We start from the raw sequence: 57,671 nt of genomic DNA, 5'->3' as shown, positions 1-57,671 counted from the left end.
CGTGGATCATTACTGCGCACAAGGCATGGGGAAAAAGGAAGCCATCAAGCAAGCAGCCGATGATCGAAACGTATCCAAACGAGATGTTTACAACGAATATCATCGTGAATAGAAGGCAATGAGTGAGCAAAGCTGGCCGATACGGTCGGCTTTTTTTCTTTTCGTCATGTCGACGGTGTACGTGAATACGATGGTAATGGGCGTTGACGGTGTTTTCGGAAGGGAAGGAAGGGGGAATCAGCAGTGAGTATACGTGATTCTCGTTTTATTGTGAATACAGATGAAAAAGACGATCACTTCATTTTTACACTGCCGGTTACATGGAACAGTAGACCGTACGAATATGCCTGGGCCAAGCAATTTGCCAATCCGAATGATGTTGTGCTTGATTCGGCATGCGGGATATGCCATCCATTCAAATTTTATTTGGCTGATCAATGTCGAGAAGTACACGCTTGTGATCTCGATAATCGGATTCTGTCTAAGGAAGCGATCTATCAAGATATTGTGGACGTAATTGGAAAAAGAGTAGCAGACAGCTTGCCTGCGCATTATTTTGACGGTATTCATTATTGTCGAGCCAATTTGACCAACTTGCCGTACTCGAATCAAAAGTTTGATACGGTTTTTTGTATTTCTGTTCTTGAGCATCTCGAAGACCCGATTATGGTGCAAGCGTTGCGCGAATTGCACAGAGTGTTAAAAGACGATGGGCAGCTTGTACTCACTTTTGATTACCCGCTGATCAATTTAGTGCGACTGCAGCAAGTTTTGTCGGAGGTTGGGCTACAGTTTTCTAACGATGTATCCTTTGAAATGCCGGCTGATGTGGTCTATTCTGATTTGTATGCGCCTAGGCTGTTCTTCTTCCGAGCGCTGTTGAAGAAAAAATAGCAAACAAAAAGCCTTTGTGAGGCTCGTCCCACAAAGGCATGTTTATGTAATCAAATGATATTAGCGTTTAACAGGCATTTCTGTCAGGCAATCTTGGCACACGATTTTACCTTTAAAGTGAGATACTTTGTCAGCGTTTCCACAGAAGATACATGCAGGCTCATACTTTTTCAGGATGATGCGCTCTCCGTCAACGTAGATTTCCAAAGCATCTTTCTCAGCGATACCCAGAGTGCGGCGCAATTCGATTGGAATAACAACACGACCCAATTCATCTACTTTGCGAACGATACCGGTTGATTTCATCATAGTTAAAATCTCCTCCCAAAAACTGTATATGTCGATGCTATTGTTATACACTCATCATTTATCGTCAATATTCGACATTTTCTGTTGGGATAATCATACCAGCCATTCCCAAAGGTGTCAACATGATTTTGACAATTCCTTGAAAAGAAAAATGTTTTTTCAAAACGAAAATGCCGTTAAATCAGTGTTTCTCAAAGAATTGGAAGCGATATGGAAATTTTTTATGGATAAAATTTACTGGGATTATTGGGTGTCGAATAAGTCGATGAATGTCGAAACACATCAAGGCAATTCGACAAAAACTCCAAGTTTTCTCTTTTCTTCTTGTAATTTGTAAAGTTGGTATGAAGCAAGCGATAAAATTCCTTAGGAAAATGGGCTTGCCGAGGATGTTTACAAAACAGGTTGGTCGTGTACAATAGAGGATAAATGCAGCAAATGATACCAAACGACCATGATGGGAAGAGTAAGCCGATCCTCCTTATTTCAGAGAGCCGGGGTAGCTGAAAACCGGTATAAGTGAGCAAGCTGAACATGGACCCTGAGTCTTGCAGATGAACAGTGACGGCATTGACCGTACCTAGTAGTCTGTGACGTATGCCCACGTTACGGGTAGAGTCATGTTTTGACTCACCAAGTCTGTTCTCCGTGAGGGGACGGAGTGTTTGGGTGGTACCGCGAGATAGAGCTCGCCCCAATTTTTTTGGGGTGGGCTTTTCCTTATTTTAATAAACGTAAACAGGAGGGGAATAGTTGCAATGAAACCTACTTATTACATCACAACACCGATCTACTATCCGAGTAACAAACTCCACATCGGTAACGCCTACACCACAATCGCGTGTGATGCTATGGCTCGTTATAAGCGTTTGCGCGGCTATGATGTGTATTACCTGACAGGGACAGATGAGCATGGTCAAAAGCTCCAAGAGCGTGCTGCCGAGGATGGCAAACAACCGCTTGAATTCATCGACCCGATTGTCGATTGGGTAAAGGACCTGTGGCAAAAGCTCGACATCTCTTATGACGATTTCATCCGTACCACAGAGCCTCGTCATAAAGAGGTTGTACAAAAAGTGTTCCAGCGCCTGCTCGACCAAGGTGATATTTATTTGGGCGAGTATGAGGGCTTCTACTGTGTACCTTGCGAGGCTTTCTGGACAGAAACCCAAGCGAAAACGGACAACGGGTATGCTTGCCCAGACTGTGGTCGCGAAGTGAAAAAAGTGAAGGAGAAAAACTACTTCTTCCGCATGTCCAAGTATCAGGACAGACTGCTTGCGCACATCGAAGCAAACCCTGAATTTATTCAGCCGGAGAGCCGCCGCAACGAAATGATCAACAACTTCCTGAAGCCAGGTCTCCAGGATTTGTCTGTATCCCGTAGTACATTTGACTGGGGAATCAAGGTGCCAAGCGATCCAGAGCACGTCATTTACGTATGGATCGATGCATTGACGAACTATATCTCTGCTCTCGGCTATTTGTCCGAGGATGACAGCAAATATCGTAACTTCTGGCCTGCCAATGTTCATATGGTTGGAAAAGACATTTTGCGCTTCCATACGATCTACTGGCCAATCCTGTTGATGGCACTGGATATCCCATTGCCAAAACAAATTTTTGGTCATGGCTGGCTTCTGATGCCAGATGGAAAAATGTCAAAATCCAAGGGCAATGTCATTGATCCGAAGGTTTTGATCGACCGTTACGGTTCTGACGGCGTTCGCTACTTCCTGCTTCGTGAAATCAACTTCGGTCAGGATGGCATCTTCACGCCAGAATCGTTCGTACAGCGCCTGAACTACGACTTGGCTAATGACATCGGAAACCTGCTGAGCCGTACCGCTACGATGATTGAGAAATATTTCGATGGTATCGTTCCAGCGCCACAGGATGCAGGAGAGCCGGATGACAGCTTGATCGGCCTCGCGATGAAAACGAAAGCGCTGGTGGAAGAGCACATAGAAGAAATGCGCTTCTCCAATGCACTGGCTCACATCTGGGAACTGGTGGGACGTACAAACAAATACATCGACGAGACCATGCCTTGGAATTTGGCAAAAACCGAAGAAACCAAAGGTCGTCTGGCAACCGTTATGTACAATTTGGTGGAAAGCATCCGCATTAGCTCCGTGCTGATCCAACCGTTCATGACCAAAGCACCAGCGAAAATTTGGGACCAACTGGGTATTTTGGGCAATGAAGAAGCAACAAGCTGGGAATCTGCAAGTGTATGGGGTGGATTGCCTGCTGGAAGCACCGTTAGCCGCAAGGAACTGCTCTTCCCTCGTCTGGATGTTCAAGCAGAACTGGCTTTCATCGACGATTCGACAGCAGAGGCACGTCGCCAAGCAGAGGAAAACAAGAAAAAGCAAGCAGCTTTGAAAGGGGAAGCACCTGTGAGTGAGACAAACACTAACCAAACAGAAGCAGCAACGGACAAACCAGCTGATGCAAAAGAAGAAATTAGCATCGACGATTTTGGAAAAGTAGAGCTGCGCGTCGCACAGGTAGTGGAATGTGCCAAGCATCCAAATGCTGACAAACTGTTGGTTCTGCAATTGGATCTTGGCTACGAGAAGCGCCAGGTTGTTTCTGGTATCGCGAAATACTACTCCCCAGAAGATATGGTCGGCAAAAAAGTGATCCTCGTAGCTAACCTGAAGCCAGTGAAGCTTCGCGGCGAGCTATCTCAAGGGATGATCTTGGCAGCATCGGCAGGAGATCAGTTGACACTTGCGACTGTTGACCCAAGTATGCCAAATGGAGCAATCGTGAAGTAACGAGGGCAAGGAAAGGAAGGACCCATCTTGTTATTTGAAACCCATGCTCATCTAAATGCGAAGGAATTCGATGAAGATCGTGCAGAGGTCATTGCTCGTGCGCAAGAAAATGGCGTCAGTACAATTGTGAACATCGGATTCAACGCTGAAACAATTCCAACTTGCATGGATTTGGCTCATGCGTATGACTTTATTTACGCCGTCATCGGTTGGCATCCACAAGACGCCAAGGACATGACAGACGAACACCTAGAATGGATCGAGGAGCTCAGTCGTGATCCGAAAGTAGTGGGATTGGGTGAAATGGGCTTGGACTACTACTGGGATACGTCGCCACGTGATGTGCAGGCAGAGGTGTTTCGCAAGCAGATTCGTCTGGCTCGCAAGCTCGACATGCCGATCATCATCCACAATCGCGATGCGCACCAAGACGTTTTAACGATCCTGAAGGAAGAGAAGGCAGCAGATGTTGGCGGCATCATGCACTGCTTCTCTGGCAGCTGGGAAACAGCGAAGCAGGCACTCGATATGAATTTTTATATTTCGTTCGGTGGTCCGCTTACATTCAAAAATGCCAAGCAGCCAAAAGAAGTAGCAGCGAAGGTACCGCTAGACAAGCTGTTGATAGAGACAGATTGCCCGTATCTCACTCCGCATCCTTTCCGCGGGAAGCGAAATGAGAGTGGATATGTGCGCTACGTCTGTGAGGAAATGGCGAACATTCATGGTTTGTCTTACGAGGAAATGGCACAAATTACCGCAGACAACGCCAGACGTCTTTTTCGCATGAATGGTTAATAAAAACGGGAAATCACGATTGATTACGTGATTTCCCGTTTTTTTTGTGTTATGTAACCGGGTTCTACTCTATTTTGTCGACGCATACGATGAACAATGTGTCGAACGATTATTGTCCATCCGACATGGCTTCTCGACAGGTTTCTGCTACCATTCGCCATGCCTATTTTGCTAGTCTGGTACCATTATCGCTTCAGCCAAAAGGGAGGGTAAATTTGACAAAGCCGGGAAAGTGAAATACAATCAAAGCCGACCTTGTGAAGTACCGGCCACTTCCAGAATATTAGTGCAATTACATCGACCCTTACCTGGCTAGACAAGAAGAGCCTTGCGCTTTTCTAGGAAAAGGAGTGTGGGAAATGGAGTTACGCGCGATATGGGAAAGGTATAAGAATCGTGGGCTAGTCATGTTTGGCTGCCTTGCTCTTGTGCTCGTTCCCATGATTGGCTATTTCTCTGCCCAGGCTACTCAGCCAAAACAGGTCACTTTTTCGTTGGACGGAGAAAGCAAGACGGTCGCTACAAAAGCCAAGACCGTTGAGCAGTTCTTAACCGAGCGAAACATTACGGTAACGGAAAAGGATTCCCTTCAACCGACCCCCGAGACGAAGCTAAAAGACGGAGCACTCATTACTTTATATACAACCTGGTCCATACCAATCCAGGTTGACGGGCAGAAAAAAACGATAGAGACACTTAGTCGTGATGTTGCTGGTGCGTTGAAGGACGGCGGCATCGTGCTAGGTGAGAAGGACCGGGTAGAACCGGTATTGACCGCTACACTTACCAAGGACTCCTCGATCAGCGTAAAGCGGGTTGTTGAGAAAATGGTAAAAGTCGATGAGCGAGTCACCTTTCAAGAAATACGCAAAAATGATCCAGCGCTGGAAAAAGGTAAGACCCGCGTATTACAGAGCGGGCAAGAAGGTAAGGCAATTGCACACTATAAGCTAGTCATGGAAGATGGAAAAGAAGTCTCCCGTGATCTGGTCAAAAAAGATGTACTTGTACCGAAGAAAGATAATGTCGTAGCCGTGGGTACCGCAGTCCCAACGTTGCAGAAAAAGGGTCAACCAGATCGGGTCCTGGTTGCTTCAGCAGCGGGTCCGGTATCACGTGGTGGAAAAGTGTTTAGGCCGAAAAAAGTACTGAACGGGGTTACCCTGACTGCTTATACTCCTTCGGGAGGTGGCAAACACCCAAGCTCTCCGGGATATGGACGCACATCGACAGGGGTAAAAGCCAAGACAGGTCACACAATCGCTGTAGATCCTAAAGTCATTCCGTATGGATGGTGGGTGTACATTGAAGGTGTTGGGTATCGTCGAGCTGAAGATACGGGTGGTGCCATGAAAGGTGGCAAAATCGACGTATTCGTAGGCACGGAATCCGAGGCGAGGAAATTCGGTCGCAAGCGAAACAAAACTGTATATATCATTGGACCACAGAAGCCTTAGGACAGGAGCGATTGCTCCTGTTCTTCTGTTTCCTACATGGTTATTGTGATAAGCTGTTTGTTAGTTAGACGATCTTTTTTACCAAATGTTACATGTATTTTTGGCTTTGGGTACGGTTTTTTTTGGAACACTAGTATCGTACCGACTTTGTACGAAAGTGGGAGCACATGATGAAGATCAAGGAAGTCATCGTGGTGGAAGGACGAGACGATACCGCAGCAATCAAGCGTGCGGTTAATGCCGATACGATTGAAACTGGTGGTTCTGCCATTCATAAAAGAACGATTGAAAAAATCAGGCTGGCGCAACAAAAACGCGGTGTTATTATTTTTACAGACCCTGATTATCAAGGGGAGCGCATCCGAAAAATTATTAGCAAGTCGGTTCCAGGCTGCAAGCACGCATTTATTACCCAGGAGGACGGGACCAAAAAGGGCGACATCGGCGTTGAGAACGCGTCACCTGACGTGATTATTCGTGCGCTTTCAGAGGTGCGTACCGAAATGGCGGAAACGGCTGGAGAGATTACCTCAGACGATCTGTTGGCAAATGGCCTTACGTCCGGAGTAGATGCTAAAGATCGCAGAATTAAGCTGGGAGAAGCATTGGGGATCGGATACGCCAACGCCAAGCAAATGCTGCAGCGGCTCAATGCCTTCCAAATCAGTCGAGCAGAATTCGAAGCGGCCATTACGGCTATCAACAAAGAGAGGGAGTAAGCCATGACCCAAATAGCGGGCAAGGATATTGCGACACCTACGCGTACAAAAGAAATATTGGAGAAGTACGGCTTTTCTTTTAAGAAGAGTCTGGGCCAGAACTTCCTGATAGACACCAACATTTTACATAACATTGTTTCAGAGGCAGACCTTACCAAGGAAAAGGGAGCGATTGAAATTGGGCCCGGTATCGGTGCGCTGACGGAGCAATTGGGACGAGCAGCCAAAAAAGTAATGGCGATCGAAATTGACCAGCGTCTTTTGCCTATTTTGCAGGACACGCTGTCACCCTATGAAAATATTGAAGTCGTTCATGGGGACGTACTGGAGCTGGATCTGAAGAAGTTAATAGAAGAAAAGATGACAGGAGTGGAAAAGCTGAGCGTAGTGGCGAATCTGCCTTACTATGTGACGACCCCCATCCTGATGAAGCTGTTGGAAGAGAGATTGCCCCTCGAAAACATCGTGGTCATGATTCAAAAGGAAGTGGCAGAGAGAATTGCAGCCAAACCAGGAACGAAAGACTATGGCTCTCTTTCAGTCGCAGCTCAATTCTATGCAGAAACAGAAGTAGCGATGATTGTGCCTGCAAGTGTGTTCATTCCGCGTCCGAATGTCGACTCGGCAGTGATTCGCTTAAAGGTAAGGGATCGTCCTCCAGTGGAAGTAGACGACCAGGATGTGTTTTTCCGGGTGGTACGCAGCTCGTTTGCGCAGCGCCGTAAGACGTTGTTGAACAACCTAATGAACGGACTGTTTCCTAAAACCCAAAAGGATGAAGTAATACAGATGCTCACTGACATCGGGATCAATCCGACTCGACGTGGTGAAACACTCAGTTTGGACGAATTTGCCCGCCTAGCGAACGAAGGTATGCGCCGCGGACTGATTACATAAATCGTGTAGACGACCCCCTTGTTTTTGGGCGAGATCACCCAAGAATGGGGGTTTTTGTGTATTTATGCCCTTTATGCATATCTTTTGACAAATATCTACGTTTTTTATGAAAAAAACCCCGTTGACAAAATATCTACAGGGTTGCTATAATTTTTTATTTCTTTGACAAAATATAAGTGAGCTGTTATAATAGATGTAAGCGAGGTGGATGGAACAATGGCAAGAAACGCGTTACTTGACATTAAACGCAGTTTAGACGGACACATCGGTGAGCGCATCCTGCTGAAGGCTAATGGCGGTCGCCGCAAAACCGTTGAACGTAGTGGCATCCTCGAAGAAACTTACCCATCTGTGTTTGTGGTAAAGCTGGATGACGACCAACTCTTTGAGCGGGTATCTTACAGCTATGCTGACATCTTGACGGAAACAGTAGAATTGACGGTGTGCCGCGAAAACGAGCACATCCGCATCACATTTGTACAACAGTAGAGCCCTTTTGGGTTCTACTGTTTTGTTTTTTATATCGAAAAGCTCTGAACATTTGGTTGAGGCAATAAAAAGAGCAGCATAGAGCACACTAAGCCTGTCAACGAGAAGGAGGGTGCTATGGGTCGCAGACGAGGACTGATGTCAGAGCAGTTTAAGATGGAACTGGCCAAAGAGCTTGGGTTTTACGATACAGTAAAAGCCGAGGGTTGGGGAGGCATCACGACACGGGATGCGGGTAACATGGTCAAGCGTGCTGTTCAGCTTGCTGAGGAAGCATTAGCCGCTAAGCGATTGTAGCATTTAGTTTGATCGTACGGACGTTTCTCACCATATAAACACTCGTTGACAAGGCCGGGGCAACCCGGTTTTTTTTCTGTAAAGAGAGCTGAATTTTCGAAATACCCATAATGATCTCGATCCTATTCTTTTTAATTGATCAAGTGGCATGGGAGAGTTTGCCTATGCTACAATAAGAGACTAGGAAATTTAGAAAGTAGGCAGAGGTGAATTACGTGCGTATCTCGGTCAAAGCTCCGGCCAAAATTAATTTGACTCTCGACGTGCTTGCCAAACGGCCGGACGGTTATCACGAAGTGGAAATGGTGATGACAACCGTAGACTTGGCAGATCGTGTGGACATGACTCTACGCGAAGATGGTGAGATTACGCTGGACTGTTCTGCCAGCTTCGTACCGGATGATATCCGTAACCACGCATATAAAGCGGCAACGCTCATGAAAGAAAAATTTCAAGTACGCCAGGGCGTACACTTGTATATCGACAAACAAATTCCGGTTGCGGCTGGACTGGCAGGTGGCAGTAGTGATGCAGCAGCAACACTACGCGGCTTGAACCATTTGTGGAATCTCGGGTTGACCAGAGATGAGCTGGCCAAAATCGGAGCAGAAATTGGCTCTGATGTGCCATTTTGCGTTTATGGAGGAACAGCGTTGGCGACAGGGCGTGGCGAACAGATTGCGCATCTGGGAGCGCCTGCACCGTGCTGGGTCATTCTAGCCAAGCCGCCTATCGGAGTATCTACCCCGGATGTATACGGAAACCTGCGTGTGGCCCAGATCGATAATCATCCCGATACCCAACAAATGCTGCAAGCCATCGCGACTCAAGACTTTTCACTCATGTGCCAATCTCTTGGGAATGTGTTGGAGAACGTCACGCTATCGCTCCATCCACAAGTAAGACAGATCAAGGATCTCATGGTCGCTTCGGGGGCAGATGGTGTCCTGATGTCTGGCAGTGGTCCTACTGTGTTTGCTCTTGTGCAAAAGGAAGCGAAAGTACATCGGATCTACAACGCGTTGCGAGGTTTTGTCAAAGATGTGTTTGTTGTCCGAATGTTAGGCGCTCAAGATGGGGAAATACTTGCATAAACCCGTATGGAAATGATACATTATCAGCATAATATTCGGTTTTGGAGGAAGAGCCATGAAGAAATTGCGCAGAAGTGCACGTCTGGTTGATATGACGCAGCACTTGCTCGCCCATCCCCATACGCTGACTCCTCTCACTCTGTTCGCGGAACAATACGGCGCAGCGAAATCATCCATCAGTGAAGACTTGTCTATCATCAAAGAGGCTTTTGAAGTCCAAGGGGTAGGCTTGTTGAAAACGGTGGCGGGAGCGGCAGGCGGAGTGAAGTATATTCCACAGGTCAAAACGGAAGAGGCCCTTCACTTCATGCGCGAACTGATCGGTCAACTCGCTAATCCAGAGAGACTTTTGCCAGGTGGATACTTGTACATGTCCGACATTCTCGGGAATCCACAAACGATGGCGAAGATCGGAAAGCTCTTTGCAACCGCTTATGCGGATAAAAATGTGGATGTCGTTATGACGGTGGAAACAAAGGGGATTCCACTTGCGTATGCGACGGCTATGTTTTTGAATGTGCCTGTTGTGATTGTGCGCCGTGACAACAAGGTGACTGAAGGTTCAGTAGTGAGCATTAACTATGTATCGGGTTCCAGTAAACGAATTCAAACCATGTCACTCGCTCGCCGCGGTTTGGCCGAGCAGTCTCGCGTCCTCATTGTGGATGACTTTATGAAAGCTGGCGGGACATTGCGGGGCATGATTGATCTGTTGCAGGAATTCCGTGCAACCGTAGTAGGGTGCGGCGTACTGGTAGAAACAACAGCGGATGTTTCTGAGCGTTTGGTAGATGAATATGTATCGCTTGCAAAACTGCAGGATGTAGACTTCAAGGGCAAGCAAATTGAAATAGAGCTAGGCAGTTTTTTTGAAAATAGAGGGGAGTAGATAGGTATGGCAATCTCTTTTGTTTCAACTGACAAGGCTCCTGCCGCTATTGGTCCTTACAGCCAAGCTGCGAAGGTAGGTCCATTTCTTTTTGCATCGGGTCAAATTCCGCTGCGTGCTGACGGCACTTTGGTAGAAGGTGACGTCGTGGAGCAAACCCATCAGGTTTTTTCCAACATTCAAGCAGTACTAGCAGAAGCCGGTGGCAACCTGACGAACGTAGTGAAGGCGACTGTATTCATCAAAGACATGAATGATTTTGGCCAACTGAATGAAGTGTACGGCCACTATTTCGGCGATCACAAGCCAGCTCGTTCCACTGTGGAAGTGGCACGTCTGCCACGCGACGTAAAAGTCGAGATCGAAATTGTAGCTTATATCGAATAGAAAAAATTGGAAAATAGCCTGATGCCACGCGCGTTAGGCTTTTTTTTTTGTGTGATTGTAGAAAATTTCCAAAAAATGACATATAAACATATTTATATATTTTTTCAAATATTGCATAATGGTAAGCAGGAATATTTACCCAGCGAGTGGAAATAATCCTAAACGCGTTACATAGATAAAGGGAGTGAACTAGATGGAAGTAACAGACGTAAGGCTGCGCCGAGTGAATACGGATGGTAGGATGAAAGCGATTGCATCCATTACAATTGACCATGAGTTTGTGGTTCATGATATCCGTGTCATTGACGGAAACAATGGTATGTTTGTAGCTATGCCGAGCAAGCGTACACCAGATGGAGAATTCCGTGATATTGCCCATCCGATTTCTTCGACTACCCGTGAAAAAATCCAGGCAGCAGTTCTCACAGAATACGACCGCGTAGGTCAAGAGGAAGAAAGCACTATCGAAGCTGGTGCTTAAAACACACAAAGCACCCTGTCACTTGCGGCAGGGTGCTTCGGCGTCCGTTAACCATAACATTTTTTTAGGTCGTTCAAAATAATTTCTCGGTCCATGCCTTCCCCGATGAAAACAGCCACCATTTTTGGTCCGAAATTTTCAAAAGGGAACAGGAGCACCTGATTATCGGTATGTTGAAACGAGATCAGCTCGGGCTTTCCGTGAAACTGGACGTAACCTTTTGCCCGATAGACGTTTTTGGGGAGATCGTATAGGAAGTCCTCGAATTTTTTCGCGTCTACTGGTCCGGTGAATACATAGGAAAATGTTTCGATACTATTGTAGAGAGAGGGCTGGCTTGTTTTTAGGCCAAGGGATTGCTTGAGCCTGTCCATCGTGGACATTCGGCCGATGCTTTTCTGTACGGCAATAGGGCGGTTTGTCTCGTTGTCGAGCGGTCGCTCATGAACGGTGCGTTTGACAGACAAAAGCCGGGAGACTTCAATTTCCGCCTGAACAGTAGCATGTATGGGTGCAGTGGGATTGATTTCACTGAGCTTTTGACGAACCCGCTCTATGACATCAGGACTGGTCAAATCGGTTTTGTTCAAAAGAAGCAAGTCTGCGTAACGCACTTGGTTTCGAATCGTTTTGACCAGAGTGCCAGTCGAGGAGAATCGGGAGTTGAGGTCCAGAAAGCGAGAGGCGTCGACAACACTAATGGTCCCTTTTAACTCCAGTCGATCATACAGCTCTGGATGGGTAATCGTATCGATGACATCAAGTGGATCGGCTACGCCAGTAGTCTCGATGAGGATTCGGTCTGGCGCAATGGCGTTCATAATATCTTTCAAACCCTCCGTCAGCTCGCCCTTGATCGAGCAGCAGATGCAGCCATCGAGCATTTTTTTGACAGGAAAGCCGAAGCCTTGCAATTGTTCCCCGTCAATATCTTCCTCCCCCATTTCATTCATCAAGACGACTACTTTCTGGTCTGTGATGCGCAAATGAGTCAGCCATTGTTGCAAAAGGGTGGTTTTTCCGCTTCCTAAATACCCAGTCAGCAAGTATACCTCTGCGCTCATCTAATCCTACCTCCTTCAAAATAACCCCTTTCGCCCAACAATATATCACATTTCTGTCAGAAAATTAAATGTTGTCTGCCTTGTGTCTAACTACTGGCAATGCAAGGAATCGGGGATAATCCTGTATCGATTGTCTTGAAATTCACATATGAATTAGGATATAGTCATTGTGGAACTTCTACGATGGAGGGTTGACATGTCTAAGATCCATGCCGTGGTTCTGGCTGCTGGTCAGGGTACACGGATGAAATCGAAGCTGTACAAAGTCCTGCACCCTGTGTGCGGAAAGCCTATGGTTCAGCATGTAGTCGATACGATGGCGTCCATGCAGGTTCAGGATATCGTTGTCGTCGTAGGTCATGGTGCTGACGCTGTCCGCGCCAAGCTAGGCGAGGATATCACTTATGCACTGCAAGAAGAACAGTTGGGAACGGCACATGCCGTTTCGCAGGCAGCGCCGTTTTTACAGGATAAAGAAGGAACTACGTTTCTTTTATATGGCGACGTTCCCCTCTTGTCAGCGACTACGTTGTCGGCCTTGCTGACCTATCACGAGGAGCAGCAAGCGGCTGCAACTGTATTAACCGCCGTATTACCTGATGCAACAGGTTATGGGCGTATCGTGCGCAATGAGGCGGGCGAAGTATTGCGAATCGTGGAACATAAGGACGCTACAGAAGCGGAACGGGCGATCAGAGAAATTAATACGGGCATATACTGCTATGACAACCGAAAATTATGGAAAGCCTTGGCGGAAGTGAAAAATGACAACGCACAAGGCGAATACTATGTAACAGACGTTGTCGGTATTTTGCGTGAGGCAGGTGAAAAGGTAGTTGGGTACGAAGCGGTTGACCCGGAGGAAACGATGGGTGTGAACGATCGTGTACAGCTATCCGAAGCAGAAGCCTACATGAAAAAACGTATTATGATTGGTCACATGCGAAATGGTGTGACAATCATCGATCCAGCTTCTACGTACATCGAAACTGATGTGAAGATTGAGGCAGATACCGTGATCCACCCAGGTTCTTTCCTGCGTGGACAAACAACCGTGGGAGCTGATTGTGTAATCGGACCTCAAGCGGATCTGACGAATGTGGAAGTAGCGAGTGGCGTGACCATTTCTTACTCGGTAATGGTTGATTCGAGTGTGGAAAGCGAGTCTTCTGTTGGGCCATTTGCTTATGTTCGACCAGGAACACAGATTGGAAGCAATGCTAAAATCGGTGATTTCGTGGAATTGAAAAATGCGAAAATTGGTGACGGTACGAAGGTTCCTCATCTCAGCTATGTAGGAGATGCGGAGATCGGAGACGGAGTCAATATTGGCTGTGGAACGATTACCGTCAACTACGATGGGGCAGTAAAGCATAAAACGACAGTAAAAGACGGCGCATTCATCGGTTGCAACAGCAATCTGGTGGCGCCCGTTACAGTTGGACAAAGTGCTTATGTAGCTGCTGGCTCGACCATTAACCAAGATGTGCCGGATAATGCGCTTGCGATCGCACGTGAGCGTCAAGTCAATAAGATCGATTACGCGAACAAAATGCCTCGCAAGGGCAAAAAGCAATCATAAACGGGAGGTTCTTGAGAAGATCATGGCTAACTACCGCGACCCAAAACTGAAGGTATTTACGTGCAACGCAAACCCGGAACTGGCAAAAGAAATCGCCGAACACATCGGTGTACCACTCGGAAACGCACAAGTAGTGCGCTTTAGTGATGGCGAATGCCAACTCAAACTCAATGAAAGCGTTCGCGGTTGTGACGTATTTGTCATTCAGCCAACATCTGCTCCCGTTAATGAGCATCTGATGGAGCTTTTGGTCATGGTCGATGCATTGAAGCGCGCTTCGGCTAAGAGTATTAACGTGGTAATTCCTTACTACGGCTACGCTCGTCAAGATCGCAAAGCACGTGCACGTGATCCAATCACAGCCAAGCTGGTTGCTAACCTGATCGAGACTGCAGGTGCACAACGTGTGATTACGATGGATCTGCACGCAACACAAATCCAAGGCTTCTTCGATATTCCAGTTGATCATCTGCTGGGTGTGCCTATCTTGGGTAAACACTTCTCTGAAAAAGGTCTGAAAGATATCGTTGTCGTATCTCCAGACCACGGTGGAGTGACTCGTGCTCGTAAATTGGCAGAACGTCTGGAAGCGCCTATTGCCATTATTGACAAACGCCGCCCAGAACCAAACGTAGCCGAAGTAATGAACATCGTAGGTAACATCGAAGGCAAAACAGCGATCATCATCGACGATATTATCGATACCGCTGGAACGATCACACTGGCTGCAAGTGCACTTGTAGAAGCAGGCGCACGTGAAGTATATGCATGCTGCACGCACCCAGTTCTGTCTGGTCCTGCTATCGAGCGTATTGCTAACTCGACGATCAAAGAACTGATTGTGACCAACTCGATCCCGCTGACAGAAGAACAAATTATCGATAAGATTACCGTTCTTTCCGTAGCGCCAATCATTGGTGAAGCAATCATTCGTGTTCACGAAGAGCTTTCCGTAAGCAAGTTGTTCGATTAATATACAATCCCCTGTAGGGGATTGAACTAAACCTCCGATGGACAAGCTAGTGAGGAAACTTTTACTAGCAGTCCGAAGGAGGTTTTTTTGTGGAACAATTACAGGCACAGTCTCGTGAAAAAAAGACAGGCAATGCTGTAAAGGTACTGCGCAAGGAAGGCTGGGTTCCCGGTATTATGTACGGCAGCGAAGTGGGCAATAAGCCGATTCAGCTCAAAGGAAGAGAACTGGATGCGGCCCTGCGTCATCAGACGACGAATAAGCCATTTCGGTTGAGTGTAGACGGGGACACGCACGATGTCATGGTTTATGAGCTGCAACGGCATCCTTTGCAGGGAAACATTTTGCATGCAGATTTTAAGAAGATCAATATGAATGAAAAAATACACACGTCCGTACCTGTCCTCATGACAGGAGATCCGGAGTTGGGTGTGGCTACTCTTGTCCGCCATAGTGTGGAAGTGACTTGCTTGCCAGGTAATATACCAGAATCGTTCCTAGTCGATGTAGACGGGTTCAACATCGGGGATATCGTTTTGGTAGCGGATCTGACAGTCCCGCCAGGAGTGGAGCTAGGGCTTGATTCCACGGAAGTGCTGATCAGTGTCCTGCCAGTTAAGGTCAAGTCCGAAGAATCGATTGATGCGGAGCAAGAAGCAGAGGCAGTGGCCGAAAAAGCAGGAACCGCTAACGAATAAAATCATGGCTTAAAAAAAGAAGGGCGAGGTGATTTCATCTCTGCCCTTCTACTTTTGTTCACGTAACCATTCGAGTACAATGGGGAGAGAGTGGGAGGGAATAAGCGTGAAAGTCATAATTGGATTGGGTAATCCCGGCAAAAAATATGAAGACACCAGACATAATGCTGGCTTTATGGCCATAGATAAGATTAGCGACAAATGGGGAATTCCTGTTACGCAAAACAAGTTTCGTGCACTAGTTGGCGAAGGCCGAATCGAAGGCGAGAAGGTGCTGCTGGTGAAGCCGCAGACGTACATGAATCTCTCTGGTGAATCGGTAGCGGAAGTCCTCAAGTTTTACAAACTGATTCCAGACGATCTCGTTGTTATCTACGACGATCTTGATTTGCCGACCGGACATCTTCGTCTGCGAGAAAAAGGCAGCGCTGGTGGGCACAACGGCATCAAATCGATGATTCAGCATTTGGGCACACAGGAGTTTAAACGAATCAAGGTAGGAATCAGTCGTCCTGAACCAGGGCGGAGCGTCAGCGACTATGTTTTGAATACGTTTCCAGTGGCGGAAAGAGCCGACATTCAAGAAGCGGTGAGCGTGGCTGCTGAAGCATGCGCCATGTGGACAAGAGAGTCGTTTTTAAAGGTCATGAACCATTACAACAGCTTGAAGAAGTAGTATGATTTCCCACCCAATCGTCCATACTAACCGATAGGAACAGTATGGGGGTGGTATGTGCATGAGCATACGCTATACATGTCGTTGCTGCGGCATGAAGATTGCAGAATTTGACGAATCGCAAGTAACAGAAGCGCAGCTCGGGTTTGATTCCTTGACCCCGGAGGAACGTGCTCTTATAATATCGAGAGAACAAAGTGGAGATACGGTCGTCAGCATCACGTGCGACTATTGCCGTGAAGCGCTGATTCAGCATCCAGAGCTTTCGCTAGTCGGAAACCCACTTCAATAAGTGGATACGCATTAGGAAGGCTTGCACTGACAAGGCCTTAGCTTGGGGAGCTAAGGCTTCTTTTCGCATGGCTGACCTGCGGTTATTGTGAACGTGAGCGAGGCTCTGCTTTTAGTTGACAGAAGAATTAGAGAGGGGATTAGTGAATGCAAGTCATCATTAACCCGATGAAACAGGACACGAATGTCGGGACAATCGTGGCTGGTTTGGAGAAGGGGCTTCATGAGCAGCTTGTCTCTGGCTTAGCTGGTTCCGCCCGGCAAGTATTGATGGCGTCATTGCAACAAATGTCAGATCGTCCGGTCTGCGTAGTGACGCATAACATGTACCAAGCACAAAAAGTATACGAAGATTTGATCGAGTTGGTTCCCTCTGATCAGGTGTTGCTTTATCCCGGTAATGAGCTGATTGGCTCTGAGCTTGCCATTGCCAGCCCTGAAATGCTGGCGCAGCGAATTCATGTATTCAACCGTCTGGCCCAAGGCTTTACGGGTTTTTTGGTTGCACCTTTTGCTGGCTTGCGTCGCTTAGTCGTTCCCCCGCAAGTATGGAAGGAAGCACAAATTCAGTTATCTGTCGGTGATGAGCTCGATATTGATTCCTTTTTACTCCGATGTATTGAGCTTGGCTATGAGAGAGTGGACATGGTCGAGCGCAAGGGAGAAATGAGTATTCGCGGTGGAATTATCGATTTGTATCCGATCGATTCGGAGTGGCCGGTGCGGATTGAGCTGTTTGATGTGGAGATCGACTCGATCCGTACGTTTGACATGCTCTCCCAACGGTCACTGGAATCCGTCCAGACTTATATTCTCGGTCCGGCAAAAGAAATGATCGCTTCGACTCCGTTATTGCAGGAATCGGCTGTTCGCTTGGAACAAAAGCTGGGAGAAACCATCGCCAATTTGAAGGATGGGGCTGCCAAGGAAAAAGTCATGGAGCGAATCGGCTCTGATGCAGAGAGAATGAAGCAAGGACAGCGTTTTGCACAGCTGTATTCGTACATCTCTGTCATTTACCCGACGGGTGATACCTTATTGTCCTATATGCCTTCCGATACCTTGCTGATCGTTGATGAGCCTTCCCGTGTGTTGGATACGGCAGCGCAATTGCAAAAAGAAGAAGGGGAATGGCTGACAGGACGCATCATCCAGGGCGAATACATGTCCAATCTCAGCCTGTCGCGCACGTACGACGAGATCGTGTCGACGAAAAAGCGCCAGATCGTTTACCTCTCCCTATTTTTGAGACAATCACCAAAGACTCAGCCGCAAAACATCGTGAATCTGACTTGTCGTACCATGCAAAACTTCCATGGACAGATGAACGTACTGAAAACAGAACTAGCTCGTTGGAAGAAGTCCCAGGATCAGATCGTCTTTGTCGCAGCTGATTTGGAGCGTGCAAAGCGACTGGAGCGTGTCCTGCATGACTACGAAATGGAAGCGGATGTTTTAACTGATGCAGTGGAAACGGTGCCTCCGGGGCGTCCTACGATCATTTTAGGAAATCTCCAGACAGGCTTTGAGCTGCCATTAAACAAGCTGGTCGTTATTACGGAAGGCGAAGTTTTTACAGCAAAACAGCGCAAGGCACGCAAAGTTCAACAGACGATGAACAACGCCGAGCGTATCAAAAACTACCTTGAGCTCAAGCCCGGTGATTTCGTCGTCCACGTCAATCACGGGATTGGGAAATACCTCGGAATTGAAACCAAGGAAATTCTCGGAATTCATAAAGATTACCTTCATATTCAATACGCGGCAGGAGACAGTCTGTTTGTTCCGATTGATCAAATCGACCATGTGCAGAAGTACGTGGCGAGCGAAGAGGCACAGCCGAAGATTTACAGCTTGGGCGGCAGCGAGTGGAAACGGGTCAAAAATAAAGTCCAGTCGTCTGTAAAGGATATCGCTGAAGATTTGATCAAGCTGTACGCAGCACGCGAAGCGGCTGTCGGGCATACATTCTCTCCCGACACGACAGAGCAGCGTGAATTTGAGGCGATGTTCCCGTATCAGGAAACACAAGACCAGCTCCGCGCGATTTCTGAAGTCAAAGCGGACATGGAGCGCAAACGTCCGATGGATCGCCTCGTTTGTGGGGACGTGGGTTACGGGAAGACAGAGGTTGCGATTCGTGCTGCCTTCAAGTCTGTCATGGACGGAAAACAGGTAGCCGTTTTGGTTCCAACTACGATTCTGGCTCAGCAGCATTACGAGACGTTCCGTGAGCGTTTTGCGGAATATCCGATCCGCGTGGAGGTATTGAGTCGATTCCGTTCGCGCAAAGAGCAGAATGCCACGTTAAAAGGACTGAAGGAAGGCACAGTCGATGTCGTCATCGGTACGCACCGTCTCCTTTCCAAAGACCTGACATTCCGCGAGCTCGGTCTGTTAATCGTAGACGAGGAGCAGCGCTTCGGTGTGAGCCACAAGGAAAAGCTCAAGCAGATCAAAACGAATGTGGATGTCATGACACTGACCGCTACGCCGATTCCACGTACCTTGCACATGTCGATGCTCGGTGTGCGTGATTTGTCTGTTATCGAAACACCGCCAGAAAATCGTTTTCCGGTGCAGACGTATGTGATGGATTACAGCCCTGCTTTGGTTCGCGAAGCGATTGAGCGTGAGATGGCTCGTGATGGTCAAGTGTTCTTCCTCTACAACCAAGTACAAGGAATCGAACAGATGGCGGAGCAGATTTCTATGCTCGTTCCTGACGCGCGCATCGCTGTGGCGCATGGGCAGATGAACGAAAGTGAGCTGGAGGGCGTCATTCTCGACTTTTTGGAAGGGAATTTTGACGTATTGGTCAGCACGACGATCATTGAGACCGGGGTGGACATCCCGAACGTCAATACGCTGATTATTTACAATGCAGATAAAATGGGCTTGTCCCAGCTGTATCAGCTGCGTGGACGTGTAGGTCGTTCCAACCGAATTGCGTACGCTTACTTTACGTATCAACGGGACAAGGTGCTGACAGAGGTAGCGGAAAAACGTCTGCAAGCCATCAAGGAATTTACCGAGCTCGGCTCTGGTTTCAAGATCGCGATGCGAGACTTGTCCATTCGTGGAGCCGGTAATTTGCTGGGCGCGGAGCAGCATGGTTTTATTAATACGGTCGGATTCGACTTGTACAGCCAGATGCTGAAAGAGGCCATTGATGAGCTAAAGGGCGAAGTCAAACACGAAATTGTCACACCTGTGGAGATCAATCTGCAACTGGATGCCTATATTCCGTCGATGTACATTACGGACAGCCGACAAAAAATCGAGATGTACAAAAAGTTTGTCGCGGTGTCTACATTGGAAGACGTCGACGATTTGGCAGAGGAGCTGCTAGACCGTTTTGGACCAGTTCCGAAGCCGGTTGATAATCTGTTGACCATTTCCCGTTTGCGTGTGTATGCCCTGAAGCATCACATCACCGAAATTAGCCAAAAGAATCCAGACGAGATTAAATTGTTCCTGCACCCTAGTCAGAACAACAACATCGATGGTGGAGCCTTGTTTGCACTTACCAGTAACTGGAGCAAGAGGGTTGGGCTGTCGGGTGGACAACAGATCACGATTGCTGTTAAAGTAAAGGGGTTAAAAGAAGATGAGGGCGTGCAGTTGGTTGAAAAGCTGCTGCGTCAATTTCACCAGGTGCGAAGAGACACCGGTACGGAAAGCCCCGTGTCTTAACTGACAAAATGGGCTTGCCCGGGAAGGGAGAACCTTATTTATGAAACGTTCTGTAGCGATTCTATCTTCGGCTGTTCTGGTCGTTGCACTCATGACTGGTTGCGGCGGAAAAGCAGAAGAAGCGAAACAAGAATCAAAAACTCCAGCGAATCAGACAGATGGCAGCAATCAAGCTGCTAATGATCCTTTGGTACAATTCCCTAAACTCACTCTGCCTTACGCAGCAGACCCGAAAGCGGTCATTGTGGAGTATCAAGGAGGAACTGTAACAGGAAATGAGTTCGAAGAGTTCCTGCGTGTCATTAACTTCATGAACCCACAACAAGGTACCATGATTGAAATGGCAGATAGCAACTCACTGAAAGCTTTTGCGCGTGAGTATACAGCTACCAAGGTTTTGGCTAGCCGTTCTGACGATGCCATGAAAAAAGAGGCCAAAGAACTCGCTGAGAAAACCTTCGAGAAAATCAAAACGCAGTACATGGGCTTTTTGGGCAAGGATGAAGCTCAGTTCACCAAGCTCTTGGAAGGTCAAGGCGTAACGAAGGACATGATCGTCAATCAGATGAACCTGATCAACCAGTCCATCAATGTGATGAAAAAGAATATCGACGATGCTACGATGAAGCAAACCTATGATCAAATGGACAAAGCTTCCCGTACCGTTGCTTCTGTTCGCCACATCCTGATCTCTACCGAAAAGCGCACACCAGAAGAGGCGTTGAAAATCTCCAACGACTTGGTAGCGCGCCTGAAAAAGGGTGAAGACTTCGCGAAGCTGGCAAAAGAGTTTACAGATGACCCAGGCAGCAAGGAGTCTGGCGGCTTGTACGAAAATGCGGATGTAACGCAATGGGTACCAGAATTTAAAGAAGCATCGCTGACACAAAAAGTCGGTGAAGTTGGCCCGCCAGTAAAAACTGATTTTGGTTACCATATTATTAAGGTCGAGAATCGCAAAGAAAAGACCTTTGATGAGATGAAAGAACAGCTCCGCGCGAGTTCTTTGGAGAAAGCCTACGATGCTTTCGCCAAGAACGAGCTGGACAAGCTCATTACGAAATTCAACATCCCGCAGTCCAAAAACGACGCTCCGGCGAAGAAATAAGAAGTCCGAAGAAAAACAGGGAATTCGTTTCCCTGTTTTTTCGTTTTCTCGCATATTCTTCAAACATGGGCAAATACTATTATCACTCGCTACCACCCGGGGGAGAGTAATTGAGGTAACTGGTAAAAATTGATACGATCACCCATAGTTAAAATTAGAATTTGAGGAAAAAATACAACTAACCAACCACCATCTATTCACTACCCACTTCTCAGGGAAAGCGAGGCAACAAGACATGAAAGCAACTGGTATCGTTCGTCGAATTGACGACCTCGGTAGGGTCGTGATTCCTAAGGAGATTCGTCGTACACTGCGCATTCGTGAGGGCGACCCGCTTGAGATTTTTGTGGATCGTGACGGAGAAGTCATTCTCAAAAAGTATTCACCAATTGGAGAATTGGGTGATTTTGCAAAAGAGTATGCCGACTCTTTGTATGAAAGCATGAATCATACCGTACTGATTTCAGACAGGGATACTGTCATTGCTGTGGCAGGTGCCTCCAAAAAGGAATACTTGGAGAAACCCATTGGTAGTATTGTTGAGAAATGCTTGGAGGAAAGAAAAACCCGACTGGAGAAAAACGTAGGCTCTTATGAAATTTGTCGTGATATGAACGAAACATATGGATCGTTCGTCGTTGCACCCATTGTGGCAGGAGGCGATCCAATCGGGTCCGTGATCCTCCTCAACAAAAACGAGTCAACCAAGATGAGTGATTTGGAGATCAAAATGTCGGAAACAGCGGCCGGTTTCCTGGCAAAGCAGATGGAGCAGTAGGATAGGATCAGCAAAAACAGCCTCGTACCCCGGGGCTGTTTTTCTTGTGCCTATGGCCTTGTGGTATAATGAACGAAGTTTTAGGTTGGAGAGGAGAAATTTCACGCACATGGCTCAAGAAAAGGCTTCCGTTCAATTTGTGAAAGGCGCGGCGATACTTGGAATTGCCGGTCTTGTCTCCAAGCTGTTAGGCGCTGTATACCGCATCCCATACCAAAACATTGCCGGAGATATCGGCTTGTACGTATATATGCAAGTATACCCGCTGTACACCACGTTGTTGATTCTGGCGACGGCGGGTTTTCCCATCGCCATCTCCAAGATCGTCTCAGAGCGCGTCGCTGTCGGGGATGCGATCGGGGCGCGCAGGGCGTTTCGAGTAGCCAGTATATCGCTGGTTGTTCTCGGGATCTTTTTCTTCTTCCTGTTATATGGAGGGGCACCTATGATTGCCCGTATGATGGGTGATGAGCATTTGATTACCCCGCTCCGAGCAGTAGCGTGGTCACTCCCGTTGGTGCCGATGGTTGCGATCTTGCGCGGCTATTTTCAGGGGCATCAAAATATGATGCCGACTGGCGTCTCTCAGGTTGCTGAGCAGTTCATTCGCGTGATTTTCATCCTGGTCGCTGCATTCTGGGCGATGAACATGTATCAGGACCCGTACATGGCTGGTACAGGTGCCGTTTTTGCTGCTTTTCCAGGTGCCATTGCTGCTATTCTCGTCTTGCTTTGGTATTGGAGAAAAGACAAGCAGATGGGGCTAACGACCATCAATCAAGTGCAGCAATCAACCGCGAATTCGTGGACCAATCGCCAGATATTACGTCATCTCTTGACCTATGCCGTTCCGATTTGTATGGGTGCACTGGTTTTGCCGCTTGTTCCGCTTGTAGACTCGATGACCGTCGTCAATATGCTGCAATGGAGCGGGACCCCGGAGGACTTAGCCAAGCTTTTGAAGGGTGCATTTGACCGTGGTCAGCCACTCATTCAGTTTGGTACGTTTTTCGCTACGTCCTTGTCTCTGGCATTAGTGCCTGCGATCAGTGAAGCTGTTGCTCAGCGCCAGCATCAATTGATCTCTCATCGTTCCGAAGTAGCGATTCGGTTGACCTTCCTGTTAGGATTGCCTGCTTCCTTTGGACTTGCTCTGTTGGCGGAGCCGATCAACGTCATGCTCTACGGAGACAGCAACGGTACCGAGGCCCTCGCTGTACAGTCCTTCACGATTATTTTCGCCACGGTGAGTATTGCCAGCGCGGGGATTTTGCAAGGCTTGGGACGTGTAATGCGACCTGCCCGCAACTTGTTTATTGGTGTATTGGTGAAGCTCATCCTCAATCTGGCGCTCGTTCCGTTCTGGGGCATCTCTGGTGCAGCAGTGTCCACCGTTTTAGCTTATTTGGTCGCCATGGGACTGAACGTTCTTGCGGTAAGCAAATACACGGGGGCACAAATCGGATTCCGCCAAACGGTGAAAAAGCCATTCATCTCCGTCGTGGTGATGTCGATTGTCGTGTTGCTGGTCGAGTGGCTCGCTAATACAGTGCTCGGCAGTACCGGACTTTCAAATCGCTTGTTCCATACGCTGGTAGGCTTGATTGCTGTCGGTTCAGGAGCATTGGTCTATTTGCTGGCACTTTTGAAAACGGGTGGACTTACGAGAAATGATATTCAATTTTTGCCAAAAGGAAAGCGAATTGCTTCGCTGTTAACGAAATATAAGCTCCTCCCAGCGGAGAAAGCGAGAATGAACGAAAAGGAGGCGTGACGAGTGGAAATGAAGAATAAGACCATTACCGTGGTCGGTCTTGGTGCCGGAGATTTGGACCAGCTCCCTTATGGCATCTATCGTACACTCAAAGCTGCCAAACAGCTGTATTTGCGCACGAAAGAGCATCCGGTCGTAGCCGATCTGATCGCAGAAGGCATCGCGATTGAGTCCTTTGATGCTGTATATGAGCAGCACGATACGTTTTCCGATGTGTACACCGATATTGTGGAGCGACTTTTTTCACAGGTAAACGAAGCAGGCAGTCTTGTCTATGCCGTGCCTGGCCATCCTTTGGTGGCGGAACGTACTGTGCAGCTGTTGTTGGCAGAGGGACCAAAACGTGGAGTAGAGATCGAAATTGGCGGTGGACAGAGCTTTATCGATCCGTTGTTTGCCCGCCTACATATCGACCCGATCGAGGGATTCTCTTTGCTAGATGGGACGGCGCTCGCTGCTCATCAAGTATCTCCGGGTCTGCATACGATTATCGCGCAAGTGTACGATGCCTTTGTGGCTTCTGATGTGAAGCTGACCTTGATGGAAGTGCTGCCGGACGATTACGAGGTGACGGTAGCGACTGCCGTAGGGGTAGCGGGACAAGAAATCATTGAGACAGTGCCGTTGTATGAACTGGACAGACTCGATCATTTCGGGAATTTGTCCCTGGTGTATGTACCGCCGACGAAGGATGAGAAGGTATCGTACCGCCAATTCTCCTACTTGAAGGAGATCGTTGCGATCCTGCGCAGTCCGGATGGATGCCCGTGGGATCGCGAGCAAACACATCAAAGCATCCGCAAAAACTTGATTGAAGAGACGTACGAGGTTTTGGAGACGATCGACGACGATGATCCAGATGCGATGTGTGAGGAGCTAGGTGATTTGTTGATGCAAATCATGCTGCATTCGCAGATGGCAGCCGAAGACGGATATTTTTCGGTAGATGATGTTGTCGCGACATTGAATGAAAAGCTAGTTCGCCGCCACCCGCACGTATTCGGGGAAAAGAGCGCGAATGATTCCGAGGAAGCACTGGCGAATTGGCAGGAGATCAAAGCACAGGAAAAAGCAGCAAAAGGTATCGATGTAACGGTTCAATCACAGTTGGCGGGAATACCACGTGATTTGCCAGCACTGATGTATGGGTACAAGCTGCAGAAAAAAGCAGCCCAAGTCGGCTTTGACTGGGATGATATTGCAGACGTGTACAAAAAGGTAGAAGAGGAGTACCGCGAGCTGCAAGAAGCATCAGAAGAAGAACGCGCTGGCGAGCTGGGTGATTTGCTATTTGCGGTAGTCAATCTGGCGCGCTTCCTGGGGCTCGATCCGGAAGCAGCCCTCGCGTTGACCAACAACAAGTTCAAGAAGCGCTTTTCCTATATTGAAGGCAAGCTGCAAGAGGCGGGTCGTACCTTCGAGCAGACAGACCTGCAAGAGATGGACAAATGGTGGGAGGAAGCCAAACATGAGACTTGATAAATATTTGAAAGTGTCTCGACTGATCAAGCGGCGCACGCTCGCAAAAGAAGTGTGCGACAAACAGCGTGTGGAAATCAACGATCGCCCTGCAAAGGCGTCCAGTAACGTAAAAATCGGCGACAAGCTGGCGATCCGTTTCGGACAAAAAATCGTGTCAGTAAAAGTAGAGGACATTAAGGAAAACCCGCGCAAGGAAGAAGCGGCTTCGCTGTATACAGTCATTGGCGAAGTTCCCGTTCCGCGTGATGAAAAAGAAGAAGACGCCTACCTCAAAGGGTAATGTACAACGAAAAGAGACTGCCGAGATGGCAGTCTTTTTTTAGGCTTTTTTTCCAAGCAAAGGATATAATGAGAGTACCTGAAGGCATTTCCGAAGGGATGTGTGCTGTGTGCAACAAAACGGAGTTCGAACGGGCTACTTTTTGTCTATTTCGCTTCTGTTATCATCTATCCTGTACTTTTTTGCCTCGAACTGGCCGCTTATGGTCAGGGAGCAAAAGATCGGCGTCAGTGTGGCAATCCTCGTTCTTTTTTATTTGTTATCCTATGGACTGCGTTTCATCAAACGTCATACGTTTTTGAGCAATTGGCTTCTGGTGGCTGGTGGCTTGGCCTTTGGCATCAGCGTGGCTTTGTTGGGGCAAATATACAATAGTCACGCCGATAGCTACATGCTGTTCGTCGTATGGCTCATTCCGAATTTGTTATTTGCGATTTTCACGCGCTATCAGCCGTTCTATGTCATCAGCTATGTCCTCGCTCATTTGGCCATTTACTTCTTTCTCCATCCATCAGTCATTCATGTAGCGCGCGAAGACGAGTGGTGGTTCATGATTTTTTGGTTGATTGCTTTGGGAAATATGGTCTTGTTCTGGCTAACTACGACAGGAAGGTTACATTCTAAACCGATTTACTACTTATCTTTTCTGACCTTTTCCGTCAGTCTTTTCTGGTCAGCTTTCACGGATGTATACGGTTCGTTTCCTGAGCTTTTATATGTCCTTACCGGGGGCATCCTGTTTGTCACGTTTTTAAAGTGGGTGCCGAGTCGCGGGCTTCTGATTGTGACAGCCTCGCTGCTCTCGCTGTTTGTGCTCGTTAAATTCATATCTTACATGGTGATGTATTATTCAGAAGGCTTCTTTATTTTGATGCTGCTGCTGACCGTACTCATTATTTGGGGAGCAGTTGCAGGGATTAATTGGCTGCGCAAGGAATCAGCGTATCAAAAAAGCAAATGGGTTGTGTTTTTTCAAGAGGCATTTACGGTTCTCGTTACGACCATTGCCGCATCTATTGGAGCTATTTCGATAGCAGGTCTGCTTTTTCTGATCATTCAAGAGGAAACGGTTATTGATTTGCTGTTTTTCCTTTCCTTAATTGGCTTTATTGGCCCTGTGGTGTTTATGAGCGGGATGAATGCAACGGTACGATATACGCTGCTCACAATGGGGTATATATTGGGTGTCGGTTCTGTTCTGTTTTTAGAAGGAGCTTACTGGATCGTTTTCCTGTTGGTACTGTTATACGTGTGGAAAGCTGTCTCTGCCATTCCGGCGCGGCTTTTGACACAGTTGACTTTTTTAGTCGTTCTGGCTACGAAGCTGGATGAGTACCTGCCTTCCTTTGAATATGTACTCTTGATCATATTTGCTACGCAGTTGGCGATGCATTACGTAAAGCAATTGCCAGTCGTTTTGCAAAACAGCTCGTTGGTGTACGCCTTACTCTCGCTTTTGATCCTGACAGAGGAAGGGTTTCAATCGGGCTCCATGAATGTGGTAGTGAATCTGGCTTTTTTCGCAGTCAGCACGTATTTGTTGTATCGGACATTGCATCAGCAAAATAAGGTGAGATTCGGTATTGTACTCGGTTTCTGGTTTGCCTTTCTCCTCATGAAGTACTACGACATGCTATGGAGCTTGCTGCACAAGTCACTGAGCCTGCTTTTGCTCAGCCTGGTGTTTTTCATCGCTACCCTGTGGTGGGATCGAAGGTCGAAAATTGAGTGGCCGAGAAGCGAGCCTTCCCTTTTTGTGAGAAAAGCGTTTGTGTTGCTTCCTGTCATTTTGCTGCAATTTGTTTTGATTGGCTATCAAGTATGGAGCAGTGAGACGATCCTGGCCAACGGAAAAACGGTGAAGCTGGAGCTGGTTCCAATCGATCCGCGTTCGTTACTGCAAGGTGATTACGTCAGACTTGGCTACACCATTTCTACACTGGACCAGGAACAGGTTGACTCAGGGGATAAGATTCGAGTCGTACTCCGCCAACAAGCGGATGGCTTGCACAGCTACAGTGGCTATTATGAGATCGATGGTCGATGGAATCGAGCCTACGATCCTCAGTCATCGGATGTGGTGATTAATGGAAGTTCAATCGGTGGCAATCAGGTGGAATACGGCATAGAAAGCTATTTTGTCCCAGAAGGAACCGGACTTGAAGTCGAGCGGAATGCCAAATACGCTATTGTGAAAATTGGTGAGAGAGGCGATGCCATCCTGGAGAGCCTGTCGAACCAGTAGACATTACAAAAGAAGAAGCTGCCTGTGTCATCGGGCAGCTTCTTTTGTGTGGGGAAGTAAACGTTCTTTGGAATCCATTTGCAACACGATCGAGCGGGTGAGGATAACGCCTACGATCCCCAGAAATTGCGGTCGATTCGTTTGGATGGATCGACTTTTCCAAACTGTGGGTTAAATCATTCGTTACCAGTCTGTAACCCTTTCTTGCCGAACATTTCCTATCATAGTAAGGAAATTGTAGAGAAGGAGGCGTTACCGTTGAAAAAAAGCGTAAACAAAGGGATCTCAGTGCTGCTGGCCACTGCGGTTTTGGCAAGTCCACTGATGCTCGAGCCAAAAGCGGCTTATGCTCTCTCTATTGAGGATGTTTCTGCAGACGATACCGATGCAGACGAGGAAACAGAATATACGATTGAGTTTGAAATCAATAAGGAATTAACAGCAGGGGATAGTATTTACGTTAGATTCCCTTCAGATTATTCGGTAGATAAAAAGCTGAGAACATCAGACATCACGCTTGAAGATGACGATGATGATGAGATCTCGATCGACAGCGTATCCGTCAGCAAAAATGTAGTGGAGATTGAAGTCGATGAAAAGATCAAAAAAGGCACTGTTCTCACATTGACTATTGATAACATCACCAACCCGGAAGACAAGGGCAGCTATGAGATCGAAGTAAAAACGAGTGAGGAAAACAGCTACAAGGGTAAAAAAATCACCATCGGCAAATCTTCGAGCAGTAGTAGTAGCAGCAGCAAGGGCGACTTCGAGGCCTCCCATAGTAGTAAAAATGCCGAGGACGGAATCTCCTTAACGCTCGGAAAATTTAATCTTTCCTCGAAGAGCAAGCTGAAAGATGGCAAGTACATTTATGTCGATTTCCCTTCCAAAGACATGCTGCCAAAGAGTATTAGCAAGTCTGATGTGACTGTAAATGGGTACAAAGCAGAATACGTCACGATCGTTGACAACGACTCGATTCGGATTGAGGTTCCGAGTGGTGCAGACGGCGATAGCTACATAAAGCTGGAGTTTACGTCCTCAGCGGGGATTGTAAACCCATCCAAAGCAGACAAGTACTATTCGTATGAAATTGAATATGACAGCAAGAAATACAAGTCAAAAGATGTTGAAATTACAGGCATAAGTAATACGCCATTCACCGTTTCTTTGTCGGACAGTGCAGCTGGGGCGCGCACGAGCTATACGTTTGAAGTGGATCTTTCCTCCAAGCTGGGGTCGAACGCAGAAATCGAAGTTGAATTCCCAAGTGAGGTAACTGTTCCGCCGATTCTTACCAGCAATAGCGTCACTGTCAATGGTTCTCAAGTGACGAATGTAAGCGTGTTGGGGAATAAAGTTTATTTCCGCACGCCATACGGATTCAATGGCACAAATCGCGCGAGCATCAAGTTTGCATTCGAAGGCTACTTGACCGCTCCGAAAACAGCGGGAACATATACCGTGGCGGCCAAGATCGACAACAAGTCCTATAAGTCGAAGGAATTCCAAATTACAGGAATGACGCCACCAGTCGCCGTGGACAATGCATTGGCAACGGTTGGGCTGACGAGAGCGACTGCCTCTACTCCTGCTGGAATTTCAATCGGTATCAAAGCCATGGGTGCTCCGATTGTTCGCAATCAGGGATTCATTGAAGTCGTACTCCCTGTTGGCTTCCGTGTTCCAGCCTATTTGCCAGCAAACACAGTAACGGTGAACGGTGTGGCCGCTAGCTTTGTTGGTGTGCGCGGACAAAATCTGATTATTATTCCTGCCCAGGATATTCCGGCAAAAACAGCAGCTCAGGTCAATATCGCCGAGACAGCTGGTATTGTGAATCCGGCTACTCCAGGTGTGTACAACATTGGTGTCTACAACTCCGAGGAGAGGGGCTTACTCTTCTCTCGTCCAGCGACCATCGTGTCTCTAAATGGCGTCAGCTTCAAGCAGAACGTCGCTTCCTTTACGAAGGCTGGTAAAACAACCGGACTCGCAGTGGCACCGTATACCGTAAATGGCAACACGCTGATGCCAACTACGTTCTTCCGTGATGCCCTCGGGTTTTCGATCAGCTACACCAAAACGACTGCCAAAGTCGTGAGCGGCAATACGGTCATGCAATTCAAGGTCGGTTCAAACGTAGCGACCATCAATGGCAAAAATGTAACGCTGCCTGCAGCGGTTCAGCTGAAAAACAACGTTCCTACTCTGCCTCTTAAAACCATCACGGAGCGTACCGGTTACAAAATCATCTATGTGAACGGGAACTACACCGTTTACAAGTAAGGACAGTCTGGCAAAAACCCCGTATTCATACGGGGTTTTTTTTGTAGAAAACATCGAAATGTTATTCATTAGAGTTAATGCGACCGCTTGCAGTCAACAAAAACGGTATTGACCGTTTTTGTTCTATCAGGACATCCCTCCCCATATGATAGTACAAGAAGGGTACGTGAGGAGGGAGTAATCATGAACGATCACACGAGACGGCCACGTCATGAAGTCGTGATGATTAATCGTCGCAGCTTAGCGATATCGGGAGTAAAAAACGTCGAAAGCTTTGATAGCGAAGAATTCCTCTTGGAGACGGACGGCGGCTTTTTAACCATACGAGGCCAAAACCTGCATATGAAAAATCTGAGTTTGGAAACCGGAGAAGTAGCGATCGAGGGGCTCGTTCACGAGATGGCCTATCTGGAGCAAGGGCAGGCCGGCGATCGGTCGAGAGGATTCTTCGGCAAGTTATTCAAGTGAACATTGCCATCCAGTTACAGACGGTATTGGCCATGTCGACGTGTGGTGCACTGATGGGTATGGGATTCGATACGTACCATGTATTTAAGGGCAAGGCCAGACTGCCACTCTGGTTAGTCTTTTTCTTTGATATCCTTTTTTGGGTGGGCAGTATGGGCGCTGTCTTCTTGATTTTGGTGAAAGTGAACGACGGGATTATTCGGTTTCCGATATTTTTTGGAATGCTATTTGGCGCGTGGCTTTACTTCTTATTAGGTAGTAAGAAGTATATCCTTTTCTTGCATCGCGTGATAAAATTCTGTCAGTGGTTTTACCGTACGGTCGTAAAAATTATAGACATCCTGCTTGTACGTCCTGTGCTCTTTCTTTTCCGAGTGATCATCATGGTGCTGACATTTTTGTATTCCGTGTTGCTCGCGATTCTCGGCTTTTTGTGGAAAGTGACGCGTTTTGTCACCTCCCCTTTTGCCAGATGGGGTCAACATTTGTGGAAAAAAATGTACGGAAAAACAACAGGAATTTGGACCAATTGGAAGAATTGGTTTCACTCAAAGAGAAAGCGGGAGTAGATTCGAGGTGGCGTACTGATGAAGGAAGCAAGAACCTCTTCCATTAACCGAAAAGGGCAAAGAAGGAGAATGCGTCTCTTTTTCTTTGTGATCCTGTGCTTTTTCGTCTGGACTAGCTATACCTTGTTTTTGCAAAGTGGCGAGTTGTCCAAGAAGGAGACAGAGCTGGAAGCCCTGAAGCAAGAATCAGCGATCTTGCAGCAAAAGCAAGAAGATCTGACCTATGAAGCAAGCCGATTAAACGATCAGGAGTACTTGGCAGAGCTGGTCCGTAAGCGAATTTTGTTTACCAAGCAGGGCGAAAGCATCTATATCATTCCGGATTGAGTATACATCTGATCTTCAACGAGAGGGAGGCATTCCACGTCATGGAGATCGAGGTCGGGAGCATACTGGAAGGGAAAGTCACGGGTATCACCAAATTCGGAGCGTTTGTTCAACTGCCGGGCGATGTGACCGGACTGGTGCATATTAGTGAAATTGCTGACGTCTACGTCCGGGACATCCATCAATTTTTAAAAATGGGAGACACGGTAAAGGTAAAAGTCCTCAGCCTCCGTGAGGGCAAGATCGGGCTTTCTATCAAAAAAACAATGGAAAAGGAACGGCCACCCCGCTATCAGCGGGAGCGAAGTGAAGGTTTTGAAGAAAAGCTGAACCGCTTTTTGAAAGAAAGTGAAGACAGGCAGTCCTCCTTGAAGAAAAGCGTAGAGAAAAAGGGTCGCGGTCGGTCTTTTTGATTCGGAAAATTGTGACTTTTCTTTCTTTGTGAAAAGCGCATTTTGACTGTAAAAATAGGAAGGTCATTTCAAAGTCTTGACGAATAAAGTATCCTAAGCCCGTTTCGCAAAGCGCGAATCACCTGTCAGCCGACGTTATCCGCCATAACGTCGGTTTTTTTTGTCCGTTTTCGCTACTGAATTTGTCGCACGATTCTGTGAATATTCATTGGATTTTTGACAAATTTTACAATGCCCCCTCCGTATAATGGAGAAACACATTGACCAAGAACGGGGTGGAGCGAAATGATTGCGAACAAAAACGTAACACAGGCCGGACAAGCTTGGACGCGGCAAGTGTCCGATCGAATGGGTACCACTGCCCAGACGTGGGGAGAAAAAGTAGCAGATTTCATAGAAAAGTGGAATGTTCTCCCCATCCTCATGGGCTTCTTATTAGGACGAGCTCTGATCGTGGAAGAGCTAACCCCCTTTGCTATACCGTATTTCATTGTCATGTTTTATATTCGCCGAGATTGCTTGCTTGTCACGGGGATGGCTCTTATTATCGGCGCTTTTACCCAGTCGGTGCCTGTTGGACTGGAAACAGCGTTGAGCGTGATACTTGCCTTGTTTGCCTGCAAATTGATGAATAAAATGCGCAAGAAAGATTTTTCACGGACGCCTTTGCTGGTCGTCGGGACGATTTTCATCAGTCGTCTGTTGTATGCGGTTCTGACCAATCAGGTAACGACCTACGAGCTTGTGATGGTAGCAGTGGAAGCGATTCTTGGCTTTGTACTGACGCTCATCTTCATCCAGTCCTTATCAATCATTCATTTGGCGAAGCCTTACGAACCTCTCAAAAATGAAGAGATCGTTTCGTTAGTCATTTTACTGGCTTCCTTGATGACGGGTACTGTGGACTGGATGGTCGAAGGCATTTCGATGGAGCATGTACTTACACGCTATTTGTTGCTCGTCTTTGCTTTTGTCGGTGGTGGCACGATCGGTGCGGCTGTTGGTGTGGTCACAGGTCTCATCCTCAGTCTGGCTAATGTGAGTGCGCTTTTACAAATCAATCTGCTCGCTTTTTCCGGTCTTTTGGCAGGCTTGCTGAAGGAAGGCGGCAAAGTCGGCGTATCCGCAGGCTTGTTGATTGGTACGGCTATTCTTGCGATTTACGGTGGAGCAGAAGAGACACTCTACTACTCCTTGATTGAAACCTCTCTGGCCATTGTGCTCTTCATTCTGACCCCTGCTGCTCTTTGGAAAAAATTGGCCCGATTTATTCCTGGGACCCCCGAGAATCTACAATCCCATCAAGAATACATGCGCAGAGTCCGCGATGTGACAGCGGGCAAAATCCAGCAATTCTCCGATTTGTTTACGCAACTCTCCCATAGCTTTGCCCAGACAGCCGATCCTGAAGAAATAGAAGAACAGGCCGATGCCTTTCTCAGCCGCGTATCTGAATTCACCTGCCAGAAATGCTGGAAAAAAGAACAATGCTGGGAAAAAGATACGCAATCGACCTATGAGGGAATGCGCTTTTTAAGGGAAAAAGTGTATGAGCACGGTACCTTGGCAGGTGTTACTCCGCCGCGTGATTGGGAGCGCAAATGCGTCAAAACCGACAAGGTCATGACTGTAATGGAGCAAGAATACGATCGCCAGCAGTCGTTTGACCAACTGAAAAAGCAGGTAAAGGAAAGCCGGATGCTTGTAGCTGACCAGCTATCGGGAGTTTCTCGTGTCATGAGTGATTTTGCCCGGGAAATACAACGAGAGGGCATGGAGCTGAGCTTTCAGGAAAAGCAGGTCTCACAAGCATTGGAGGGTTTGGGTCTGTCGGTACGCCGCGTAGAAATACACAGCTTGGAAGAAGGCAAGGTCGATATCGAAATCAGTCAGCCGACTTGCTATGGCCGCGACGAATGCGCGAAGATCGTGGCTCCCATGCTCACGGAGATTTTGGGAGAAAACATTGTGGTTCGCGAGCGGCATTGTGAAGCGCAAAAAGACGGCTCATGCACGATGTGCCTTGCTTCCGCCAAAACGTATGAAATCGATATCGGGGTCGCAGGTGCGGCCAAAGACGGTAAGCTATTATCCGGTGACAGCTTCCGCACGATGGATTTGGGTAATGGAAAAATGGCGCTGGCGATCAGCGATGGAATGGGAAATGGCGAGCGGGCATCCATAGAGAGTCAATCCGCCCTCGATATGCTCCAGCAGCTTCTGCGATCTGGTATGGACGAAAAAATTTCGATCAAAACCGTTAATTCCGTGCTCGCCCTGCGCTCCAAGGAGGAAATGTTCGCGACGGTGGACTTGGCTCTGATCGATTTGCAAACAGCTCATACGCGTTTTGTAAAAATCGGCTCCACCCCGAGCTTTGTCAAAAGAAATAAAGACGTCATCACAATCACCGCAAACAACCTGCCAGTGGGGATTTTGGAAGAAATCGAGGTGGATGTTGTATCTCGTATGCTCAAGCCAGGTGATTTGCTCGTAATGATGTCCGATGGCATCTATGAGGCGCCACGTCATATTGAGAATAGGCAAGCGTGGATGAAGCGAATCATCAGCGAACTGGAGACGAATGATCCGCAGGAGGTTGCTGATTTACTATTGGAAAAAGTCATTCGCCAGCATTCCGGACAAATTGTCGATGACATGACCGTGTTGGTGGCGCGAATTGACCGCTTTGTACCACAGTGGGCTGCCATCGCAGTGCATGGGATGGAGAAGCTCGAGCGTCCACGGATTGTGAGTTAGGAGTATGTTTTCTCTATTACCCGTCGATACTGTTGCTAAAAATATCCTGCGAAGTGAAGTGGATGTATGGTCGCTGCGCGGAGCAGGGAACCTCAACAATAGTTGAGGCAATAAAAACAGATCGAATGGGGAGATTATTGTGAAAGAAGCGACACTTCGTCAAATACTGGTAGTGACAGATGGCTGCTCCAACTCGGGAATGAGTCCCGTTGCTGCAGCGGCATTGGCACGGGAGCAAGGGATTACAGTCAATGTCATTGGTGTAATCGACAAGAGTGAGTTGGGTGAAAAAGGGGAGAAGGAAATCAGGGATATTGCGGAAGCAGGTGGTGGACTCTGCGACATCGTGTTCCCCCAACAGCTTGCGCAAACGGTACAAATGCTGACGCGAAAAGCAATGACGCGCACCATTCATCAAGTGGTCAATAAAGAATTAAAAGAGATTTTGGGCGATTCCGGAATAGAGGAGCTGGCACCTGATAAAAGAGTGCAGGTGGCCGGAATGGTTGACGAGTTGGGTGAAAAAAGCAGCTTGAACGTCGTGATGCTGGTGGATACCTCAGGAAGTATGAAGCCAAAGCTGTCGGCTGTTCAGCAAGCGATACACGATTTCAGTATCAGTCTGCATTCGCGGAGTGGACAAAGCAGAATGGCGGTCGGTTCATTTCCGGGGAAACAAAAGCATCTCGATATCCGCATTCCGTGGACAGAAAAGGTCGAGCAGGCTCATCAAATTACGAGTGATTTGGCGATGAGCGGAACTACTCCTACTGGCCCCGCCATCGTAGAGGCAATTGCCCTGTTTGAGCAGGACAAGCTCCCACGCTCGCTGCAAGAGCGTTACATCGACCAAGACGAAGAGGACGACTCGAACGGAATGCTGCGTGACCATGTCTTTTAAGGCAGCCACCCCCGACCTGCCCAAGCACTTTACAGGCAAATGGAACAAAAAATCGTATCACGTCTTACGGGAGTTGGGGCGTGGTGCAAACGGGACCGTGTACTTGGTATCCCAAGGTGGCGTACAGCGCGCGGTTAAGATCGGTGTGGAAGGCATAGACATTTTAATGGAAGTGAATGTGTTGAAAAGCACACAGCAGGGGCGGGATTCCAAAGTGGGACCGCTCCTGTGCGACGTGGACGATCTCGTTGTAAACGGGAAGGCCTGTACGTTTTATGCTATGGAGTATCTTCAAGGCTTGCAATTGGATGAATATATCAAGCAAGAGGGTACGGACTGGGTGGCCGTGATGATGGTTCAATTGCTGGCGCGACTGGATGTTTTGCATCAGCATGGCTATATTTTTGGTGATTTGAAACCGCAGAATGTGATGGTTACCCAAACGAACAAGCAGGTACGCTTGATTGATTTCGGTGGAGTGACCAAGCTGGGCAACGCCGTTCGGCAGTTTACAGAAGAGTATGATCGAGCTTTTTGGCACGCAGGTGATAGACGGGCTGAAGTAAGCTATGATCTGTTCTCGACAGCCGTGATGATGGTGCGTCTGACGGTTGGAACGGAAACGTGGAAAAACAGCCTTGGTGACCCACGTCACACGATATTGCTCTGTGATATAATACGAAAAAGTGACAGCCTGTACCCTTACCGGGAGCCTTTATTGAAGGCGTTTCACGGTAAGTTTGCGACCGCGAAAGAAATGCGTGCGGAGCTGTTGGCAGTCTTGCGAGATAGCATGGGCGCCAAACCGCAAAAGACGCAAAAGAAAGCGCGGACGAAAGGGAATGTAGGAGCGGGCATTAGCGGTCTTTTTGTCGCCTCGTTACTCCTATTGGCTGGCACTTTGTATTACGCATGGTTTATGTGAAGGATGTGACGGTTCGTGTCCTCAGATTTGGTGATGGATACTTGCTTGTTGGCAGGCTCGATTATTTTGAAAAACGGTGGGGAGACATATCGGACGGAAGAGACAATGGCATTGATTGCGAAGGCTGCGGGGATGGATGATGTCAACAGCTCTGCTACGCCCACGAGCATCATCTTGTCCTTTCGTTGCAGTGGACTGGATCATACAAGAATGGTTCGCACCCCCAAACGTACGACCAATCTCAATAAAATTACGCTGGTGAATGATGTTTCCCGACAGTTTGTCGGTGGGAAAATTAATTTGGAGCAAGCCTATCGGACGCTGCGTGAGATCGATCAAAAAAAGCAGATCTATCCGAAATGGTTGCAGCATCTAGCAGCCGCTACGGCCAGCGGCTCCTTTTCTATGCTTGCAGGGGGAGATTGGGGTAGTCTGATTCCTTCTGCGATGGCAGGGTTGATTGTGAATCTGAGCCAGGAATATTTAGAACAGTTTGTCCGGATGAAGTTTTTTACGGAGTTCTCTGCCGCTTTACTAGGGGGACTTTTCGCGTTGTTGACCGTGACGATCTTTCCGCAGTTGCATTTAAGCATCATTATTATTGGTGCGATGCTTCCGTTGTTTCCGGGGATCGCCATCACCAACTCGCTTCGGGATTTGATGGCTGGTGATTTGGTTGCAGGTGTTTCACGCGGAGTAGAAGCCATGCTGACAGCTGTCTCCGTAGCGGTAGCCACAGCCATTATTCTTTCGTTTACGAGGTGAGTACGATGTTGATACAAGGATTGGCGCTTAGCTTCGCCTCTTCAGTAGCGTGGTGTGTGCTGTTCAATGTGCCGGTTCGAACCATCGTAGCGGGTGGTTTTGCTGGAGTGGTCGGTTTTCTCGTCTACTCGATTCTTCCTATCTACGGTGCAGAGGTATTGTTGTCGACGTTTGTTTCGGCGGCGGCTGTCTCTTTGCTCAGTCAGCTCTTATCTATTATACTGCGAGTTCCTTCTACGAATTTTAGTGTCGCGGGCATAATTCCACTGGTACCAGGATCGTTGGCTTACAAAGCCATGCTTGCTTTTGTGAACAACGATTATGTCGGAGGGATTACACTGGCGACCAAGACTTTGATGGTGGCTGGCGCGATTGCTTCTGGACTTATATTTGGAATTTCGGTTCTGACGATTTGGAAAGGAGCCCGCTATGCTGGCAAGCGTGCGCAATGAGATTGAGTCCGAGGGGCTTTTGCTTCCAGGTGAGACCATTGTTGTCGGAGTTTCCGGTGGCAACGATTCTACCGCACTGTTGCATATATTGGCTTCTCTCAATCAACAATACCAGTATAATTGGAAGCTGCATGCTGTCCATCTGAACCACGGCTTTCGTGGGGAAGAAGCAAGGCAGGACGCACTCTATGCAGAAGAGCTGTGTCGTGAACTCGGCGTGGCTTTCCACCTGTTTGAGTATGATGTCCCCGCTTATATGGAAAAAACGGGACTGGGCGGGCAAGAAGCAAGTCGCGACATTCGCTATCGGCTGTATCGAGAAGTAGGTCTGGCGCAAGGAGCGACCAAGCTGGCATTGGCCCATCATGCTGACGATCAGGTGGAAACGATTCTTTTTCGTTTTGTGCGAGGCAGCAGGTTGCATGGACTGACAGGGATGCCGAAGCGAAGAATGCTTGCGGATTGCCCGATTGAGCTCGTGCGTCCGCTCTTGCATAAAACGCGTCAAGAACTGGAAGGCTACTGTCGGGAACATCAACTTGTCCCTCGTGAGGATAGCAGCAACCAATCGCGCAAGTATACGCGCAATCTGCTGCGTCTGGATGTCATGCCCTTATTGGAAAAAGTGAATGACAAGTATCGGGAGCATATCTTGGCTACCGCAGAGGCAATCCGGCAGGACGAAGCGCTTTTAATGAGGCTGGCGATTGAGCAGTTGGACGAGGTAACGATTGAGAAAAAACCCGAAGCATTTTTGATGGACAATGACAAGTTTCAAACTTGTGACGTTGCTTTACAAAGGAGAATGATTACTCTAATATTAAGTTATCTCTCAAAACATACCGAATGGTCTTCGCAACATGTGGAGACCGTTTTGCACATGCTAGGGGGAAGTCGCCCTTCTGCGGAATTGCATTTGCCCAATGACCTGGTAGTCGACCGGGTGTACGAGCGAATCACTTTTCGTCGTAGAAAGCGACAGGATCGCATACATACGTATAGTTACGAGCTCGCCGTTCCCGGTGTAACCTGGATCGACGAGAGTAAGGCCACGGTACATATTACTTACCTGGAAGGTCCCATGGATTGGGAGCGACTCCCGGCGAATGAAGCGGTCTTTGATGCCGATCAGTTGCCAGGATCGCTGTATTTGCGTAACCGAAAACCTGGAGACCGCATCACCCTGTTTGGCTCAGCAGATGGAAAGAAGAAGCTAAAGGATTTATTGATTGATGCCAAATTTCCGCGAGCATGGCGTGACAAACTTCCGCTTTTGACGGCGGGCGATGAGGTGATTTTGATACCAGGTGTGCGCCGTTCCGCCGTAGCGCCTGTCAGTGGACAGACCAGGCGTTTTCTACACGTGCGGGTAGAGTTTGGAGAAGATTGGCGGGAGGTTTTTTCATGAATCAAGACATCGAGAAGATTTTGCTATCAGAAGAGGATATCGCAGTAAAAGTTCAAGAATTAGGCAAGACGCTGGCTGCAGAATACAAGGATAAAAATCCATTGGTCATCTGCGTGCTGAAAGGTGCAGTCGTTTTCATGGCTGATCTGATCCGTCACATGGATATTCCGTGCGAAATGGATTTCATGGCTGTTTCCAGCTACGGAAGCGGGACAGAATCCTCCGGCATGGTGAAAATCTTGAAGGATCTCGATACATCTGTGCAAAACAGACATGTGCTGGTTGTAGAAGACATCATGGACAGTGGGCTGACGCTGAGCCGCTTGGTAGAGCTGTTGCGCCATCGGGAAGCTGCTTCCGTAAAAGTGGTGACTCTCTTGAACAAACCAGAGCGTCGCAAGGTGGATATTTCACCAGACTATAAGGGTTACGATGTTCCAGACGAATTCGTTGTGGGATACGGCTTGGACTATGACGAGCACTACCGTAATCTGCCTTATATCGGTGTATTGAAGCCTGAGGTCTACACAAAGTAGGTTTGTTGTGGAGACTGTGCTTTCTATGATAAAATGTGAAAAGTGTCTGTTCGTGAGAGGAGGTAAGGAATGAATCGCTTTTTTCGTAATACCGGGTTCTACCTACTGATTTTTCTTGTCACGGTCGGGATCGTGAATTTCATCCTCTCCGGTACTGATAAGGTTGGGAAACTTACATATCAGGAATTCCGGATACAGCTAAAAGCTGACAACGTCACTGAGTTGGCGCTTCGACCAGAGAATGGTACTTACAGGGTTGAGGGTACGTTGGCAAAAGCTATTCCGGGACAGGAAAGCAACAAATTTTTTACCAATGTTCCTTTGTATGATTCAGATGTTGTGAAGCTAGTCGAAGAGAAAATCGATGCACAAAAAGTGAAGAATGTAGCGTTCAATCCTGCGGAGGGCAACAGCATTTGGCTCACGTTCTTGACCTCTATCATTCCTTTTGTCATCATCTTCATCCTGTTTTTCTTTCTTCTGAACAACGCCCAAGGTGGCGGAAGCCGAGTCATGAACTTCGGTAAAAGCCGCGCGAAGCTTTACAACGAAGAAAAGAAACGCGTTACCTTTGACGACGTAGCAGGAGCGGACGAAGAAAAGGCTGAGCTGGAGGAAGTCGTTGACTTCCTGAAAGACAACCGTAAGTTCAACGCGGTTGGTGCTCGTATTCCAAAAGGGGTACTGCTTGTAGGACCTCCAGGTACTGGTAAAACCTTGCTCGCTCGCGCTGTTGCAGGCGAAGCTGGTGTACCGTTCTTCAGTATCTCTGGTTCTGACTTCGTGGAAATGTTCGTTGGGGTGGGTGCATCTCGCGTACGTGACCTGTTTGAAAATGCGAAGAAAAATGCTCCTTGCATTATCTTTATTGACGAGATTGACGCTGTGGGTCGTCAACGCGGAGCTGGACTCGGCGGCGGCCACGACGAGCGCGAGCAAACTCTCAACCAGTTGCTCGTAGAGATGGACGGTTTTGGTGGAAACGAAGGGATCATCATGATCGCTGCGACCAACCGACCTGACATTCTCGACCCGGCTCTCTTGCGTCCGGGACGTTTTGACCGTCAAATTACAGTAGATCGTCCTGATATCAAAGGCCGTGAAGCGGTGCTCAAGGTTCATGCCCGCAACAAGCCGATTGGTGAAGACGTGAAGCTGGACGTGATTGCTCGGGGTACATCGGGCTTCACGGGTGCAGATTTGGAGAACTTGTTGAATGAAGCAGCTCTCTTGACTGCCCGTAGAAACAAAAAGCAAATTACCATGACAGAAGTGGATGAAGCGATCGACCGCGTAATTGCTGGTCCAGCGAAGAAGTCTCGCGTAGTGAGCGAAGACGAACGACGCCTAGTAGCCTTCCACGAAGCTGGTCATACAATCATCGGATACCATCTGAGAAATGCAGAAATGGTACATAAGGTAACAATCATTCCGCGCGGCCAAGCTGGCGGATACACAGTGATGCTGCCGAAAGAAGACCGTTTCTTTGCTACCAAAACGGACCTGCTCGACAAAATCGTCGGTCTGTTGGGTGGACGTGTTGCGGAGGAAATAGTGCTTGGGGACATTAGTACCGGCGCACATAATGACTTCCAGCGCGCGACTGCTATCGCTCGCAGCATGATTACCGAATACGGAATGAGCAAGCTCGGACCGATGCAGTTCGGTAAGAGTCAAGGACAGGTATTCCTGGGCCGCGACTATGGCAATGAGCGTAACTACTCCGATCAGATTGCATACGAGATCGATCAAGAAATGCAAAATATTATCAACGAGTGCTACGCAAAGTGTACAGAATTGCTGACGACGCACCGTGATCAGCTCGATCTGATTGCGAACACGCTGCTCCGTGTAGAGACTCTCGATGCTGAGCAGATCAAGCAATTGATCGAAACAGGTAAAATGGATAACGATCCAGACGCAAATAAAGATGTGGTCGTGAACATTCAACCGAAGCTGGAAGAAGTAAAAGAAGAAGTAAAAGAAGAACCAAAGCAAGAAGATACAAACGAAGAACCGAAACAATAAGGGGCGCCTCAGGTGCCCTTTTTTGCAATATCGGAATGTATTAGGTTACCTTTTTAAAAGGTATCGATGAACCAATAAAGCTGGTGAGAAGAAAAAGCACAGGGCTCGCAGACCTTGACAACGCCTACCTAGTCGGAACTTAAAAAAGGGGACCACGCTTGTCGAACACTTCTTCTTTGAGAAACCTCCGCCCGTAGGGTGGCTTTGGCTCGACGGGCCCCTTTTTAAAGTGGAGACGGCCAGTGAATCCCCCCTGCTGGCGTGTCAGAGTCGAAGAGAACTGTGCTTTTTCTTCTCCTTCACTATGTTGACTCAATGGCAAATCCAAAGCGAATGAGAGGGATTGGATATGTTGCTTACACCGGGTATGGCTGCATTTGACATGGATGGAACCTTACTGACTCACGAATCAAAGCTGACAGAAGGAACCAAAGAAGCACTTCGCCAATTACAACAGCAAGGCTGCAAACTCGTTTTGTCTACGGGCAGGATGTATGGCTCCGCTCAAATTCCGATCGAATCCTTTCCTTTTGACGGGTATGTCTGTAGCAATGGGGGTGCTGTTTTCGAAGGGGATGGCACGTTGGTCCGTAAATGGCTCCTTCCTACTGAGATGGTAATCGGTGCGATCCATGCATTGAGGCAAGAAACGATATATTATGAGCTTCATGATACCAACAGCAATCGCTGGATGATCAAAGAAGACCGTGAACGCTTGGAAGCGACTCTGAGTGAGGACGCATCTGTGGAAGGCTTCTCGATCTTGAAATTTCCTTACTACAGGCTCGCTCGCGTAGAGCCATTGGCAGAGATGCTGGAAAAAGTAGAGTCCGGGGAAGTAGAAATCGTCAAGTTCTTCATCTGGCATCAAGACCCGGATCGTCTTGAGTGGGTGAAAGAGCAACTGAGGCCTTGGAGCGAGCAAGTGACGATCACTTCATCTGGCAAGCAGAATGTCGAAGTGATTCCTCAAGGGGTTTCCAAATGGGAAGGGCTTCAATACTTCTGTGAGAAATGGGGAATCTCCCCAGAGAAAGTAATGGCATTTGGCGATGCAGAAAACGATCGTGAGGCATTAACAGGCGCAGGATATTCCGTCGCAATGGAAAACGCTTCTGACGAGATCAAGCAAGTGGCCAAATATATCGCCCCACACCATAATGAGGAAGGCGTTGCCCGATTTATTCGGGAGCGCGTTCTCGGAGATAAAGGCGAGTAAGAGAATGAAAAAGCAGAAACTGCGTCTGTACAGGCCGGTTTCTGCTTTTTTCTCGTTGTTATTGAGAATTATTATCAATTATAATGGTCATATAAATACTGGCAAGTGGAGAGTGATTGCAACGATGATGCGCAAAGAGCTTATGATTTTGTGGAACCATGCATCCGTGAAAGTATTGGATGTACGCCATCAGATCGTGCAGCCAGGTGAAAAAATAACGGCTTATCAGCTCCCGGCCAGCGTGTTTTTGTTTACGGTTCGAGGTCGAGCAGTCGTGCAGCTCAATGATGTGATGTACCCGGTCCATACATTTCATGTGATTCATGGGGGCAAAGGGCTGACTCTCAACGTAAGCGTTACGGATAACGAATGGGAATCCTATATCATTTTCTATAAAGCAATCATTCCGTTGCCAAGTCGTCAGGAAATCATGAATCTCCTGAAATCCCGCAACTGGTTTTTGTCTCCTTATTCTATTGTGCCACAGCAGCCTATCACTCTGTTGGACAAGTTGGATCATCTACGGTCCGTTTGGAACAGCGGGGATGAGGATGAATTGAGACAATTGCGGGCCAAAGGATGGTTTCATCTGTTTATTTGCGAGCTGCTTGATCAGATGGATGAGCAAGAAGAGGGGATTACCCAACATGATCTCGTTTTCCTTGCGAAGCAATACATCCATCAACACTATGCGGAACCAATCACGCTGGAGGCAATCGCTCAGACGTTGAATTACAGCATTCCGTACTTGTCGAAGCAGTTCAAGCGTCAGACGGGTCATAGTCCGATCGATTATTTGATTGGTGTGAGACTCGAAAAGGCAAAGGACTTGTTGGTTCGTACGGATGCCACTCTTCAGGAAGTGGCGGAAGGTGTCGGGTATACGGATTTCTCCTATTTCATCAGAGCCTTCAAAAAATATACGGGTCTGACTCCCGGACAATTCAAGGAGCAAGCATTGTACGTTGATGAAGGCTCAGAATATCCTATGAAAAGGCTAAGATCAGAATTTGTCTTCCTATCGAATGAAACATACAATCTGATTGTTGTTGAAAATCATTCTCAGAGGGATAGGGGAATAGACGTGAAAGGAAGAATGCACAAGCTCGTGCTGGGGCTTGCTTTGTTACTCAGTGCATGTTCAGGTACAACGACAGCATGCTACACCCGTTGCGACTTCGGCGACAGAGGCGACTTCACAACCGACAGAGCAACAATGGCCGCGAACGTATGTGGATGCACTCGGAAAAGAAGTAGTGATTCCCAAAGAGCCGAAGCGCATCGTCGTGACTCATTTCGGGATGATGGAATACTTTTTTGCGTTGGAAACGCCACCGATTGCGTCTACACTCGCTGACCGCATGCTGACTACTTTTGAAACGTTGAAGCCATACGCGAGTACCGCAACGGTAAAAGATATCGGGGAAGTGAGGACGCCGAATCTAGAGATGATGGCAGACCTAAATCCAGATTTGATTGTCGCTTTCTCCGGGACACACAATGAAGTATACGCAGATTTAAGCAGTATTTCGCCGGTGGCCATGATTAACAATACGGAGGAACGGAGCTGGACAGAAACAATCCGCGAATACGCCAAACTGATCGGCAAAGAGCAAATGGCCGAGGATTATATTACGAATTTGCAGACGCTAATGGGTGAAGCCAGGGAGAAATTGGCCAAGCATAAAGACAAGTCCGTAACGTTTTTACGGGCGACAGGTGATGGAAGCACTTTTTATGTACTGGACGACAATGACGTTTCGTATGCATATGACCAAGAAACAGGCTTGGGAATGAAGTCTCCGGGGCAGTACAAGCTGGAGGGCGATGTGATTTCACTGGAGGGTGTCACGGTTCTTAATCCAGATTATATTTTCGTGGTCGATCATGCGGACAGAATGGATACAACGATGGCGGAGTTAAACCAAAGCAAAGTATGGCAATCGTTAAAAGCCGTAAAAGAAAAGCATGTATTCCCGTTGGATGTATCGATTAGTACGAAAGGACCGTTGGCGATCAAGTATGCGACGAATAGGGTACTCGAATACATGTCCACCAACGAAAGCTTTTGAGAAAGGAGGAGGAAGGGAGAATGCAACCTATCGTGGAGCAGTTCCAAAACCGCAAGCTCACAATCTATTTACCTGAAGGGCTATTATCAAAGCGAAGAGCGTTACGCGGTTGTCTATTTGCAGGATGACGGTGATTTGATTGACCCGAAAGATAGTGATGTTCTTCGGAAGAGTAGAGAATTAACCGCGACAACTCAACTGCCAGGCTTGTTATTTGTCGGTATTGAATCGCTCGACCGAAATGATGAGTATACGCCGTTTGTGTCGCCGAATATTTTTGAGCCGGGGTCTGGCAAGCAGTTTGGCGGAAACGCTTCTGTTTATGCCGATTTTCTCGCCAATGGATTGAAGCCGTACATCGACAGCAAATACCGCACATTACAGGAGCGAGAGTACACCGGGATCATGGGTTTTTCCTTTGGGGGACTCATTTCCGTCTACACAGGGTTACGCTATCCCGATGTTTTTGGACGGGTTGGCAGCTTTTCCGGCTCCTTCTGGTTCCCGGGGATCGTAGATTGGATCGAGCAGCTCACCATTCGTGATACAGGCCAGCGCCTTTACATGAATTTGGGTCATGCGGAGGGCTCGGGTCGAACGAACGGACAGCAATGGATGGTGCCAAATAGCAAAAGAGTTTATCAATATTTGCTGCAAAATGGTTTTCATGAGGACTCGATCCGACAGGTAATTTATGAGAGCAACTTCCACTCGTTTGACTTGGGTGTGCAATACGTACCAGCAGCACTGCAATGGTTGTTCAACGAGGAGTAGTTTCGTTCAGACGTACCACGTTGACAAGGTGAGGTTATACGCTTACAATGACCGTAAATTATGACACCACCGTAGGGGGATTTTTTCCATGGACGCTTTAGCGTTAGAAAAAAAAGCCCAGCGCAACGCTGAGTTACGTGAACGACTGCTGCAGCTGAAGAAAGAGCGTAATGCCATCATTCTTGCTCACTTTTACCAACGTCCCGAGATTCAGGAGGTCGCTGACTTCATTGGAGATTCCTTTGGGTTGGCGCAAAAAGCGAAAGAAACGGATGCCGATGTGATTTTGTTCTGTGGCGTTCACTTTATGGGAGAAAGTGCAAAAATTCTCAATCCCCAGAAGACCGTCATTATTCCCGATGAACGGGCTGGCTGTCCGATGGCGGACATGGTGAACGTAGACGGGCTCCGCAAGCTCAAGGCACAGCATCCAAATGCAAAGGTAGTGGCTTACATCAATACTTCTGCGGATGTCAAAGCTGAAACCTACATCTGCTGTACGTCGTCCAACGCGAAGCGCGTGATCGAGTCGATCGACAGTGACGAGATCATTTGGGTGCCGGACAAAAACCTTGGCCACTATGTATCCCAATTCACGGACAAGAAAATGATTATTTGGGAAGGGTACTGCAACACGCATGACCAACTGTCTGTAGAAGACATCATGACGTTGAAGCAGCAACACCCTGAGGCTGTGGTTGTCGTTCATCCGGAGTGCCGCCCAGAAGTGGTATCCCTGGCTGACTACGTTGGTTCCACGACCGGAATTCTGAAATACTGTCGTGAGTCTTCGCACAAAGAGTTTATTATCGGAACGGAAGACGGCACACGCTACATGCTGGAAAAGGACAGCCCGGACAAAACGTTCATTTTCGCTTCCAAGTACCTCGTTTGCCCGAATATGAAGGTGAACAACCTGAAGAAGTGCGTCGAGGCGCTGGAGAATATGAAGCCGGAGATTTTTGTGCCAACAGATGTTGCTGATGCGGCACGTGCTTCGTTGGAGCGCATGCTTGCGGTAGCGCCTGCTTAAGGGGCAGTCTGATAAAATGCAAAAAGGGAGTAGAGCTTAGAGAGCTTTTCTCCCTTTTTCTATTAGGAGGCTTTGGTCAAAGGCTGGATGTCTTTTCGTCGGTAAATGTTCAGGACGAGTCCTATCAAGGCCATTTGCAATACGGTATGCACGATTCCAAAGCCAACGAATGGTAGATTCACAGTGATAGGGGGAGCCAGACCGACAGTCATGAAAATACCCCAGAAAAACGGCGTGAAAAAGAGTACAACCATACCGGATAAAAGCAAGGATCCGTATACATCTTTTACTCGTCTGATGGCATGGAGCAAACGAAGCAACAGCATAACGCCCAGAATGAAAAAAGCTATCCCTACAATTGGTCCAAAGATATACACCATGTAGGCAAAAATATAGTCAGATTCAAGGGCGGGCAATGCATCTAGAGAGGCACCGAAGCCTTGTCCCCATAAGGTAGCTGACTGGATGGCTTTCAAGGATTGAATGATGATATATCCTCTTCCATCCGGCTCGAGGTACGGATTCAGGAAGTAAAACAGACGATCTAGCTGATAAGGTTTAGCGAACAGGTAAACCCTCCCTCCGACATACGCGAAAATCATAGTGAGGAAGCTCAGTATAACAAGCTTTCTAGGCTTAGCGGCAATCACGAGCGCGATGTAGCCACCGACATATAAGAGAACGGCAAATTCGTATTTGCCTAACGTGAGAAGAAGGCAAGGGGGTAAGAAGTACGAAATCACTTTTACGATGGTGTAGTGATTGTGCGCCTTCCACTCTGTGAAAATTCCTGCGAGGGCTACGATGAACAGGAAGGGACTGATTCCAATGAAATGGAGTGGAGAATCTCCGATGTTCAGATACTGGATACCGGCTATAGGACTCCCTGTGAGCAGTGTATATAGGAGTAAGATCATCGTGCCGTAATACAGAAACTTACTATATCTCTTTAATTTACTGTAATCCCAAAAGAGAATCGCCACGAGGACGACTGTTCCGATCATGATACCGACTAGTTGTCTCCCGATCAAATTACGATTATCTTCCGCAATATGAAGAGAATACAGGGTAACCAGCCCGATAGCGAGCAGGATTCCCACAATCGAAACAATTCCCCACTCCATCCGCGGTTTATGCGCCTGATGGAGGTGACGCCCTACATTGACAGGATCACCCATCTCCGCAATCGCAATTCGAGTCGCTTCATCTTCCCCATACCCGGCCTCACGATAATCCTCGATCTTTTCGGCGAAATGATTCTCCAACTCTAGCGTAATGGCTGCATGAACCTCTTTGTTTTTGATCTGATCGCAAACTTCCTCTATGTAACGCGCAATTCGCTTGTTTTCGCTCATGTTGCCTGCCCTCCCAACACGGAGTCAACAGCGGTACGAAAAGATTCCCACTCCTGTTTTTTCTCTTTGAGATGCTTCTTGCCTTCGCGGGTGATTTGATAGTATTTGCGTTTTCGCTCTCCTTCACCTTCGCTCCAAAACGCCTCGACCTTTCCTTCAGACTCAAGGGTATGAAGAATGGGATAGAGGGTGCCTTCCTTGAGCGACAGCACACCGTTCGAGCTCGTTTCCATCGTCTTGATCATCTCATAGCCGTACATTGCCTTTTGTTCCAGCAAGGTAAGAATGAGAATGACCGTACTGCCTTTCATCAACTCTTTGTTAACTGCCATAGCTACCTCCTTATACCTCGGATTTCGATACCTCGAATATCTATGTATCATTCTATTCCATAAAAGGGAAAAAAGAAAGACTTCCTCATCGGGAAGTCTTGTTATATGTGTTTAGGAAGGCATCGGGGTAGGAGTTGGTTTTCCATAGCCTTGCCCATAGGTTTGATCTATGTAGGTACGAATTTCTTTTGTAGATTTGCCTTCTTCTTTCATCTTGCCGGAAATAACGGCGATTTCCATGCATACGCCGCAACGAGTGCCGTGGTCATCCCAGACAATGGAGCCATCAGACTTTTCTTCTTTGATGAAGCAGTTGCCATTATGCCCGTGTCCAGCACTTTCACCGCAACCACAATAGCATGGAATGGATTTGAGCAACTCACGATTTGCGGCAGCAACTTTGTAGGATCCGATAATGACAGGGTCTTGGTTGTCTAAAAATTTTGGTAGCTGATCAGCGGAAGCAGTCAATTCCTGCAAATCACCATTGGGGGCGTGCTGCGTGTGATCGCTATGATTCTGTTCAGCTTGATCAGTAGAGCCACAGCCGGCAGTAAGCAGAGCTGCGGTGATAAAAGTAATGGCTAACCATGAGTTACGTTTCATCTTGGACATACCTCCTGCCAGTTATTTTATCATAATGAGATGGAGAAATTGTGAAGCTGGGAGAGAAGATGAACACTTATGATGTTTAAATCGGAATAAATCCTATTTACTTTTTGGGCGCCTCTCCGTATAATGAAAAACGACGAGAGCGTAAATCGGAATCATTTTGAATTGGAGCAGGAGGAAATATATATGAAAAGAGCTATGTTGGCAGCCCTAAGTTTCATTACGGCAGTGGGGCTGGTGGGATGTGGAGCAGCGAACGAAACGGCTGGTACTCCGCAAACTGGCAGTGACGCGTCCGGGAAGCCAAAAGTATACACGACGATTTATCCCTTGGAATATGTAGCGAAGCGAATCGGCGGTGAACACGTGGAGGTAACGAATCTGGTTCCCGCTGGCGTAGAGCCTCACGACTACGAGCCAACTGCAAAAGACATGGTTGCTCTGGCCGGAGCAGATATTTTCGCCTATAACGGCAGTGGTTTGGAGCTGTGGGTAGAGAAGGCTGTAACCAACCTCGATAAAAACAAGACAACGATCGTTAATGCGACGGAAGGTCTCGAGCTGATTAGTGCAGCTGAACATGAGCATGAAGGAGAAGGACACACAGAAGAAAGTCACGCAGAAGAAGCAGGGCATGATCACGGCGATCTGGACCCTCATGTATGGCTCGATCCGATGCAACTGAAGGCACAGGCAGAGAAGGTCAAAAATACGCTCGTACAAAAGGATCAAGCGCACGCTGCCGATTACGAAAAAAACTACACACAACTAGCAACAGACCTGGAGCAGCTGGATAAAGAGTTCAAAGATATGGTTACGCAAGCGCCAAAGAAAGAATTCATGGTTTCTCACAGCGCATTCAGCTATATGGCAAAACGCTACGGGCTGGAGCAAGTAGCAATCTCTGGGGTCAATCCTTCTGATGAGCCATCCACAGCAGAGTTGAAGCGCTTGGTGGAGCATGTAAAAGAACACAACATTTCTTATGTGCTGTTCGAGACGTTGGTTTCTCCGAAGGTAGCGGAAGTAATTGCGAAGGAAGCTGGCGTGAAGACAGCCACGCTCAATCCGTTGGAAGGTTTGACGGAAGACGACGTGAAAGCAGGTCGCGATTACTTGTCCATCATGCGCGACAATATGAATACATTAAAGACTGCACTCCAATAAGCTTTCCCTCGAAAAGATGTCGCTTCCCAGGCGGCATTTTTTCGTTAGTAGGATGCTTGTGGTTCGGGCAAAATCGTAGTACGATGAAAGGAATCAAATAAGAACAAATCCGATTTAAGGGATGGATATTTCATGGAACCAAATAAACAAGAGGTGCCTGTCATTAAGCTCACAGGCGTCTCCTTTCAATATGAAGACAAACAGGTTCTCGATGAGGTTGAATTCACACTGGAGCGCGGGGACTTTGTGGGCATCATCGGGCCGAATGGGTCAGGAAAATCTACGCTGATGAAGCTGATTTTGGGTCTATTGACGCCAAACAAAGGAACAGTAGAGCTGTTCGGGCAACCACTATCCAAGTTTCGTGAATGGAATCGCATTGGATACGTCGCTCAACAGGTCGCGCATGGAGCGGGTGGATTCCCGGCGACGGTGCGAGAAGTCGTGTCATCTGGATTGGTCGGTAAAGTAGGCCTTTTTCGCAGACTGACGAAACAGCACCATGAGAGTGTACGAGCTGCGGTGGAGCGAGTCGGCTTGTTGGAGAAGCTGGATCAACGTATCGGCAACTTGTCCGGTGGGCAATTGCAGCGCGTATTCATAGCGCGTGCTCTTGTAGCTGAACCGGAGCTGTTGATCCTCGATGAGCCAACAGTCGGGGTCGATCAGGAATCGATCGATCAATTTTACAGCTTGCTTCGTTCGCTGAAGGAAGAGAACGGATTGACGATGATGATCGTCAGCCACGATGTGGGAGTCATGTCGCAATGGGTGACCAAGGTGGCTTGTGTGCAGAAGAAAATTCACTTCCACGGAACAGCGCACGATTTTGAGCATAACCAAGAAAAAATCTTGCAAAGTATGTACGGTGATTCGGTCAGACTGCTGTCTCATCATCATTAAGCTTTGTAAATAGGTAAGAAAGAAGGAATATGCACATGCTTGCTGATTGGTGGCAGTATGACTTTTTGCGGTATACCCTGTTTTCAGGGATTTTAATTGGTCTGATCTGTCCTATTTTGGGCACGTTTCTCATTGTTCGTCGCTTGTCGATGATGGCAGATGGCTTGTCACACGTCACGCTTTCCGGTGTAGCTGCCGGGATGCTCATTTCCAAAAAGGTCGCCTTCTTCTCCGCAGTCAATCCGCTGTTTTTCGGAATGTTGTTTGCGGTGATCGGTTCGTTGTTCATCGAGCGGCTGCGTAAGGTGTACAAAGCGTATCAGGATTTGGCGATTCCGATTATTTTGTCCGCGGGACTTGGGCTGTTTACGGTATTGATCAGTATCGCAGACGGTTTTAATGCCGATTTGTATTCGTACTTGTTCGGAAAAATCGTAACAGTGTCCATCGAAGACCTGTATGCGCTGATTGGTGTGGCAGTTGTTGTTTTAGGGACAGTTTTGTTGATTTACAAGGAGCTTTTCGCGGTCTCTTTCGACGAAGAATTCGCTCGCGTCTCTGGCGTGGCAAGGCGTTCAATCAACCTGTGGTTTATGGTGCTCGTCGCTCTGACGATTGCGGCTTCCATGCGTATAGTCGGTGTCCTGTTAATCTCGGCGCTGATTACCCTTCCGGTGGCTGCCAGTTTGCAAATCGCGAAAAGCTTTCGACAAACGATTTTCTTGTCGATTTTATTTGCGGAGTTTTCCGTATTGAGCGGTTTGTATTTTGCCTATCTCCTTGATTGGGCATCTGGTGGTACAATTGTACTGATGGCAGTACTGGTTATGCTGGTTGTATTGGGTGTAAAGAAGCTGCGGGTCGCTTTCCGGTAAGAGTTATCCGGATATGACAAAAGGAAGGAGTGTTTGTCGATGAAAGTAGAAGAAGCGCTGCAAATATTGAAAGAACATGGTTTCAAGTATACCGGCAAGCGGGAGGAGATGATTCGAATCTGCGCGGCCGAGAAGCGATACCTGTCTGCCAAAGATATTATGGAGAGAATCAAGGAGCAGTATCCAACACTCAGCTTCGATACCGTCTATCGCAACATTTCCACTTTTGTTGAGCTGGGGATTCTGGAAGAGACGGAGCTGGACGGGGAAGGCAGATTCCGTTTGGCCTGTTCGACAGATGGACACCATCATCACCATGTGATTTGTACGGAATGTGGAAAGACTTCCTCTTTGCCAGGATGTCCGATGAATATCATTTCTGCGGTACCGGAAGAGTTTCAAGTGACGGGGCACAAGTTCGAGGTATATGGCACGTGTAAGGAATGTGTAACGCATTCGAATTAATCGGATAGAGGGGAGTGCTCGCTTTTGCGGGCGCTCTTTTTTTGCATCTCCTTCAAGCGTGTATTTGCTATAATGGGTGGAAAATCATCAGTTACAAGAGAGAAGGGACACAGTCATGATTCCCCGTTATATTGTGGACTTTGATTTGCACACCTTACCTCGGATGAGGGCAGATGTAGCTGTTATTGGAGCAGGAATTGCTGGGTTGTATACGGCGTTGCAAACGAGTGAGTATGCGGATGTGGTGTTGATCAGCAAGAAGGGACTCGATGATAGTAACACACGCTGGGCTCAGGGAGGAATCGCTGCTGTAACAGCCCAATCAGATTCCCCCGCCCTTCATCGACAGGATACGTTAATCGCTGGAGCAGGTCTTTGCTCGTATAACGCTGTGGAAGTCCTTGTGCATGAAGGCCCTGATCGCTTGCATGAACTGATTGCATATGGAACGGAATTTGACCGGGATGAACAAGGGCAGTACGAGCTGACACAGGAAGGCGCGCATAGCAAACGACGAATTTTGCATGCGAACGGAGATGCCACTGGGGCAGAGATTGTCCGCGCTTTGTCCAAGCGTGTGATGGAGCAGCCAAACATTCAGGTTTTGGAATATCATTTTGCAGTGGATGTCATCACGCAGGATGGCGAATGCGTGGGTGTCCTCGTGCGGAAGCCGGATGGCGAATTGTTTTTTCTGGAAGCAAAAGCAACGGTGCTGGCTACAGGAGGTGCAGGTCAGCTTTACCGTTATACGACGAATCCGCAAATCGCAACGGCAGATGGGATCGGCATCGCGTATCGGGCGGGTGCTCGCATTAAAGATGTGGAATTTATCCAGTTTCATCCGACTGCGCTTTACTATCCGGGTGCCCCGCGCTTTTTGATTTCGGAAGCTGTTCGTGGGGAGGGTGCCATTTTGCGCAACAGCAATGGTGATCGTTTCATGGACAAGTACCATCCGCAAAAAGAGCTGGCGCCGCGTGATATTGTCGCCCGGGCGATTGTTTCTGAGATGGAACAGACGAAGTCTACGTTCGTGTATCTCGACATCACTCACGAATCGGAAGAGCTTATTAAGCGTCGTTTTCCGACGATTTATAATTTTTGCTTACAATACGGGCTCAATATGGTGACAGATTGGATTCCGGTAGCTCCGGCTTGCCATTATATTATGGGCGGAGTTCAGACTGACTTGAACGGGGAGACCTCGACGAAGCGGCTTTTTGCATGTGGAGAAGCATCCTGCACAGGGGTACACGGAGCGAATCGACTGGCCAGCAACTCATTATCGGAAGCGGTTGTGTTCGGTCACCGGATAGCGGAGCGGATCAAGCAGCTGGCTGATTTGCAGAGTATTCATCCCTTCCAGATTGTTTCCAAGCAAAAACTGCCCCAAACGTTCAATACACGTGAACAACGATTAAAAATGCAAAAGCTCATGCTGCGGCACGTCAGTGTGAAGCGCGACGAAAAAGGATTAACGAAAGCACTAGCAGAGCTTGCGCGAATGGAGCAATACTATCAGTACGAGCCTGAGAGCCTGGAAACGTTTGAATTCTTCAATCTGCTGAATGCTGCCGTCCTGACAACGAGAGCGGCACTGATGCGGGAAGAAAGTAGAGGCGGGCATTATCGTACTGATTTTCCGAATAAAGATGACTTGCTATGGCGGAAGCATTTGATCCAGTCCGTAGAAGATGGTGTCCAAGAGGAGTGTGAGAAGCATGATGTGGAATAAACGGGAGCTTCAGCGAAAAATAGAGGAATGGCTACAGGAAGATGTAGGATTTGGTGATGTGACAACGATGAGCACGATTCCTGAATCGGAGCAGGGTATCGGCATTTTATATGCGAAAGAAGCGGGAATCGTGGCAGGCTTGCCGATTGCGGAGCAAGTATTTGCCACGGTTGATTCTGCCCTCGTCTTTGAGGCAAAAGTAGAAGAAGGAGCACGAGTCGAGGTTGGTCAGCAGATCGCTGAAGTCAGCGGCTCGGTTCGTTCGATTTTGAGCGGAGAGCGGCTTGCTCTTAATTTAATGCAACGTTTGTCTGGGATTGCCACGAAAACGAGTGAATACGCAACGGCCGTCGCAGGGACGAAAGCACGAGTTGTCGATACGCGGAAGACTACGCCAGGGCTGAGGGCTTTGGAAAAGTACGCGGTTCGAGTCGGGGGAGGCTACAATCATCGTTTTGCCTTGTATGATGCCGTGATGATCAAGGACAATCATATCAAAGGAGCGGGCGGTATTGCGCAAGCTGTTGCAGCGGCCCGCGCAGTTATTCCCCATACGATGACAGTAGAGGTAGAGGCCGAATCGTTCGAACAGGTTCAGGAAGCATTGGCAGCTGGTGCAGATACGATCATGCTCGACAACATGACACTCGATCAAATGGTGGAAGCCGTGCAGTTTATCGATGGACGAGCCATTGTCGAGGCATCTGGCGGTGTCAGTCTGGAGACGATTGGTGACATTGCAAAAACGGGCGTAGATATCATTTCGGTAGGGGCTCTGACTCATTCTGTCAAAGCGTTTGATATCAGCCTCGATCTGAATACGCGCAAGCGATAAGGAGCGAGCTCGATGTTAATGGTGATAGATATAGGCAACTCCAATATTGTGTTGGGCTTGTATGAAGGCGACGAGCTCCAACACCATTGGAGAGTGTCCACAGATCGTAACAAAACGGAAGACGAGTACGGCATGCTCGTCAAAAGCTTGTTTGGTAGCGTGGGGCTTGGCTTTGAACAGGTGAGAGGCGTTATTATCTCGTCTGTCGTTCCACCTCTAAACCTCACGATTGAACGCATGTGTGGGAAGTACATGCAACAAAAAGCGTTGATTGTCGGACCGGGTATCAAGACGGGATTGAACATCAAGTATGAGTATCCGCGAGAGGTAGGCTCCGATCGAATCGTGAACGCTGTTGCTGCGATTCATCATTATGGTGCACCGCTCATTGTTGTCGATTTTGGTACGGCGACGACCTTTTGCTATGTCGACGAGCGGGCACAATATTGGGGAGGGGCGATTGCTCCCGGTATTGGGATATCAACTGAGGCACTCTTCACTCGTGCTGCCAAGCTGCCGCGAATCGAAATCGCCAAGCCTGCAAGTGTAGTCGGTCGTAATACGATAGCGGCGATGCAGTCCGGCATTTTCTATGGGTTTATCGGTCAGGTCGAAGGCATTGTACGTAGAATCATGGATGAATACGGTACGCGACCTACCGTAGTTGCTACGGGAGGGATGGCAGCGCTTTTTGCCAATGAGACGTCTTGTATTCATGTCGTGGATCAGAACCTTACCCTTAAAGGACTTCGTTTGATTTATGAGCGGAATCAATCATAGTGGATGACGAACGTATTTGCAGAAAAACATTTCAGGATCATCTGGATCTAGGTGAGTCAGGGTTCCGCAGTGAGCGTATCCGAGTTTTAGACAGAGACGTTGCATTTTTTCGTTGGAAAGGTTAGTGGAAGTGAACAATTTCTCCGTAGGGGAGATCGTTTCCAGATAGTGCATCATCTCCTCGCCAACCCCGCGTTTTTGATAGTGAGGGTGAACAATGAGTAGATGAATAAAGCTGTTCTTAAAAAACGATTGATTGATGATGGCAAAACCGACGATATTCATATCGATTAACGCCACGTAGCAATGCCCTTGCTCGATGGCTTCTTGAAGTTCAGGTGAACGACTGGTTGAACCGAGCACCTTTGAATCAATCATACAGACAGCAGGAATGTCTTGAGGAGTAGCGAGACGGATTGAGGTCATCGATTTCAAATCCTTTCTACTTGTAAATTGTTGCTAATGTTGTATGAAATGGAAAAAGGGTGTTAAACTATTGGTAGAGATATTGAATGTCTGACATATAATAAAGGAGCCAATACCGTTGCAGCGGCAAGGCTCCTGAGACAAGTAGCTGTGGAACACCCACGGCGCGCATGATACTAAAACAGCGAATCCACCGTCAGGCGGTCAACCTTAGGCGGTGGGTTTTCGCTTGTTACGCCACTTTCTTATCCATCGGTAGAGCTTCCTGCAGCTAAACCAGAGGCTTAGCAAGGTTGCCAGTACTTTTAGGAAAAGGTAAAGCGTGCCGAGCGAGACCATCAGCATCACCCCCTTTACAGGAAGCTGTGCCGTGGTCTTCCACCGCCAGTCTTGTCTTGAGTTAAATTATACCATTTGAACATTCCTTATGGTGAGATCTCTTGTTAGTGTAGTTACGAGCTGGCTCGACAAAAAGAGTGACCTTCAGCGAGTAACATAGCGACTGACAGGTAATGATATATACGTGTTTCACATCCGTGGATGGGGACAGAGAAAAAAGTTGAGATTTTCAATACTTTTCGTTGACAGCACATGCTCCACGCGCTACAATGGCTATTGTGCCTAGCAGAAAAGTTATGTCACATTGAACTTTTTAAGTTTCTTTAAAAAAGTTCTTGCGTTTCAGATGAAAGCATGCTAACATATGAATTCTGAAAGGCAAACAAGCGGATCGCTTTGATCCACTTCAAATATACGGATGGATGTCCGAGCGGCCGAAGGAGCACGATTGGAAATCGTGTAGGCGGTGTCGAACCGTCTCGTGGGTTCAAATCCCACTCCATCCGCCATCACTTTCTTAGAAATGGCCCGTTGGTGAAGCGGTTTAACACAGCAGCCTTTCACGCTGTCATACAGGGGTTCGAATCCCCTACGGGTCACCTAGCAAAACGCCCTGCAAACGCAGGGGGCCTGGAGGCTTAGCTCAGCTGGGAGAGCATCTGCCTTACAAGCAGAGGGTCGGCGGTTCGATCCCGTCAGCCTCCACCACTTATATTAATGGACAGGGAAAGTCAGCTATAAGCGCCACGTCTTGTGGT

At 47.9% G+C, this 57,671-nt stretch carries 56 protein-coding genes, 3 tRNA genes and 1 other annotated feature (1 of these 60 running past the window's edge); of the genes, 53 read left to right on the top strand and 6 right to left on the bottom strand.

Annotated features, from left to right (window positions below):
• Positions 1-112 carry the final stretch of a 16S rRNA (cytidine(1402)-2'-O)-methyltransferase gene (gene rsmI, locus HP398_RS27685; protein WP_173624228.1) on the top strand. It extends 761 nt beyond the left edge of the window, so the window shows 112 of its 873 coding nt (coding positions 762-873); its start codon lies beyond the left edge, outside the window; its stop codon occupies positions 110-112.
• 131 nt (positions 113-243) lie between these two features.
• Complete coding sequence (locus HP398_RS27680) at positions 244-894, top strand: class I SAM-dependent methyltransferase (RefSeq protein WP_017246931.1); 651 nt, start codon at positions 244-246, stop codon at positions 892-894.
• A gap of 60 nt (positions 895-954) precedes the next feature.
• Here the strand turns inward: HP398_RS27680 and HP398_RS27675 are convergent, their stop codons facing one another.
• Positions 955-1,203: an AbrB/MazE/SpoVT family DNA-binding domain-containing protein gene (locus tag HP398_RS27675; protein ID WP_007719913.1), complete on the bottom strand. Its 249-nt coding sequence runs from the start codon at positions 1,201-1,203 to the stop codon at positions 955-957.
• Positions 1,204-1,648: 445 nt separating this feature from the next.
• Positions 1,649-1,903, top strand: a binding site (T-box leader).
• Between the two features lie 58 nt (positions 1,904-1,961).
• Here HP398_RS27675 and metG point away from each other — a divergent pair.
• The 11 genes from metG (at position 1,962) to spoVG (ending at position 11,497) form a co-directional block, all read left to right on the top strand.
• Positions 1,962-3,989 carry a methionine--tRNA ligase gene (gene metG / locus HP398_RS27670; RefSeq protein ID WP_017246932.1) on the top strand — a complete coding sequence of 676 codons (2,028 nt, stop codon included), beginning with the start codon at positions 1,962-1,964 and terminating at the stop codon, positions 3,987-3,989.
• Between the two features lie 27 nt (positions 3,990-4,016).
• Positions 4,017-4,787 carry a TatD family hydrolase gene (locus HP398_RS27665; RefSeq protein ID WP_017246933.1) on the top strand — a complete coding sequence of 257 codons (771 nt, stop codon included), beginning with the start codon at positions 4,017-4,019 and terminating at the stop codon, positions 4,785-4,787.
• Between the two features lie 359 nt (positions 4,788-5,146).
• Positions 5,147-6,244 carry a resuscitation-promoting factor gene (locus tag HP398_RS27660; protein WP_069852563.1) on the top strand — a complete coding sequence of 366 codons (1,098 nt, stop codon included), beginning with the start codon at positions 5,147-5,149 and terminating at the stop codon, positions 6,242-6,244.
• A gap of 170 nt (positions 6,245-6,414) precedes the next feature.
• A complete protein-coding gene (gene rnmV, locus HP398_RS27655; RefSeq protein ID WP_017246935.1) occupies positions 6,415-6,963 on the top strand; it encodes a ribonuclease M5 in 549 nt (182 codons plus the stop codon).
• 3 nt (positions 6,964-6,966) lie between these two features.
• The gene (gene rsmA, locus HP398_RS27650; RefSeq protein ID WP_017246936.1) at positions 6,967-7,860 is read left to right on the top strand and encodes a 16S rRNA (adenine(1518)-N(6)/adenine(1519)-N(6))-dimethyltransferase RsmA; all 894 of its coding nucleotides are present in this window, start codon (positions 6,967-6,969) and stop codon (positions 7,858-7,860) included.
• Between the two features lie 216 nt (positions 7,861-8,076).
• Entirely contained in the window at positions 8,077-8,349 is a 273-nt protein-coding gene (gene veg / locus HP398_RS27645) for a biofilm formation stimulator Veg (RefSeq protein ID WP_005830485.1), read from the top strand.
• A gap of 117 nt (positions 8,350-8,466) precedes the next feature.
• On the top strand, positions 8,467-8,646 hold the full coding sequence (locus HP398_RS27640) for a small, acid-soluble spore protein, alpha/beta type (protein WP_017246937.1): 180 nt from the start codon (positions 8,467-8,469) through the stop codon (positions 8,644-8,646).
• Positions 8,647-8,861: 215 nt separating this feature from the next.
• Positions 8,862-9,740: a 4-(cytidine 5'-diphospho)-2-C-methyl-D-erythritol kinase gene (gene ispE, locus HP398_RS27635; RefSeq protein ID WP_173624250.1), complete on the top strand. Its 879-nt coding sequence runs from the start codon at positions 8,862-8,864 to the stop codon at positions 9,738-9,740.
• Between the two features lie 55 nt (positions 9,741-9,795).
• Complete coding sequence (purR, locus tag HP398_RS27630; protein ID WP_007719934.1) at positions 9,796-10,629, top strand: pur operon repressor; 834 nt, start codon at positions 9,796-9,798, stop codon at positions 10,627-10,629.
• 6 nt (positions 10,630-10,635) lie between these two features.
• Positions 10,636-11,016, top strand: coding sequence for a RidA family protein (locus HP398_RS27625; RefSeq protein WP_017246939.1), 381 nt, complete (start codon positions 10,636-10,638; stop codon positions 11,014-11,016).
• Positions 11,017-11,209: 193 nt separating this feature from the next.
• Positions 11,210-11,497: a septation regulator SpoVG gene (gene spoVG, locus HP398_RS27620; protein ID WP_007719936.1), complete on the top strand. Its 288-nt coding sequence runs from the start codon at positions 11,210-11,212 to the stop codon at positions 11,495-11,497.
• 47 nt (positions 11,498-11,544) lie between these two features.
• Here the strand turns inward: spoVG and HP398_RS27615 are convergent, their stop codons facing one another.
• Positions 11,545-12,561, bottom strand: coding sequence for a CobW family GTP-binding protein (locus HP398_RS27615; protein WP_017246940.1), 1,017 nt, complete (start codon positions 12,559-12,561; stop codon positions 11,545-11,547).
• Positions 12,562-12,757: 196 nt separating this feature from the next.
• Between HP398_RS27615 and glmU the strand changes: the two genes are divergently transcribed.
• From glmU to nadA, 30 genes are all read left to right on the top strand, one after another.
• Positions 12,758-14,143 (top strand): bifunctional UDP-N-acetylglucosamine diphosphorylase/glucosamine-1-phosphate N-acetyltransferase GlmU, encoded by a 1,386-nt coding sequence (glmU, locus tag HP398_RS27610; protein ID WP_173624227.1) that lies wholly within the window; start codon positions 12,758-12,760, stop codon positions 14,141-14,143.
• A 22-nt stretch (positions 14,144-14,165) separates the two neighbouring features.
• Entirely contained in the window at positions 14,166-15,116 is a 951-nt protein-coding gene (locus HP398_RS27605) for a ribose-phosphate diphosphokinase (RefSeq protein ID WP_017246942.1), read from the top strand.
• Positions 15,117-15,205: 89 nt separating this feature from the next.
• The gene (locus HP398_RS27600) at positions 15,206-15,814 is read left to right on the top strand and encodes a 50S ribosomal protein L25 (protein WP_173624226.1); all 609 of its coding nucleotides are present in this window, start codon (positions 15,206-15,208) and stop codon (positions 15,812-15,814) included.
• A 106-nt stretch (positions 15,815-15,920) separates the two neighbouring features.
• Positions 15,921-16,490 carry an aminoacyl-tRNA hydrolase gene (pth, locus tag HP398_RS27595; protein WP_017246944.1) on the top strand — a complete coding sequence of 190 codons (570 nt, stop codon included), beginning with the start codon at positions 15,921-15,923 and terminating at the stop codon, positions 16,488-16,490.
• A gap of 61 nt (positions 16,491-16,551) precedes the next feature.
• Complete coding sequence (locus tag HP398_RS27590; RefSeq protein ID WP_007726431.1) at positions 16,552-16,782, top strand: anti-sigma-F factor Fin; 231 nt, start codon at positions 16,552-16,554, stop codon at positions 16,780-16,782.
• A 146-nt stretch (positions 16,783-16,928) separates the two neighbouring features.
• Positions 16,929-20,477 (top strand): transcription-repair coupling factor, encoded by a 3,549-nt coding sequence (gene mfd, locus HP398_RS27585; protein ID WP_017246945.1) that lies wholly within the window; start codon positions 16,929-16,931, stop codon positions 20,475-20,477.
• Between the two features lie 40 nt (positions 20,478-20,517).
• Positions 20,518-21,585 (top strand): peptidylprolyl isomerase, encoded by a 1,068-nt coding sequence (locus tag HP398_RS27580; protein WP_017246946.1) that lies wholly within the window; start codon positions 20,518-20,520, stop codon positions 21,583-21,585.
• Positions 21,586-21,820: 235 nt separating this feature from the next.
• Entirely contained in the window at positions 21,821-22,363 is a 543-nt protein-coding gene (gene spoVT, locus HP398_RS27575) for a stage V sporulation protein T (RefSeq protein WP_017246947.1), read from the top strand.
• Between the two features lie 109 nt (positions 22,364-22,472).
• Positions 22,473-24,137 carry a putative polysaccharide biosynthesis protein gene (locus HP398_RS27570; RefSeq protein ID WP_173624225.1) on the top strand — a complete coding sequence of 555 codons (1,665 nt, stop codon included), beginning with the start codon at positions 22,473-22,475 and terminating at the stop codon, positions 24,135-24,137.
• Positions 24,138-24,146: 9 nt separating this feature from the next.
• Entirely contained in the window at positions 24,147-25,616 is a 1,470-nt protein-coding gene (gene yabN, locus HP398_RS27565) for a bifunctional methyltransferase/pyrophosphohydrolase YabN (RefSeq protein ID WP_173624249.1), read from the top strand.
• The gene (locus HP398_RS27560) at positions 25,606-25,899 is read left to right on the top strand and encodes an RNA-binding S4 domain-containing protein (protein ID WP_012683879.1); all 294 of its coding nucleotides are present in this window, start codon (positions 25,606-25,608) and stop codon (positions 25,897-25,899) included. Before yabN ends, HP398_RS27560 begins: the two co-directional genes overlap by 11 nt.
• A gap of 109 nt (positions 25,900-26,008) precedes the next feature.
• Entirely contained in the window at positions 26,009-28,144 is a 2,136-nt protein-coding gene (locus tag HP398_RS27555; protein ID WP_173624224.1) for a GDYXXLXY domain-containing protein, read from the top strand.
• 258 nt (positions 28,145-28,402) lie between these two features.
• Positions 28,403-30,436, top strand: coding sequence for a copper amine oxidase N-terminal domain-containing protein (locus tag HP398_RS27550; RefSeq protein ID WP_173624223.1), 2,034 nt, complete (start codon positions 28,403-28,405; stop codon positions 30,434-30,436).
• A 183-nt stretch (positions 30,437-30,619) separates the two neighbouring features.
• Positions 30,620-30,904: a sporulation protein YabP gene (yabP, locus tag HP398_RS27545; protein WP_007726414.1), complete on the top strand. Its 285-nt coding sequence runs from the start codon at positions 30,620-30,622 to the stop codon at positions 30,902-30,904.
• Positions 30,901-31,473, top strand: a complete 573-nt coding sequence (gene yabQ, locus HP398_RS27540) for a spore cortex biosynthesis protein YabQ (RefSeq protein WP_017246952.1) — start codon at positions 30,901-30,903, stop codon at positions 31,471-31,473. The genes yabP and yabQ overlap by 4 nt, the downstream gene beginning before the upstream one ends.
• 18 nt (positions 31,474-31,491) lie before the next feature.
• Positions 31,492-31,800, top strand: coding sequence for an FtsB family cell division protein (locus HP398_RS27535; RefSeq protein WP_017246953.1), 309 nt, complete (start codon positions 31,492-31,494; stop codon positions 31,798-31,800).
• 41 nt (positions 31,801-31,841) lie between these two features.
• The gene (locus HP398_RS27530) at positions 31,842-32,213 is read left to right on the top strand and encodes a S1 RNA-binding domain-containing protein (protein WP_017246954.1); all 372 of its coding nucleotides are present in this window, start codon (positions 31,842-31,844) and stop codon (positions 32,211-32,213) included.
• Positions 32,214-32,498: 285 nt separating this feature from the next.
• A complete protein-coding gene (gene spoIIE, locus HP398_RS27525) occupies positions 32,499-34,973 on the top strand; it encodes a stage II sporulation protein E (RefSeq protein ID WP_173624222.1) in 2,475 nt (824 codons plus the stop codon).
• Positions 34,974-35,112: 139 nt separating this feature from the next.
• Positions 35,113-35,874 carry a vWA domain-containing protein gene (locus HP398_RS27520; RefSeq protein ID WP_017246956.1) on the top strand — a complete coding sequence of 254 codons (762 nt, stop codon included), beginning with the start codon at positions 35,113-35,115 and terminating at the stop codon, positions 35,872-35,874.
• Positions 35,864-36,799: a serine/threonine protein kinase gene (locus HP398_RS27515; RefSeq protein WP_254476415.1), complete on the top strand. Its 936-nt coding sequence runs from the start codon at positions 35,864-35,866 to the stop codon at positions 36,797-36,799. The genes HP398_RS27520 and HP398_RS27515 overlap by 11 nt, the downstream gene beginning before the upstream one ends.
• Positions 36,800-36,814: 15 nt before the next feature.
• The gene (locus HP398_RS27510) at positions 36,815-37,564 is read left to right on the top strand and encodes a threonine/serine exporter family protein (RefSeq protein ID WP_017246958.1); all 750 of its coding nucleotides are present in this window, start codon (positions 36,815-36,817) and stop codon (positions 37,562-37,564) included.
• Positions 37,565-37,569: 5 nt separating this feature from the next.
• Positions 37,570-38,016 (top strand): threonine/serine exporter family protein, encoded by a 447-nt coding sequence (locus HP398_RS27505; RefSeq protein ID WP_017246959.1) that lies wholly within the window; start codon positions 37,570-37,572, stop codon positions 38,014-38,016.
• On the top strand, positions 37,994-39,424 hold the full coding sequence (gene tilS / locus HP398_RS27500; protein ID WP_173624220.1) for a tRNA lysidine(34) synthetase TilS: 1,431 nt from the start codon (positions 37,994-37,996) through the stop codon (positions 39,422-39,424). Before HP398_RS27505 ends, tilS begins: the two co-directional genes overlap by 23 nt.
• A complete protein-coding gene (hpt, locus tag HP398_RS27495; protein ID WP_017246961.1) occupies positions 39,421-39,960 on the top strand; it encodes a hypoxanthine phosphoribosyltransferase in 540 nt (179 codons plus the stop codon). The genes tilS and hpt overlap by 4 nt, the downstream gene beginning before the upstream one ends.
• Before the next feature lie 69 nt (positions 39,961-40,029).
• The gene (ftsH, locus tag HP398_RS27490) at positions 40,030-41,988 is read left to right on the top strand and encodes an ATP-dependent zinc metalloprotease FtsH (protein WP_017246962.1); all 1,959 of its coding nucleotides are present in this window, start codon (positions 40,030-40,032) and stop codon (positions 41,986-41,988) included.
• Positions 41,989-42,337: 349 nt separating this feature from the next.
• Complete coding sequence (locus HP398_RS27485) at positions 42,338-43,207, top strand: Cof-type HAD-IIB family hydrolase (protein ID WP_017246963.1); 870 nt, start codon at positions 42,338-42,340, stop codon at positions 43,205-43,207.
• 4 nt (positions 43,208-43,211) lie between these two features.
• Complete coding sequence (locus HP398_RS27480; RefSeq protein WP_173624219.1) at positions 43,212-44,564, top strand: helix-turn-helix transcriptional regulator; 1,353 nt, start codon at positions 43,212-43,214, stop codon at positions 44,562-44,564.
• Positions 44,509-45,279, top strand: a complete 771-nt coding sequence (locus HP398_RS27475) for an ABC transporter substrate-binding protein (protein WP_217368918.1) — start codon at positions 44,509-44,511, stop codon at positions 45,277-45,279. The genes HP398_RS27480 and HP398_RS27475 overlap by 56 nt, the downstream gene beginning before the upstream one ends.
• Before the next feature lie 117 nt (positions 45,280-45,396).
• Positions 45,397-46,053: an alpha/beta hydrolase gene (locus tag HP398_RS27470; protein ID WP_254476414.1), complete on the top strand. Its 657-nt coding sequence runs from the start codon at positions 45,397-45,399 to the stop codon at positions 46,051-46,053.
• An 88-nt stretch (positions 46,054-46,141) separates the two neighbouring features.
• Complete coding sequence (nadA, locus tag HP398_RS27465; RefSeq protein ID WP_007729946.1) at positions 46,142-47,086, top strand: quinolinate synthase NadA; 945 nt, start codon at positions 46,142-46,144, stop codon at positions 47,084-47,086.
• A 62-nt stretch (positions 47,087-47,148) separates the two neighbouring features.
• Here nadA and HP398_RS27460 read toward each other — a convergent pair whose 3' ends face one another.
• From HP398_RS27460 to HP398_RS27450, 3 genes are all read right to left on the bottom strand, one after another.
• Entirely contained in the window at positions 47,149-48,441 is a 1,293-nt protein-coding gene (locus HP398_RS27460) for an FtsW/RodA/SpoVE family cell cycle protein (protein ID WP_017246968.1), read from the bottom strand.
• The gene (locus HP398_RS27455; RefSeq protein WP_017246969.1) at positions 48,438-48,773 is read right to left on the bottom strand and encodes a PadR family transcriptional regulator; all 336 of its coding nucleotides are present in this window, start codon (positions 48,771-48,773) and stop codon (positions 48,438-48,440) included. The genes HP398_RS27460 and HP398_RS27455 overlap by 4 nt, the downstream gene beginning before the upstream one ends.
• A gap of 111 nt (positions 48,774-48,884) precedes the next feature.
• Positions 48,885-49,379, bottom strand: coding sequence for a PCYCGC domain-containing protein (locus HP398_RS27450; protein WP_017246970.1), 495 nt, complete (start codon positions 49,377-49,379; stop codon positions 48,885-48,887).
• 192 nt (positions 49,380-49,571) lie between these two features.
• Here HP398_RS27450 and HP398_RS27445 point away from each other — a divergent pair, with 192 nt between their 5' ends.
• The 7 genes from HP398_RS27445 (at position 49,572) to HP398_RS27415 (ending at position 56,148) form a co-directional block, all read left to right on the top strand.
• The gene (locus tag HP398_RS27445; protein WP_017246971.1) at positions 49,572-50,552 is read left to right on the top strand and encodes a metal ABC transporter substrate-binding protein; all 981 of its coding nucleotides are present in this window, start codon (positions 49,572-49,574) and stop codon (positions 50,550-50,552) included.
• A 132-nt stretch (positions 50,553-50,684) separates the two neighbouring features.
• A complete protein-coding gene (locus HP398_RS27440; RefSeq protein ID WP_173624217.1) occupies positions 50,685-51,455 on the top strand; it encodes a metal ABC transporter ATP-binding protein in 771 nt (256 codons plus the stop codon).
• 35 nt (positions 51,456-51,490) lie between these two features.
• Positions 51,491-52,330, top strand: coding sequence for a metal ABC transporter permease (locus HP398_RS27435; RefSeq protein ID WP_007729939.1), 840 nt, complete (start codon positions 51,491-51,493; stop codon positions 52,328-52,330).
• 39 nt (positions 52,331-52,369) lie between these two features.
• Entirely contained in the window at positions 52,370-52,795 is a 426-nt protein-coding gene (locus tag HP398_RS27430) for a Fur family transcriptional regulator (protein ID WP_016740938.1), read from the top strand.
• Between the two features lie 115 nt (positions 52,796-52,910).
• A complete protein-coding gene (nadB, locus tag HP398_RS27425; protein WP_017246972.1) occupies positions 52,911-54,533 on the top strand; it encodes an L-aspartate oxidase in 1,623 nt (540 codons plus the stop codon).
• On the top strand, positions 54,520-55,368 hold the full coding sequence (gene nadC, locus HP398_RS27420; RefSeq protein ID WP_017246973.1) for a carboxylating nicotinate-nucleotide diphosphorylase: 849 nt from the start codon (positions 54,520-54,522) through the stop codon (positions 55,366-55,368). The genes nadB and nadC overlap by 14 nt, the downstream gene beginning before the upstream one ends.
• 12 nt (positions 55,369-55,380) lie before the next feature.
• The gene (locus tag HP398_RS27415) at positions 55,381-56,148 is read left to right on the top strand and encodes a type III pantothenate kinase (protein ID WP_017246974.1); all 768 of its coding nucleotides are present in this window, start codon (positions 55,381-55,383) and stop codon (positions 56,146-56,148) included.
• On the opposite strand, the gene HP398_RS27410 is transcribed toward HP398_RS27415, so the two are convergent.
• Positions 56,143-56,574 (bottom strand): GNAT family N-acetyltransferase, encoded by a 432-nt coding sequence (locus tag HP398_RS27410; RefSeq protein WP_017246975.1) that lies wholly within the window; start codon positions 56,572-56,574, stop codon positions 56,143-56,145. The genes HP398_RS27415 and HP398_RS27410 overlap by 6 nt on opposite strands.
• Before the next feature lie 755 nt (positions 56,575-57,329).
• Between HP398_RS27410 and HP398_RS27405 the strand changes: the two genes are divergently transcribed.
• The 3 genes from HP398_RS27405 (at position 57,330) to HP398_RS27395 (ending at position 57,621) form a co-directional block, all read left to right on the top strand.
• Positions 57,330-57,422: transfer RNA gene (locus tag HP398_RS27405), tRNA-Ser, on the top strand.
• A 16-nt stretch (positions 57,423-57,438) separates the two neighbouring features.
• Positions 57,439-57,512 (top strand) — tRNA-Glu (locus tag HP398_RS27400).
• A 33-nt stretch (positions 57,513-57,545) separates the two neighbouring features.
• Positions 57,546-57,621, top strand: a tRNA-Val gene (locus HP398_RS27395).
• Positions 57,622-57,671 lie beyond the last annotated feature (50 nt).

The sequence above is a fragment of the Brevibacillus sp. HB1.4B genome, assembly GCF_013284285.1.
Taxonomy (GTDB): Bacteria; Bacillota; Bacilli; order Brevibacillales; family Brevibacillaceae; genus Brevibacillus; species Brevibacillus porteri.
This window is presented reverse-complemented; position numbering and strand designations above follow the sequence as displayed.

Excerpts from the sequence above, each read along its gene's own strand:
- HP398_RS27675 (WP_007719913.1), bottom strand. The coding sequence starts at position 1,203 with ATGATGAAATCAACCGGTATCGTTCGCAAAGTAGATGAATTGGGTCGT.
- metG (WP_017246932.1), top strand. The coding sequence starts at position 1,962 with ATGAAACCTACTTATTACATCACAACACCGATCTACTATCCGAGTAAC.
- HP398_RS27660 (WP_069852563.1), top strand. The coding sequence starts at position 5,147 with ATGGAGTTACGCGCGATATGGGAAAGGTATAAGAATCGTGGGCTAGTC.
- rnmV (WP_017246935.1), top strand. The coding sequence starts at position 6,415 with ATGAAGATCAAGGAAGTCATCGTGGTGGAAGGACGAGACGATACCGCA.
- rsmA (WP_017246936.1), top strand. The coding sequence starts at position 6,967 with ATGACCCAAATAGCGGGCAAGGATATTGCGACACCTACGCGTACAAAA.
- veg (WP_005830485.1), top strand. The coding sequence starts at position 8,077 with ATGGCAAGAAACGCGTTACTTGACATTAAACGCAGTTTAGACGGACAC.
- HP398_RS27640 (WP_017246937.1), top strand. The coding sequence starts at position 8,467 with ATGGGTCGCAGACGAGGACTGATGTCAGAGCAGTTTAAGATGGAACTG.
- purR (WP_007719934.1), top strand. The coding sequence starts at position 9,796 with ATGAAGAAATTGCGCAGAAGTGCACGTCTGGTTGATATGACGCAGCAC.
- HP398_RS27625 (WP_017246939.1), top strand. The coding sequence starts at position 10,636 with ATGGCAATCTCTTTTGTTTCAACTGACAAGGCTCCTGCCGCTATTGGT.
- spoVG (WP_007719936.1), top strand. The coding sequence starts at position 11,210 with ATGGAAGTAACAGACGTAAGGCTGCGCCGAGTGAATACGGATGGTAGG.
- HP398_RS27615 (WP_017246940.1), bottom strand. The coding sequence starts at position 12,561 with ATGAGCGCAGAGGTATACTTGCTGACTGGGTATTTAGGAAGCGGAAAA.
- glmU (WP_173624227.1), top strand. The coding sequence starts at position 12,758 with ATGTCTAAGATCCATGCCGTGGTTCTGGCTGCTGGTCAGGGTACACGG.
- HP398_RS27605 (WP_017246942.1), top strand. The coding sequence starts at position 14,166 with ATGGCTAACTACCGCGACCCAAAACTGAAGGTATTTACGTGCAACGCA.
- HP398_RS27590 (WP_007726431.1), top strand. The coding sequence starts at position 16,552 with ATGAGCATACGCTATACATGTCGTTGCTGCGGCATGAAGATTGCAGAA.
- mfd (WP_017246945.1), top strand. The coding sequence starts at position 16,929 with ATGCAAGTCATCATTAACCCGATGAAACAGGACACGAATGTCGGGACA.
- HP398_RS27580 (WP_017246946.1), top strand. The coding sequence starts at position 20,518 with ATGAAACGTTCTGTAGCGATTCTATCTTCGGCTGTTCTGGTCGTTGCA.
- spoVT (WP_017246947.1), top strand. The coding sequence starts at position 21,821 with ATGAAAGCAACTGGTATCGTTCGTCGAATTGACGACCTCGGTAGGGTC.
- HP398_RS27570 (WP_173624225.1), top strand. The coding sequence starts at position 22,473 with ATGGCTCAAGAAAAGGCTTCCGTTCAATTTGTGAAAGGCGCGGCGATA.
- yabN (WP_173624249.1), top strand. The coding sequence starts at position 24,147 with ATGAAGAATAAGACCATTACCGTGGTCGGTCTTGGTGCCGGAGATTTG.
- HP398_RS27560 (WP_012683879.1), top strand. The coding sequence starts at position 25,606 with ATGAGACTTGATAAATATTTGAAAGTGTCTCGACTGATCAAGCGGCGC.
- yabP (WP_007726414.1), top strand. The coding sequence starts at position 30,620 with ATGAACGATCACACGAGACGGCCACGTCATGAAGTCGTGATGATTAAT.
- HP398_RS27535 (WP_017246953.1), top strand. The coding sequence starts at position 31,492 with ATGAAGGAAGCAAGAACCTCTTCCATTAACCGAAAAGGGCAAAGAAGG.
- HP398_RS27530 (WP_017246954.1), top strand. The coding sequence starts at position 31,842 with ATGGAGATCGAGGTCGGGAGCATACTGGAAGGGAAAGTCACGGGTATC.
- spoIIE (WP_173624222.1), top strand. The coding sequence starts at position 32,499 with ATGATTGCGAACAAAAACGTAACACAGGCCGGACAAGCTTGGACGCGG.
- HP398_RS27515 (WP_254476415.1), top strand. The coding sequence starts at position 35,864 with ATGTCTTTTAAGGCAGCCACCCCCGACCTGCCCAAGCACTTTACAGGC.
- HP398_RS27505 (WP_017246959.1), top strand. The coding sequence starts at position 37,570 with ATGTTGATACAAGGATTGGCGCTTAGCTTCGCCTCTTCAGTAGCGTGG.
- tilS (WP_173624220.1), top strand. The coding sequence starts at position 37,994 with ATGCTGGCAAGCGTGCGCAATGAGATTGAGTCCGAGGGGCTTTTGCTT.
- hpt (WP_017246961.1), top strand. The coding sequence starts at position 39,421 with ATGAATCAAGACATCGAGAAGATTTTGCTATCAGAAGAGGATATCGCA.
- ftsH (WP_017246962.1), top strand. The coding sequence starts at position 40,030 with ATGAATCGCTTTTTTCGTAATACCGGGTTCTACCTACTGATTTTTCTT.
- HP398_RS27485 (WP_017246963.1), top strand. The coding sequence starts at position 42,338 with ATGTTGCTTACACCGGGTATGGCTGCATTTGACATGGATGGAACCTTA.
- HP398_RS27480 (WP_173624219.1), top strand. The coding sequence starts at position 43,212 with ATGAAAAAGCAGAAACTGCGTCTGTACAGGCCGGTTTCTGCTTTTTTC.
- HP398_RS27475 (WP_217368918.1), top strand. The coding sequence starts at position 44,509 with ATGATGGAATACTTTTTTGCGTTGGAAACGCCACCGATTGCGTCTACA.
- nadA (WP_007729946.1), top strand. The coding sequence starts at position 46,142 with ATGGACGCTTTAGCGTTAGAAAAAAAAGCCCAGCGCAACGCTGAGTTA.
- HP398_RS27460 (WP_017246968.1), bottom strand. The coding sequence starts at position 48,441 with ATGAGCGAAAACAAGCGAATTGCGCGTTACATAGAGGAAGTTTGCGAT.
- HP398_RS27455 (WP_017246969.1), bottom strand. The coding sequence starts at position 48,773 with ATGGCAGTTAACAAAGAGTTGATGAAAGGCAGTACGGTCATTCTCATT.
- HP398_RS27450 (WP_017246970.1), bottom strand. The coding sequence starts at position 49,379 with ATGAAACGTAACTCATGGTTAGCCATTACTTTTATCACCGCAGCTCTG.
- HP398_RS27445 (WP_017246971.1), top strand. The coding sequence starts at position 49,572 with ATGAAAAGAGCTATGTTGGCAGCCCTAAGTTTCATTACGGCAGTGGGG.
- HP398_RS27440 (WP_173624217.1), top strand. The coding sequence starts at position 50,685 with ATGGAACCAAATAAACAAGAGGTGCCTGTCATTAAGCTCACAGGCGTC.
- HP398_RS27435 (WP_007729939.1), top strand. The coding sequence starts at position 51,491 with ATGCTTGCTGATTGGTGGCAGTATGACTTTTTGCGGTATACCCTGTTT.
- HP398_RS27430 (WP_016740938.1), top strand. The coding sequence starts at position 52,370 with ATGAAAGTAGAAGAAGCGCTGCAAATATTGAAAGAACATGGTTTCAAG.
- nadB (WP_017246972.1), top strand. The coding sequence starts at position 52,911 with ATGATTCCCCGTTATATTGTGGACTTTGATTTGCACACCTTACCTCGG.
- nadC (WP_017246973.1), top strand. The coding sequence starts at position 54,520 with ATGATGTGGAATAAACGGGAGCTTCAGCGAAAAATAGAGGAATGGCTA.
- HP398_RS27415 (WP_017246974.1), top strand. The coding sequence starts at position 55,381 with ATGTTAATGGTGATAGATATAGGCAACTCCAATATTGTGTTGGGCTTG.
- HP398_RS27410 (WP_017246975.1), bottom strand. The coding sequence starts at position 56,574 with ATGACCTCAATCCGTCTCGCTACTCCTCAAGACATTCCTGCTGTCTGT.